We start from the raw sequence: 56,514 nt of genomic DNA, 5'->3' as shown, positions 1-56,514 counted from the left end.
CGCGAGCTCGACCGCCGGGACTCCGAACTTCGCAAGGCCCGCATGCAGATCGCGGCCTTCAGCGGCTCCGTGGGCTTCCGGGTTGCGAAGCTCGGATACGGGGTAGCCCGCAAGGCTCGCAATCGCCTTCGAAAAGGACTTTCATGACAACCCTCGGCATCATCCAGGCCCGGATGGGCTCCTCCCGGTTGCCCGGCAAGGTGCTGCGCAAGCTCGGCAGCCGCACCGTGCTGGAGCGGGTGGTCCTGGCCGCCCGGCAGAGCGGTGTGCTCGACGAGCTCGTCGTGGCCACCACCACCGAGCCGGACGACGACGCCGTGGCCGCGGAGTGCGCCGAGCTCGGCGTGCCCTGCTACCGCGGCTCCGTCGACGATGTCCTGGAGCGCTTCCTCGGCGTGCTCGACGAGCACGAGAGCGACGTCGTGCTGCGCTTCACCGCCGACTCGCCGCTGCTCGACCCCGAGCTGATCGCCCGCGCCTACCGGGTCTTCATGGCCGCCGAGGCCGACTACATGACCACGTCGATCGTCAAGACGCTGCCGCGCGGCCTCGACGTCGAGGTGGTCCGCACCCCGGTCCTGCGCGAGATCGACGCGCTCGCCACCGAGCACCACCGCACCCACGTGACGTCGTACATCTACACCCACTCCGAGCAGTACGACGTGATCGGGCTGACCATGCAGCCCGACCTGTCCCACCTGCGGCTCACCCTCGACACCGAGGACGACTGGAAGCTGATCGAGGCGATCGTCCAGCACTTCGGCGACGAGCCCATCTCGGTGCGCAAGCTCACCGACTGGCTCGCCGGCCGGCCGGACCTCACCGAGCTCAACGCGCACGTCCTCCAGAAGGCCCTGGTGCAGGCGTAGCGGTGACGATCGTCGGTATTCGCTGCGACGCCGGTGCCCGCACCGGCGTCGGGCATCTGGTTCGCTGTGTGGCGCTCGCCGAGGAGCTGGTGGCGCGCGGTGTGGGCGTCCGGTTCCTCAGCGACCTCGGCGGGGTGGAGTGGGCCGAGGCCCAGCTCACCCAGCGCGGGCTGCCCTGGCATCCGGCGCCGCTCGACCCGGTCGGCCTGGTGGCCGCGACCGAGCGGCTCCAGCTCGACGCGCTGGTCGTCGACTCCTACACGCTGCCGCCGCAGCACACGATCGAGGTGCGCAGGACCGGCCTGCCGGTGCTCGCCATCGTCGACGGCGACTTCCGCGGTCAGTCGGCGGACATCTACGTCGACCAGAACCTCGACGCGGTCATCGACGTCGAGGACGCGATCGGCCTGGCCGGCCTCGACTACGCGCTGTTGCGGGGGTCGGTGCGGCAGCTGCGGCCGCTCGCGCCGCCGGTGCACACCTCCGGCCGTACGCCCAAGGTCGTGGCCTTCTTCGGCGGCACCGACGCCTACCGGGCGGCGCCGGCGATCGCGGACCTGCTCGCCCGTACGGCGGTGCCGTTCGACGCCACGATCATCGGGGCGAACGAGGAGCTGCGGAGCGAACTGCACAAGATCGTTCCCGGTGAGGGGCAGCGCTTCGACATCATCGCGCCCACCGACGACCTGCCGAAGCTGCTCGCCGGCGCCGACCTGGCGGTGAGCGCCAGCGGCACGTCGACGTGGGAGCTGCTCTGCCTCGGCCTGCCGGCGGCGCTGGTCTGGGTCGTGGACAACCAGATCCTCGGCTACGACCGGACGCTCGCCCGCGGTTACGCGGCGGGCATCGGCCGGCTCGGGCACTTCGGCCCCGACGCGGTGGAGACCCTGCGGACGCTGCTCACCGACCCGGACCTGCGCACCTCGCTGGCGCGCAAGGCCTGGGCGGCGGTCGACGGCCAGGGCGTCGCCCGGGTGGCCGACGCCCTGCTGGAGGCGGCCGCGGTCAGGGCCGCGTCACCTCGATGACGACCTTGCCGACGGCGTGGCGCTCGACGGCCTCGTGCGCCGCGCCGGCCTGCTCGAACGGGTAGCGCAGGATCGGCAGGCCCGCCTCCTCGCCCACCTTGAAGGCGCCGGAGTTGACCGCCTCCGCGACCGCGGCGACGGCGTTGTCCTTCTCCTCGTCGGTGGTCGTGTAGGTGAGCACGAAGTCGAGGCTGACGTTCTTGAGCATCGCCTTGAAGCTCGGGATCGTGACCTTGCCGCCGACGTAGATGGCGATGTTGCCGCCGGGCGCCACCACGTCGAGGTCCTGCGCCAGGTTGTCGGTGTTGACCTCGACGATGATGTTGGCACCGTCCGCGGCGAGCTCACCGACCCGCGCGACCACGTCCTCCTCGCGGTAGTTGACGACCGCGTCGGCACCGGCCGCCGTGGCGAGGTCGGCCTTCTCCTTGGACGAGACGGTGGTGAGCACGGTGGCGCCGGCCCACTTGGCGAGCTGGATCGCCGCGTTGCCGACCGCGCCCGCCCCGCCGGAGACCAGCACCGTGCGGCCCGCGAGCGCCCCGGGCGCCAGCCGCTCGGGCCCGTCGCTGGCCAGTGTGAGGCAGCGGTGCGCGGTGAGCGCCGGAATGCCCAGCGCCGCGCCGGCCTCGAACGGGACGTCGTCGTTCATCCGCACGACCTGCCGCCGCGGCAACACCACAAACTCCTGCGCGGTGCCGTTCGCCCGCCCATAGCCGGCGTCCCACACCCAGACCCGGTCGCCCGGCTCCAGCCCGGTCACCCCGTCGCCGACGGCGTCGACCACGCCCGCCCCATCCTGGTTGGGCACCCGAGGCGGCGACACCCCGTCCGGCACCCCCTTGCCGGCCCGCGTCCCGGTGTCGGTCGGATTGACCGCCGACAACACCACCCGAACCCGCACCTCCCCGGGCCCGGCGGGCGGCAGCTCCCGCTCCACGATCTTCAGGACGGACGCGGGACCCGGTTCCTCGAACACAGCAGCACGCATATCACCCACCCTAGAACGCGGGCCGCCTCACCGCCCCGCTTGCTCGGCCGGCCGCGCCCGCATCCACGACAGTGCTCGCGAGCATCGTGCGCCGGCGACCGCCCTGGCACCGCCGTGGCGCGCGCACATCGCTTCACGTCACGGTGAGCGCGTGGCGTGCGGCCGTGACGTGGTCCTGGACCTGGGCCACGAGGCGACCGGGCAGGGCGGAGGCCAGGGCGGTGACGGCGTCCGCGCTGGCCGCTTCGCGCAGGGCCTCGGGGAGGCGTGTGGCCAGGTCGTCGATCCGGGACAGGAGGCGGTCGGCGTCGAGTTTGTTGCGGTCGGCGAAGGCGCGCCAGTGGCGGCCGGTGATGGCCTCGACGCGGTACTCGGAGCCGATCTTCATGGCGAGCCGCAGACGGGGGCGGTACATGTCGTCGTACGGCAGGCTGCTCGCCACGTCGTAGAGGGGCGCAAGCCGCACCTGGCCCGGCGCAAGAAGGATCGAGTAGTTCTTGGCGTGGGCGTCCGTGCCGCCGAGCAGCCAGGTGAGCGCGAGCCCGTCGGCGAACCGCGCGATCTCGGCCTCGGCCACCGTGGGTGGCTCGATCACCCGGCGCAGGAGGGCGATGATCTGCTCCGGGGCCGGGCCGCCCTCACTCTGGTACTTGACGGTGGGTGGCACGCCCAGCGCCTGGCACATGTCCTCTTGGTGCAGCCGCAACACCGTGCCGTCGCCGCGCGGGAAGCGGTCGAAGCGCTCGACGACGATGGCCCGCTCGCCGGCGAAGGACGCCACGCGGGAGCCCGCGACCCGCAACCCCAGAATGCCGGCGGCTCGCAGGCACAGGTGCTCGTTGAGATCGTGGTCGTCGAAGCCGGCGATGGCGGGCTTGAGGATGTGGGTGGTCGGCGCCGCACCCGAGGGGTCGCCCCATCCGCGCTCCCGGTCGAAGTGCAGCGCCGTCTTGGCCTGCGTCCCGGCCAAACTGAACTGCCCGGTCCCGGCGAGATGCCAGGCCGCCGGGTCGCGCCGCAGGACACGAAGCCGGTCCGCGATGACATCGTCGTCCAGGGGTGTGATCGAGCCCTTGGCCGCGAGCATCGCCTCGACGCGCTCGGCCGTGACGAACTGGGCCGCGCCCGCGCAGTCCTCGCCGACGTGGGTGAGGAGCGCGAACGGGTTGCCCGCGGACACCTGGAAGTCGCGTGCCCACCGCTCGAGGACCCGCTCGTTGTCCGGCAGCAGGCCCTGGCAATATGCCCGCACGGGTTTGTCCGCATGGACCACGCCCGTGAACGGCATCGACAACGACAGCGGCATCGCCGCGGGCGAGTCGGCATAGTCGGCGTCGTAGACCAGGGTGAGGGCGCCACCCGCACCCTGGGCGAGCCGAGCGGCGGGGTTGCCGCCGAGCAGCACCGTCAGCGCGCCGGTCACGACGAGGCGCCCAGGGTGCCCAGGTAGGCGTCCAGGTCGAGGACGGGCTCGGGCCTGGGCCGCGCGTCGAGGAAGAAGCCGAGGGCGGCGATCACACGGAGGACGAGGCCGATCTCGGCGGTCGGCTTGCCGGCCTCGAGGGCGCAGAGCCAGCGACGGCTGACCTCGGCCCGGGAAGCGAGGTCGGTCTGGCTCAATCCGGCCGCCTTGCGGCGGTAGCGGATGAAAGAGCCGAGATCACTCGGGCTGTCCACTCTCATGGCGCCTCCTCTGAGCGCGTACGTGCTCAACCTAGCACTGCGCACGTGCGTGCACATCGGCGAAATGTGCACGATCGTGCACAGCCTAAGCGATGGGAATCACCGTCCGAACAACTCAGCGTGGCTACCGTGCTGATTGCCGACGACGACGCTGATCATCTGGAGCTCATGAGCCTGGCGCTGGAGCGCATAGGCCACACCGTCGTGCGGGTCCTGGACGCCGAGTCGGCGCGGGCCGTGCTGAAGGATGGCGGGATCGACGCCGCCCTGCTGGATGTGCGGATGCCCGGGGAGAGCGGCATCGACCTGTGCCGGCGGCTGCGCGAGCAGCCGGCCACCGCGTTCCTGCCGATCATGGTGATCAGCGCGGACGTGAACGACCAGCGGATCAGGATGGCGATGACCGCGGGCGCCGACGACTATCTGGAGAAGCCCTTCCGCCGCGGGGAGCTGTGCGCGCGGCTCGACAGCCTGTTGCGGCGCCGGCCCGGGGTGAGCAGGCCGCCCGCCGCGGCGTTGCCTTCGGTGCGCAAGACCGCGGCGACGCAGCGCCTGACAGTCACTTGACTGATCCCGGAGTCATCCGCCCGGAGATAGTGTCGGGCGCATGGATGGCTCCCTGGTGCGTTACAGCACGTCAGCCGGTCGGTGGGTGCTGCTGGCGACAGTGCTCGGCTCCAGCCTGGCCTTCATCGACTCGACTGTGGTCAACATCGCGCTGCCGGAGATCGGGCGGGACCTCGGCGCGGACGCCGCCGGTCTGCAGTGGACGATCAACGGCTACGCGCTGAGCCTCGCCGCGCTGATCCTGCTCGGCGGGTCGCTCGGCGACCGGTTCGGGCGCAAGCGCATCTTCATGCTGGGTGTGGCCTGGTTCGCGGTGGCGTCGCTGCTCTGCGGCCTGTCGCCGAACGTGGGCTGGCTGATCGCCGCCCGGATCCTCCAGGGCATCGGCGGCGCCCTGCTCACCCCGGGCTCGCTGGCGATCCTCGAGGCGTCGTTCGACCGCGAGGACCGGTCCAAGGCGATCGGCGCCTGGTCGGGCCTGAGCGGGGTCGGCGGCGCGCTCGGCCCGTTCATCGGCGGCTGGCTGGTCGGCATCGGCGACTGGCGCTACATCTTCTTCATCAACGTGCCGGTGGCCGTGGTCGTGCTGCTGGTCGCCGCCCGGCACGTGCCGGAGTCGCGCAACCCGCAGGCCACCGGCCGCATCGACGTCACCGGGGTGCTGACGGGTGCGATCGGTCTGGCCGGCCTGACGTACGGCTTCACCGCCTGGCCCATGCGCGGCGCGGGCGATCCCGTGGTGCTCGGCACGCTCGCGCTGGGTGTCGCCGGCCTGCTCGCCTTCGTGCTGGCCGAGCGCCGCTCGCGGCAGCCGATGATGCCGCTGCCGATCTTCCGCAACAAGGCGTTCAGCGGGGCAAACCTGGTCACCTTCCTGGTGTACGGGGCGAACGGCGGCGTCTTCTTCCTCTTCGTCATCAACCTTCAGGTCGTCGCGGACTTCTCGCCGCTGCTCGCCGGCACGGCCCTGCTGCCCTCGACCGTGCTGATGCTGCTCTTCTCGGCGCGTTCCGGCGCCCTCGGCCAGCGGATCGGCCCGCGCATCCCGATGACCGTGGGCCCGCTGGTGTGCGCGGTGGCGCTCATGATGATGTCCCGGATCGGCGCGGGCGCCGACTACTGGACGGGCGTGCTGCCCTCGGTGATCGTCTTCGGGGTCGGGCTGACCCTGCTCGTGGCGCCGCTGACGTCCACGGCGCTGGGCGCGCTCGACGACGCGTACGCGGGTATCGCCTCGGGGGTGAACAACGCGGTGGCGCGGGCCGCCGGCCTGCTGGCGGTGGCGGTGCTGCCCCTCGCCGCGGGCCTGGGCGGCGGCAGCCTGACGGACGCGGCGCAGCTGTCCCCGGTCTACCGCAACACGATGATGATCTGCGCGGCCCTGATGGTGGCCGGTGGCGTGCTGGCCTGGTTCCTGATCCCGAACAGGCTGCCCGCGCACACCCCGGTGAAGTCGTTCTGCGACCCGGGCGCGCCGCCGGTGCACCCGAGCCGCACGGCGCCGCCGGTCAGAAGTGGGCGATGATCCGGCGCGCCGGGCCGTCGACCGTCATGCGGCCACCGAAGGGCACGATCCACTGTGGCCCGGTGTGGCCGAACTCGGGGCCGAAGACCGCCATCGCCGAGGGGTTGTAGGTCTCCAGGGCGCGCAGCACGGCCGCCCGCTGGTCGTCGCGGAACCTGTCCCGGTCGGCGCGATCGGGCCGGTTGTTGCGGAAGCTGGCCTTCGCCGCCCCCATCAGGATCACCGGGAACTGTTCGAGGAGGCCGCGCTCGCCGGCGTTGCGCAGCATCTCGAAGACCGCGTCGGCCCCGGGCATCTCCTCCGAGGTCTCCAGCAGCAGGATCATCCCGGCGTAGGACGCGGACGGGAGGATCCAGCGGTTGGCGGCGAGGTTCCAGTGCAGGATCTCCAGGTTGCCGCCCCAGGCCGGCGCGGTGACCACCCGGTCGGCGTTGTGCCACACCCAGCCGGGGTTGGGCTCGGCCGGCGCCGCGTCGGTCAGCGCCCGCGGGTCGCCCCAGTCGATCTCCTCGTCGCGGAAGCCGGGCACCGGGGTGATCGGCAGGTCGACGGTCTCGAAGAGCGCCGCCCGCAGCGAGGCGAGATGTTCCGCGTCGATCGCCGGCCCGCGGGACAGGTGCACCATGGTGGACCCGCCGTGATAGCCGGCGACGCCGTGCATCCACAGCCAGTTGAGCATGTTGGTGTTGTCGGAGTAGCCGAAGTACGGCTTCGGGTCGGCCCGGAACGGCGCCGGGTCGAGGTGCGGGAGCACCGTGATCTGGTCGCTGCCGCCGATGGTGGCGAAGACGGCCCGGATCGACGGGTCGGCGTAGGCGGCCATCAGGTCGGCGGCCCGCTCGGCCGGTGTGCCCTGCTTGCGGGTGAAGGGAAACTCCACGGGCTCCAGCCCGAGATCCTCGCGGATGCGGCGCATGGCCTGCTCGTGCACGGCCGGGTAGACCTCCGGCCCGGCCCACGACGGCGAGACGACGGCGACGCGATCGCCCGGCTGAAGCTTGGGAGGGTTGTCCATGTACGGAGGCTCGTCTAGATCATCCCGGCTCGCAAGGCATATGCCACAGCGTGCGAGCGGTTGCGAAGCTTGAGCCGGTGGGTGACGCCGTAGATGACGTTCTTGACGGTCCGCTCCGAGTAGCAGAGCTTGCCGGCGATCTCGTTGGTGTCGAAGCCGTCCGCCATCAGCCGCAGCACGTCGATCTCGCGGGGGCTCAGCCCCGACGCGTTCAGCCCGCTGGGCGCGAGCACGTCGCGCTGCATGCGCTCGACGTGCTTGAGCAGCTCGCCGATCAGGTTGGGCGGCATCACGCCGCCTCCGGAGGCCGCGGCGCGCACGCTGTGCGCCAGCCGGTCGGCGTTGACCGCGGTGCGCGGCAGGATCGCCACCACCCGGCACTCGACGGCGGTGAGCAGCTCGCTCTCGTCGATCTCCTGCACCACGAGCACGACCGGCGCGGTCGTCTCGCCGGTGGCCCGGCGCAGGCCGGCCACCACCTCGGTGCTGAGCCGCTCGGCGGCCACCACGAGCACGTCGGCGTCGGCACGCTGGGTGTTGCGCAGGACGGTCAGGTCGCCCCGGAACTGGAGCAACGCGGCCAGTCCGGCGTGGCTGAGCGGATCTGTCGCCTGCACGGCTACCCGGATCTGTTCCATGGCTGCTCCTCCCGACCGCGCCGCCGCCCCAGCAGCGTGCAGCCAGTGTCGGAGAAGTGCCTTCAGGGAACCTTCACGGATCCTTCATCGGGCCGGGAAGGCCGATGGAACAGTTCAGCAGAGGGTTGCCGGAGGTGGGAAGCGCTCACCCCGAGGAGTGCCCGTCCGTGCTGTTTGTGTTATCCATTGACACCCGGCCCGTCTCCCTCGATGTTGACAGTCACCGACCCGGGAGGACACGTGGCGAGAGTCTTGCGCGTCTGCGTGCTCGGGCCGGTGCGCGCCTGGGTCGATGACGCCGAGGTCGATCTCGGGCCGGCGCGCCAGCGGGCGGTCTTCGCGGTGCTCGCCGCGCACGCCGGACGCACGGTCGGCCGCGACGAGCTGATCACCGCCACCTGGGGCGACTCGCCGCCGGCCACGGCGGTCGGCAGCGTCTACACCTATGTGTCCGGGCTGCGCCGCGCGCTGGGGCCCGAGACGCTGGGCACCGGATCGGGCGGCTATCGGCTGCGCGTCGAGCCGGACGATCTCGACTCGGCGCGGTTCCAGCGGCTGCGCGCCGCGGCGAGCGAGGCGCTGGCGCGGGGGGACGCCGCCACGGCGGTGGCCCGGCTGGACGAGGCGCTGGCGCTGTGGCGCGGCGACGCGTACGCCACGCTGGCCGGCCCGTTCCTCGAGCTCGACCGGCAGCGGCTGGCGGAGCTGCGGCTCGCCGCGGCGGAGCAGCGGGCCCGGCTGCGGCTCGAGGCCGGCGGCGACGACGGCCTGATCGCCGAGCTGACCGCGCTCGTGCACGATCATCCGCTGCACGAGCCGCTGCACGAGTTGCTGATGCGCGCGCTGCACGTGGCCGGCCGGCACGGCGAGGCGCTGGAGGTGTTCCGCACGGCCCGGCGCGTGCTCGTCGCGGAGCTCGGCATCGAGCCGGGTCCGGGCCTGCGCGCGGTGCAGCGGCAGGTGCTGGCCAACTCGGCCGAGCAGGCGATCGCGTCGCCGCCCGAGGGGCCGCGCGCCGGGCGCAGCACGGTCGTGCCCACGCCGATCGCCAAGGCGCTGCGGGACGGGCTCGCCGGGCGCTCCTGGGTGGGCCGGGTGGCCGAAATCGATCACCTTCGAAGCCTGGTGCGGGCGCTCGCGGCCGGTGTCGGTAACGCGGTCTGGATCTCCGGCGAGCCGGGGATCGGCAAGACCGAGCTGCTCACCCACGCCTTCGCCGACGCGGCCCGCGCCGGCTGCCGGGTGGCCTGGGGCGCCGCCGACCAGCTGGGCTCGCGCGTGCCCCTCCAAGTGCTGTTCCGCGCGCTGGGGCAGCCGCGCGACGAGGACGGCCCGGAGCCGGCGGACGACCAGATCGTCGCGGCCGTGCGCTCCGCGTGCGGCACCGCCCCGCTGATCCTGGTCGTCGACGACATGCAGTGGGCGGACAGCGCCACGGTGCGCGTGTGGGAGCGGCTGCTCGCCCTGGTGCCCCGGATGCCGCTGCTGCTGGTCGCCGCCGCCCGGCCGGACGCGCACCAGGCCGCGCTGCGCAACCGGGTGCGCGCCCGGCAGCGGATGCCGCTCGATCTCGGCCCGCTCGCCCCGCCCGAGCTCGACCGCCTGATCGGCGCGCTGGTCGGCGCCCCGCCCGGGCCTCACCTGCGCGCCCTGGCCGCGCGGTCCGGCGGCAACCCGCTCTTCGCCCGCGAGCTGGTCGAGGCGCTGCGCCAGCGGGACGCGGTGGAGATCGCCGGTGGCCGCGCCGACATCGGCCCGGACGTGACCGTCGACCCGCCGCAGACCCTGCTCGACGCGGTGCACGCGGCCCTCGACGTGCTGTCCGGCGAGACCCGCGAGGTGCTGCGGCTGGCCGCGCTGCTCGGCTCGGAGTTCTCGGTCAGCGAGGTCGTGGCGGTCACCGGGCGCTCGGCCCTCGACCTGGTGGGCGCGCTGGAGGAGGCGCTCGCCGCGAGCGTGCTGGTGGACAGCGGCACCGATCTGGCGTTCCGCCACCCGTTCCTGCGCCAGGCGCTGGTCGCGAGCGTGCCGGCGGCGCTGCGCGCGGGCCTGCACCGGCACGCGGCCGAGGTGCTCGCGGCCTGCGGTGCCCCGCTGACCCGGGTGGCCGAGCAGCTCAACGCGAGCGCGCCGGCGGTCGACACGTGGGTGCTGTCGTGGCTGGTCGAGCACCACGCCGAGGTGGTGCGCCGGGCGCCACAGATCGCCGGCGACCTGATCCGGCGCACCCTCGCGACCGACCTGCCCTCGCCGGAGCAGCGCGGGGTGCTGCTGGTGGCGCTGGTCCGGCTGGAGTTCCGGCGCGAGCGCTTCCCGATGACCGAGGCCGAGGAGGCGATGAGCCTCGCGAGCGATCCGGGCGACCGGGCCGAGATGCGCCAGCTGCTGGCGACCATGCGGCACCGCCGGGGCGAGGAGGCCGAGGCGGTCGCGATGCTGCGCGACGCGCTCGACGACGCCCGGGTGCCCGAGATCTGGCGGTCGCGCCACCGGGTGCTGCTCGCCAACTTCCGCCGCGGCGAGCTGGACGACCTCGACCGCGCCGAGGAGCGGGCCCGGCAGGTGTACGACGAGGCGGTCGCGGCGGGACAGCCGTACGAGACCGCGTTCGCCCTGCAGACCATCTGGCTGACCAGCTCCATCCGGCGCGACCACGAGCGGGCCCTGGAGCACGCCGACCGCGCGCTGGCCGTGGTGCGCGGCGAGTCGTCGCTCGCCTACGACCTGCTCGACAACCGGCTCTTCTCGCTGCAGAACCTGGACCGCCTCGAGGAGGCGCAGGAGACGCTGCGCAAGGCGGAGCAGCCGCTCCCCGCCGGCCTGCGGGTCACGGCGGCGGTGCAGGACTACTGGCTGGGCCGCTGGGACGAGGCGCTCGCCGAGGTGGGCGAGGTGAGCGGCGACATCACCTTCCACGGCCAGCGCGAGCCGGGCGCGATCACCATGCTGCTGCACGGCGTGGCCGCGCTGATCGCCCTGCATCGCGACGCGCAGGACCTGGCCGCCGCGCATCTGGGCGCCGCCGACGCCGTGCCGGCGAGCGAGGCCGAGCGCGAGAACTGCGACTTCCTGCTGGTCGCGCGGGCGCTGGCCGCCGAGCAGCGCGGCCGCCCCGACGAGGCCCTGGAGTGGCTCCAGCCCCTGCTCCAGCCGGCGTACGCCCCGATCATGCTGCGCCACCAGTGGCTGCCGGGCGTGGTGCGGCTGGCCCGCGCCCAGGGCCGCGCCGACATCGCCGAGCGCGCGGCCGCGATCTGTGCCGCCGAGGCCGACCGCGAGGTGCTGCCGGCCCGGGCCTACGCGGCGAACCTGCGCTGCCGGGCCCTGCTGTCCGGCGATCCCGCCCCCGCCCTGGCCGCGGCCGAGCACTACCGCAAGGTGGGCCGGGTCTTCGAGCTGGCTCAGGCGCTCGAGGAGGGCCGGCGGCCCGGCGAGGCCCGGCGCCTCTACGCGGCGATGTCGGCGCGCTGGGACTTCGCGCGCACCGTCTCATTCTGATCGTCTCGTACGCTGCACGGGGTCACTTGAGCACGGCCTTGCCCAGCACGTGCCCGCTGTCGTCGGCGACCTCGATGGAGCGCACGTTGCGGAGCTGGAGGGAGCTGGCGCCGATCACCTTGGCGTTGCCGCTCGGCGTCGGCCCCCACACCATCGCCTGCTCGACCTGACCGGAAGCCCCGCGCACCTGGCAGTGGAACGGCCCGTTGCCGCGCAGCTTGGTCAGGTCGACGGCGACGGAGACGCCCCACGTCTTGGGCGTGAGCACCGCCTGCCCCGACAGGCCGCTGCCCGCGGTGGGCTCGAACTGGGCGGTGACCAGCTCGGGGCTCGGCAACGTGGTCGGCTGATCGCCCTGGCGGCTGCCGCGGATCACGCCGATGCCGACCGCGACGGCGATCAGCACCACGGCGGCCGCGGCCAGCCAGCGCACGCCGGCACGGCGCGCCTGCCGGAAACGCTCGGCCCGCATGCGGCGCAGCAGGCCGTCGATGCTCTCCTGGCTGGGGCGCGCCGACATGCTGATCGGGGGCCGGCCGTCGGCGGCGGCGGGCCGTCCCGCGTCCGGCAGGCGCTGGAGCAACTCGGGCACCGGGGCGAGCCGGTCGAGCTCGGCCCGGCACTCGTCGCAGTCGCGCAGGTGGGCGTCGAGCCGGTCGGTGTCGGCCTCGTCGAGGCCGCCGAGCAGATAGCCGCCGAGCAGCCGGCGCAGGTCGTCGTGGCGGGGCTCCTCGCTCATCGCAGGACCCCCATCTCCTCGAACGCCGTGCGCAACGCCCGCACCGCGTAGTAGGCCCGGGACTTCACCGTGCCCTCGGGCACCGACAGCTTCCGTGCCGCGTCGGCCACGCTCTGCCCCTCGTAGTACATGGCCCGGACCACGGCCTGGTGCTCGTCGGAGAGCCGCTCCAGCGCCTCGGCCACCAGCCAGCCCTCGACCATCTGGTCGACGTTGTCGGTGGCCGGCAGGGCGTTGACCGCCGCCTCGTCGGCGACCAGATGCGGGCGGCGCTGCTCGGCGCGCCACGCGTTGGTCACCACGTTGCGCGCGATGGTGAGCAGATAGGACCGGGTGCGCCCGGTGTCGGTGTCGAGGTGGTCGATGTGCTTCCACGCCCGCAGCAGCGTCTCCTGCACCAGGTCCTCGGCGCGGTGACGATCGTGCACGTAGCGCATGACGAAGCTGAGCAGGACCGCGTAGTGCTCGTTGTAGAGCGCGGTCATCAGCTCCTCGTCGGGGCTCACCCGTCGCCTCATCGCGCCCGTCCCCTCAACGCCTGTTCGCCACCAGTTTGTACACCGCGGCGGTGAACTCGGTTCGACGGCGCGACAATACGAACGATGCCCGGTCCCCCTCGCCGGGACCGGGCATCGCGTCTGGGTGGTGTCAGCCTTCGTCTTCCGGGTCTTCGCAGGGGCCCGGACCGCCGTACTGGAAGGTCCTGAGCGTCTGGTTGTACGGCGTGTAGGCCGGGGTGGAACTGCCGATCTTCAGCTCCACCGTCGGGCCGTTGAGGTACGTCACGCTGGCCAGCTTGGCCGCGGCGCCGTCCTTCTTGGGCGTCTTGCCGTTGCCCATCTGGGTCCAGCACGGGGTGGTGGTGGTCGAGGCGACCTCGCCGAAGACCTGGATCAGGCCGGAACGGTTGAACGAGATGCCCTTGTCGTTCCAGAGCGTCTCGGGGAAGTAGCCGACCCACTCCGTGTCGTACGCGATCCACCAGGCGTTCTTGAAGTACTGGATGCCGAACTTCTTGCTGACGTCCTGCGGCAGCGTGTCACCGGGCTTGATGTTCTTGCTGTACGGCACGAAGCCGCAGCCGTTGTAGCAGCTCGGCTGCTTGTCGACCCAGTGGTAGACGAACAGGTGCGGATCGTCGTCGCCGTTCACGAGGCGGTCGACGGTCCAGCCGACCTCGACGATCTGCCGGCCGTCGGCGGACTGGAGCGCCAGTTCGGCGAGGGAGTGGTAGTCGGTCTCCTCGAGCCGTGGCTTCGAGATGGTGACGTTGGCGTAGACGCCGTCGGTCTCGGCGTACTGCATGCCGGTGTTGTAGAGGTAGTTGACCGTCTGGTCCTGCGAGTCGGACGGCGGCTCGGGCGGCGCGACGTCGGTCTTCTCGGTGCGCAGCTGGTCGCCGGCGTTGCGGAAGCGGCCCTTGGGCCCCTCCTCGTCCTTGGGGATCACGGAGCCGCTGGTGTCGTTGGCCGCGGCGGCGAGCCCGGAGGCGCGCAGCGACTTGGAGCTGGCGCCCGCCTGCCCGCGCTTGAGCTTCTTGGGCCGCTCGCCCCACGGCAGGGTGGCCGGCGGCGTCGGCGGCGCCTCGACCGCGGCGGAAGCCTCGGCGGCCGTGGGCGGCGTGATCTGTTCCGCGTCGGCGCTCAGCGTCGAGGCGACACCGAAGGCGCCGGCCACGGCAACGGCTAGACCGGCGGCAAGAAGGCCGCGGCGAGACTTCAACACGTGTCCGTCCTCGTTCGTCGGGGGTCTTCGTCGGGGATCTGGTCGGGATCTTCGTCGCGCAGCGAGGTGATCCGAGGAGGCGCGGGCGAGGTGACCTCCGGACCTGAGTCACCATATAGCTTTCTCGATTGAGGAGAACCGGGTCAGAGTGATTTCCGCCTTAACGGCTGAGGCGGCGAACCGATCCGGTGATGGTTTCGCGCATTTCTTCCACGCAGAGTGTCGGGGCGACTGCGGAGGGCTGCGCTCGCCGCATTGTTCGGAAAGAGGCAAAGCGCTACGAGCTTCTTTCAGGTCTTGACTGTGGACGCGTGGGGTGTCCGAGGTGGAGGCGCGGATCGGGCATACTCCACAGTGCTCTCGCATTTCGCCGGCGCGGCTTGGCCCGGGTGGTGGTCACGCTGGGTTGTTAGCGTTGCTCAGCGCCCCACGCTTGTCCGGATATATCCGCATCGGTGACTCGCGATCATAAAGCATCGGGGCATGTCCACTATCTCAATAGTGGCCAGATAAGCAGCGACAAATACATCGCCCGTTGATCATTCCGCCGTCGCGTCACCCTCCGTCCGGCACCCGCGCCGCGCGGCCCGCTTTCGCCCCGCCTTCGTCGGACCGACCTTCTCACGCACCTCCACGGGCGCCCCTCCTTCGCTCCCCGCCCCCTTCCCTGGCCCTTCACCTGCCCCGCCCCTTCCCTAGCCCTTCACCCGTCCCACCCTTCACGCCCCACCCCCTTCCCTGACCCTTCACCCGTCCCACCCTTCACGCCACGCTCCCTTCCCTGGCCCTTCACCCGTCCCGCCCTCACCGGCCCTCGCCCTTCGCTCGCCGCCTTCACCAACCCCACCCTTCACTCGCTTCCAGGGGCGGGTGCGCCAGCGCCCGACATCCGCGCTGACCAGCGTTTTCCGCGTCCTCACGCCCCTGATCGGCTGACTTGCCGCCACCACCGCGCGATTACCGCTATCCTTTGACCCACTGTTCTGCTAAACCTATAGGACTGATAGGCAATGTATGTAAACGGAGGAGCTCCCGTGACCGTCGTCGACACCCGCCTCGACCATCTCGCCGTCGCGACCCGTTTCGCCGCCGCCCCCGAGCAGTGGAGCGTGGCCCCCCGCTTCAATCCCGTGGACCGCTGGTACCACCGCCTGCACGTCGCCGACGACCACGAGGTGTGGCTGCTCACCTGGCTCCCCGGCCAGGGCACCGACCTGCACGACCACGGCGGTTCCGCCGGCGCCTTCCACGTCTTCGGCGGCACCCTCACCGAGGAGACCGTCTCGGTGGCCGCCGGCCGCCCTCCGCGCGTCACCTCCCGCGAGCTGGGCGAGGGCGCCGGCCGCCGCTTCGGCAAGCACCACATCCACCGCATGACCAACCGTTCCAGCCGCCCCGCCGTCAGCGTCCACGTCTACGGCCCCGCCCTGACCACGATGACCCGCTACCGCATCGGCGCCGAGGCCCTCGAGGTCCTGACCGTGGAACGCGCCGGGGTGCAGTGGTGACCGCAACGCTGCAGACCCCACCACCCGGCTCGCTGGGCATCACCGAGATCCTCGCGAACGCCCGAGCCCGCCTGACCCGCGTCACGCCGCAAGAGGCCCAAGCCGCCCTGACCCGCGGCGCCGTCCTCGTGGACATCCGCCCCGCCGCCCAACGAGCCGAACACGGCGAGATCCCCGGCGCCGTCGTCATCGAACGCAACGTCCTCGAATGGCGCCTCGACCCCCGCAGCGACGCCCGCCTGCCGTTCGCGCGAAGCTACGACCTGGAGGTCATCGTGACCTGTCAGGAGGGCTACACGAGCAGCCTGGCCGCCGCCGCCCTGCAAGACCTGGGCCTGCACAGAGCCACCGACCTGGCCGGCGGCTACGCCGCCTGGCGGGCCGCCGGCCTCCCCACAACCAAAACCCCGGGTCGTCGGCTTGAGTGATCGTCAGTGGCTACCGCGGCCGTGTCCACAGGCCCGGCAGTTGTCCACAGGCATCGACACGATCTCGCGTTTTCCCGTCACAATGGGACGGGACGGGGGCCCCCAAGGGAGGGCGGGCTCTCTGTGGGTGGCCTCTATAGGTGGTGGTTCCTGCGGGCGGCGCGGCATCCACGAGCAAACCCCGCACCCGCCCGCCCGCAACATCACGGCACCAAGAACCGCCCGTCACATCAATGCGCAGCCCCCTCCCCCAGAGCCCGCCGCGGCAGCAAGAACGACAACCCCAAAGCCGCCAGCAACAACGCCACAGTCACCCCCACGGTCCGGATCGTCGCGTCCTCGAACCCCGCCCTGACCTGCTCCTGCCCGTACGCCTGCGCCCCTTGCGGCAGCTCCCCACCGCCTTCGCAGCTGGGCGGCACCCGGTCCGGGTCGTCTTCCGCCACGCGGTCCCGCAGGCAGTTGTGCAACCCGGCCGCCACCGCCGGCTGGGTGTCGGACGGCACTCCCGCCGCGGTCAGGACCGTGCGCAGCTCTGCCGCCGAGCTGTCCACGTGGGAGGCCACCTGGCCCGGCAGGATGGCGAAGAAGATCGTGCCGAGCACCGCGATGCCGAACGCGCCGCCCAGCTGCTGGACCGAGGTCAGGGCGCCCGACGCCGAGCCGGTCTCCTCGTCGTCGACGCCGGCCAGGACGATGTTGAAGAACGGGGCCATGGCCAGGCCCATGCCCGCGCCGACCAGGACGAGGGCGGGGATCAGGGGGTAGGGCGTGATGTCGGCGCCGGCGAGGCGGATGGTCAGGGCGAAGGCCGCCGTGCCGACGATCATGATGACGGTGCCGAGTTGGAGGAGGCGGCGGCCGTACCGTTCGGCGAGTCCGGCTCCCGCCGCCACGAAGCCGGCCACCGTGCCCAGGGCCTGCGGCAGCGTGGTCAGGCCGGCCTTGAGCGGCGAGTAGCCGAGGCCGATCTGGAAGTAGAACGTGAAGATCAGGCCGGTGCCGATGAGCGCGGCGAAGAAGACCAGGCCGACCGCGAGCCCGCCGGAGAAGGCGCGCTTGCGGAACAGGCTCGGGGTGACCAGCGGGTCCTGTCCTCGGCGTTCGCGGCGTGCCTCGTACAGGGAGAACAGCCCGAAGGTGACGACGCCCAGGGCGAGCAGCGCGAAGCACCAGACCGGCCAGTCCAGCTCGCGGCCCTGCACGAGCGGATAGAGCAGCAGGAACGCGCCGGCTGCGGCCAGCACGACGCCCAGCCAGTCGAGGCGGGGCGCCTGGGCGGAGCGGAACTCGGGCAGCCACCGGACGGCGCCGAGGATGGCGAAGAGGCCGAGCGGCAGGTTGATGAAGAAGATCATGCGCCAGCCGGCGCCGAAGTAGTCGGCGTCGACGAGCCAGCCGGCCAGAATGGGACCGCCGACCGAGGAGAGGCCCATGACCGGGCCGAACGCGCCGAATGCCTTGGCCTGTTCGGCGGGGGAGAACATCTGCTTGATCATGCCGAGGCCCTGGGGCAGCATGACCGCCCCGAACAGGCCCTGCACGGCCCGCGCGGTGATCAGCTGCGCGGGGCTCTGCGCGAGGCCGCAGGCGAGCGACGCGAGCGTGAAGCCGGTCGCGCCGATGAGGAACATGCGGCGGCGACCGAAGATGTCGCCCAGCCGGCCGCCGGTGAGCAGGCCGATCGCCATGGCGAGGGTGTAGGCGGCGCCCAGCCATTGGATGAGGCTGTACGTCCCGCCGACCTCGTCGCGGATGGCCGGGCCCGCGATGTTGGTGACGAGCGCGTCGAGGAGGTCCATCACCTCGACGGCGAGGATCACGAAGAGCGCGACCCAGCGATATCGGTACGCGGTATCAGGAACGGTGTTCGTCAGCACGAACACCGTTCTACTAGCGAACGCTGTTCGCCGCAAGGTAATTTAGGCGGCGATGAGCTGGCCCGTGGAACGCCCCGCAAGAAAACTGATCACCCGCGGCGAGATCGTGCGGATCGGCCTGCGCCTGGTGAGGGCGGAGGGCATCGACGCGCTCAGCATGCGGCGGATCGCCACCGAGCTGGACACCGGCCCGTCCAGCCTCTATGCCCACGTGGCGAACAAGGATGAGCTGCTCCGCCTCATGTTCGACGAGATGTGCGGCCTGATGACGATCCCCGAGCTCGATCCGCCGCGGTGGAAGGAGCAGATCAAGGAGCTGGCCCGCGCCGGCCACCAGCTCATGATCGACCACAACGACCTGGCCCGCGCCGCGCTCGCGACCGTCCCGGTCGGGCCCAACGCGCTGCGCATCTCGAACGCGATGTTCGGCATGCTGCTGGCCGGCGGCATCCCGCCGCGGGTCGGCGCCTGGGCGATGGACCGGATCTTCCTCTACATCACCGCCGACGCGTACGAATACTCGATCTGGCGCAAGCAGGTGCGCAACGCCGGCTCGGACAAGGACACGTTCATCACCGAGCTGGGCCGCGAGACGCTCGCCTATTTCGAGCAACTTCCCGAGGACATCTACCCCCATATCAAGACGTACGCCACCGCGCTGGTCGGCGGCAGCGTCGACGCGCGCTTCGAGTTGGGGCTCGAGTTGCTTGTGGACGGTCTGGACAAGTACGCAGTCGTTAGTTGATCTGAGCACTTTTGTTGATACTGGGACCATGCTCCCCGTGCCGGTCACCGCGTTCGGGCCGCTGCACCTCCTCGCGCTCCGGGTGCACCGGCTCGCGACGACCGGGCACGGCCACGAGGCGATCGAGGCCGCCGACGCCTATCTGGCCCTGGCCCGCGCCGCCGGCGACCAGCGCACCGTCCCCTTTCTCGTGCAGGGCAAGATGTACGCGTACCTGCACATGGGCCGGGTCACCGAGGCGGCCGAGCTCGGCGAGCGCCTGCTGCGCCTGCACCGCGACGCCGGCTCGGTGCTCGGCGAGGCCAAGGCACTGTGCGACCTGGCCCAGCTGGACGTGCTGCGCGGCCGCTACGTCGACGGCATGCGCAACCTCGCCCGCGCCGCCGTCCTGATCGACCGCCCCTATCGGGATCGCGACCGCTGGATCTCGGCGCTCTGCTCGTTCGCCGAGGCGGCGGCCGTCGCCGAGATGTACGAGACCGCCACCGACGCGTACGAGCGGCTCAGCGTCACCCATCCCGCGTTCGGCCTGGTCCACGCCGACACGCTGCTGCAATGGGGTCTGCGGTTGTGCCACGTCGGGCGGTGCGACGAGGGAGCCGCCCGGCTGCGCCGCAGCACCGCGATCACCCAGCAGCGCCCCGACGACATGGCGGCCGCCGCGATGCTGGCGCTGGCCCTCGCCAAGCTGGGCGACGTCGTGCCCGCCGAGAAGCTGGCCCGCGAGGCCGTGCTGTCGCTGCGCGCCGCCGAAAACTACCGGTACGCCCGGATGGCCCATCTCGCGCTCGGCATCAGCCTGCGCCAGCAGGGCGCGCTCACCGACGCCCGCGTCGAGTTCGTCGCCGCGCGCGAGCTGTGCGCGTTCGGGCCGCGGCCCGACGAGCAGACGATCATCCGGTTCGAGATGGCGCTGACCGCGCTGGCCGCCGGCGGCGGGCAGGCCACCCGCGACCTGTTCGAGGCGGTCGAGGGGCAGACCGGCGAGCTGTGGCGGCTGCGGCTCCAGCGGCTCGCCATGCTGCGCCAGGCCCGCCAGCGCGAGGAGTCCGAGGCGGCCCGGGCCCGCGCCGAGCGGGAGGTGCTGCGCGATCCGCTCACCGGGCTGGACAACCGGCGCCGCTTCGACCTGCTGCTCGAGCGCATCGACCGCGGCCGGCTCACCGCCCCGCTGGTGCTGCTGCTCGTCGACGTCGACCACTTCAAGGCGATCAACGACGCGTACTCGCACAGCACCGGCGACCGGGCGCTGCGCGAGGTGGCGCGGATCCTGCGGGCGCACTGCCGGGCCGAGGACGTGCCGGTGCGGTACGCGGGCGACGAGTTCACCGTCTTCCTCCGCGGTGACCTGACGGTCGGCCGCGAGGTGGGCGAGCGCATCCGCGCGGCGGTCGCGCGTTCCGACGTTCTCCCGGGGGTACGCCTGACGGTCAGTGTGGGACTGGCCGCCCTCGCCGAGGGGATGACCGGCGAGGAGCTGTTCCGGGCCGCGGACGAGCGGTTGTACGCGGCGAAATGGAGCGGCCGCAACACTATTGCGGCCTGACCACCCCCGACTTGCCGCTGTAGAGGTCACGCGAGCCGTCCGCCCGGCGCGGCGTGTCCGGGGCGTCGAGCCAGACGACGTACGGCTTGCCCGATTGCAGCCCGCTGATGGTGGCGCTTCCGGTGCACTCGGTGCCGGTGGTCACGGTCTGCCAGACCGGCTCGGGTTGCGCGCCCGAGACGAGCTCCTGCGGTACGGCGGTGACGCGGTAGGTGCGTCCGTACTGGTTGGGCCATTGGACCCGGAACGAGCCCGAGCCCGGCGTCACGATGATCGGGATGAGCACGGCGTCGCTCTGCGGCCACGGGACGGCGCACGCCGAGCTGGTCGGCAGGAACGAGACCGGCGGCAGCCCGGGGCGCGGGGAGCCGGTGTAGGTGACGACCGGGCTCGGCGTACGGCTGCCCTCCTCGACGCTCAGCCACGGCGCGGCGGGAGCGGAGGTCCCGGAGCTCTCCGGCGTGTCCGATTTGCCGCATGCCCCGACCAGGAGGAGGGGCACCAGCGCCAACGCAGCCCGCATACTCCTACGGTCGGCGCGAAAAAGGACAAACTTAGCCGAGCTGCCCGGTCGTGCCCCGGATGATCAGCCGCGGCGGGATCACGACCTCGCGGTGGGCGACCGTCGCGCCGTCGATGCGCTCGACCGCCCGGGCGACCGCCAGCGTGGTCATCGTCTCGATGTCCTGGGCGACGGTCGTCAGGTCGATGTGCGCCATGCTACTGAAGGTGCTGTCGTCGTAGCCGACCACGCTGACGTCGCCCGGCACGCTCAGATGCTCGCGGCGCAGCACGTCGAGCAGGCCCGCCGCGCTGAGATCGTTGAAGACGGTCACCGCCGTCGGCGGGTCGGCCAGCAGCTCGCGGGCCGCGCGAGCGCCGTCCTCCTCCCCCGGCCCACCACTGACCACCCGGATGCACGCCTCGAGGCCGTGCCGCCGCATCGCGTCGCGGTAGCCCTTCTGCCGGTCGGCCGAGCTCGGCTGGTGCCGCCCGCCGTCCACGTGGGCGATGCGGCTGTGCCCGAGCGCCACCAGGTGGTCGACGGCCAGGTGGAGCCCGCGCGCGTCGTCGGTGCGCACCACGTCGACCTGGCGCTGGCGCACCGAGCGCATCATCGCGACCACCGGCATCCGCCCGGCGAGCGTGGCCAGCTCGGCGGACGGGATCTGCGGCCCGAGCAGCACCAGCGCCGCGCAGCGGTCCTGGAGCAGCCCGGCGATGGCGGCCCGCTCGTCGCGGCGCGGCGTGATCGCGCTCAGCGCCAGCTCGTAGCCGACCCGTTCGGCCGCGTCGTAGAGCCCGGTGAGCAGGTCGTCGTGGAACGGATGCTGCACTCCGAAGACGACACCGAGCAGCCGGCTCTGCCCGCTGCGCAACAGCCGGGCACGGTTGTCGGGCTGGTAGTCGAGCCGGCGCGCGACCTCCAGGACCCGCTCGCGGGTCGCGGCGCTCGCGCCGGGCGCATCGCGCATCACGATCGACACCAGCGCCACCGAGACCCCGGCCTCGGCGGCGACGTCGGCCAGCGTGGGCCGGCGGTCCCCGACGGTCATGGCCGGAACTTTACCTGTGATGACTAGAACGTTCTAACACGCTGGCAACTAGAACGTTCTAGAGTCGATCACGTGGAACACCTGACCTCCCGCCGCCGCTGGGCGGCCCTGCTCGCCCTCGCCCTGGGCGGTTTCGGCCTTGGACTCACCGAGTTCGTCGCCATGGGCCTGCTGCCCGACCTCGCCCGCGATTTGCTGCCCGCCGAGTACGCGCAATCCTCGGCGGACGCGGTCGCCAAGGCCGGCTGGATGATCTCGATCTACGCGCTCGGCGTCGTCGTCGGCGCCCCCACGATCGCCGCGCTCACCGCCCGCTGGCCGCGCCGCCGCCTGGTGCTCACGCTGCTCGCGCTCTTCGTCGTGGGCACGGTCGCGTCCGCGCTCGCGCCGACGTTCGGCCTGGTGCTCGCCGGCCGCTTCGTGGCGGCGCTCGCCCACGGCGCCTACTTCGGCGCGGCTGGCCTGCTCGCCGCGGCCATGCTCGGCCCGGGCAGCGAGGGCAAGGGCTTCGCGCTGGTGCTCGGCGGCCTCACCGCCGCGAACGTCTTCGGCGTCCCGCTGATCACCGGCCTCGGCCAGGCGGCCGGCTGGCGCGTCGCCTACCTGGCGGTGGCCGGCGTCTTCGCCCTGACCCTGCTGGCGGTGCTGGCCACCGTGCCGGAGATCCCGGCGGCCCCGGGCGGTTCCCCCCGGGCCGAGCTGTCCGCGTTCCGCTCCCCGCAGGTCTGGCTGGCCGCCGCCGTCGCGGCGATCGGCTTCGGCGGCTTCTTCGCCGTGAACAGCTACATCGCCCCGGTCACCACGCACGTCACCGGCCTGTCCGAGTCGGCCGTGCCCTGGGTGCTGGCCGTCATGGGCCTCGGCATGACCATCGGCAACGCCCTCGGCGGCGTCGCGGCCGACAAGAACCTGCGGCGCAGCGTTCTCCTCGGCTTCGCCGCCATGATCGCGACCATCGCCCTCTTCGGCATCGTCTCCCGTCACCCGGCCGGCTTGTTCGCCGGCGCCTTCCTGGTCGGCGCGGCCGCCCTCTTCATCGGCCCCGCCCTCCAGGCGCGCCTGATCTCGGTAGCCCCGAGAGCCCAGCTGATGGGCGCCGCCGTCAACCAGTCCGCCTCGAACATCGCCAACAGCGCCGGCGCGGCCCTGGGCGGCGCCGTCATCGCGGCGGGCTGGGGCTACCTGTCCTCGGCCTGGCTGGGCGTGCTGCTCGCCCTGACCGGCCTCGCGCTCGCCGTCGTGAGCTTCCGCCTCGACCCGCCGCGGACCCCGGCCGAGGTCGTCGACGGGCACCAACCACTGCCGGTCCGCGGCGCCGCCGACGAGCAGGCACGGCGCGGCGACTTCGGCACAGGGCCCAAGGCCGTCCTGGCGCCACCTCGCGCACGGGCGTGCAGGACCGCGCCGGCCGGGTCATCGACCTCGGCGTGCACCACGGAGAGCCGCTGACAACGTTGTCGACAGAGCGTGACGCTCGGGCCGGCCGGCGACCGGCGATGCCGGGCCGGGCGCAGGCCGGCCACGAGGACCCGCGGCCGGGGCCCCTGTAGCAGCAGGGGCCCCGCGTCCTGATCAAGGTCGAACCCGTGGGACCGATGGCCAGGACTTCGCCGAGCAAGCACCACCTTGCTCGGTCGACCTCGTTCACACAACCCCTGACCTGGCCTTTTCCCCTCGCTTGTCGATCTTGATGATCGAGGCGGAACGCCGGGGGCGCAGGTCTGACGTTGTTCATCAAGATCGATCCGATGCTCGTGAACAACGAGTCGGCGATCGGACACCACGAATGGGGCACCGAACCACTAAGAACGTCTGTAGCGCTGGGACGGTGTCGTCGGGTAGCAGCTCACGGTCCGTGGTCACCCCTGTGCAGAACCCGGGCCCCGCCACCCTGTCCGTCGAAGGTGGTGGTGTCCCTTTCCCCCGCGAAAGGTTGAGACCGATGGCGAAAAAGATCTGCCTCCCCACGTCCGGATCGGCGCGGCCCAGCTCCGAGTGCGGACACGCGCGCCGGGGCGGGCGGCCGAGATCGCGCCACGTCCTGATCCTGGTGGTTCTTCTGGTGGCCGTGCTGGTGCCGATGGCGCTGATCGCCGCCGGGATGACGGCAGCGACCGCGGTCTCCACCTCGGGAGCGATCGCCGCGTTCGCGTTAGGGGCCGCCCATCAGGTCGCGCAGCTTCTCGGCGCCCCCGGGCGCCGGGCCGCGCCCCTGCCGGGGAACGCCTGACGGGCAACGCCGATGAAGCAGCCCCGTAAAGGCGCACGCACACGCCCGGCAGCCGGCGTCGTGCCCGACAAGATCGCCCCGAAGAGGTTCAAGCCCATCCCGGAGGATGCCCCCGCCCGCGAGCTGGGGGAATACCTGCGGGCGATGGTCCGCGAGTCCGGGGTCAGCCTCGACCGGATAGCGGCGGCCGGTGGCATGGCCAAGAACACGCTGACCACCACCATGAACGGCCAGTCGAAGGAGTGGCCGTCCGTTCTCAACTGGATCACCGCGTACAGCAAGGCCTTCCGCGGCCCGGAAGCCCGGCAGATGGCGGACATCCGCCGGCTCTACCAGCTCGGGCGCGACAGACATCTTGCCGCCCTCAGCCGTCCGCGGACCGCGCAGACCGCAGCACCGGCGGCCGCGCAGACGACCGAGTCCGCCGACCCGGGCGACATCCGGCAGCCCTCGCCGGAGTCCCTGCTGACCGAGGTCTACATCCCGCTGCCCCGGCGCACGCCGGGCGCCGGGATCGACGCCCATCTCAAGCGGTTCCTCACCAAAGACGAGATCGAGGCCCGCATCGCGACGATCAAACACCTGGAGCGACGGCAGCGCCTACGCGACGGCCCGGTCTCCCTCCACCAGGACGACCCCTGGTTCGCGCTGGCCGACTACCGTCCCAGGGGCACGGTGTACCGATCCGCCGTCGTGCATCAGCGCGATCCCGCACGCGGCGCCGCACCGCCGGTCGGGGCGGCCTGGCCCGCGTTCGAGCAAGGCGACTCCCCGGAGGATCCTTACGGACCGGTCAAGCCCACGACCGGCCCGCCGGCCGGGAGCTGGGGGCTGCCGCCCGGGCCCGAAGACGAGCTGGCCCGGCTCGTCTCGTAGGTGCCGCGGGAATCAGAGCAGGGCCAGCCGGTGCCCCGCCATCTCGAGCACGCCCTCGCGAACCGTCACCGGCGTGCGCAGGCCCGAGTCGTCTCGCAGGGTCATCGTCGCCCCGTCGAGCTGGTACGTGCCGCGTGCGGGCTTCCGGCGACCGGCGATCGAGCCCGCGTACGTGCCGTCGGTCCGGATGTCGAGACGCACCGTGCCGTCGGCGCTGCGCCACGAGCCCACCGGGGTGGTGACCTTGGCCGGCGCCACCCCGAGCGTGTCGTGACCCGCCTCCAGTCCTCGCATGGCGATCGCGAGGAGCGCGGCGGCGTCCAGGACTGTGGCGTCGACGTGCGGCATGACGGCTCCGGAAGGGGGTGGTGGGGGCGGGTCCCCTCCTTTCGGCGCCGGGCCGCCCGATCAGAGGGTTTCGGCGGTGGACTTCAGCGCGGCCGTGACGGCCGTGGTGAGCTTGTCGAGGTAGTCGTCGGGCATCGGGGTGCGCGAGACCGCCAGACGCCAGTACAACGGGCCGAGGATCATGTCGACCGCCACCTCGGGGTCGGTGCCGGCGGGCAGTTCGCCGCGGGCGATGGCCTGGCCGACGAGCTTCTCGCCGACGGCCTGCTGGTGGGTGCGCAGCGCGGTCTGGAGGGTTTCCGCGATCTGGGGATTGCGCGCCGCCTCGGCCATCAGGTCGGGAATGATCTGCGACGCGATACGGTGTTGGAGGGCGCGGTGGACAATCATCATGATCAGTTGAAGGTCGCCCGCGAAGCTCCCGGTGTCGGGCAGCGGCACGCTGCGGCCGGCGACATCGGAAACGATCTCGAGGACCATCTCGAGCTTGTTGCTCCAACGGCGGTAGATTGCCGTCTTGCCCACTCCGGCACGGCGCGCCACAGCCTCGATGGAGAGCCTGCCATAGCCGACTTCGGCGAGCTCGTTCATCACGGCGTTGCGGATCGCTACGGTGATGTCGCCTCGGAGCACCGCCGCTCCGGCGGGTGCGCGCTTTCCAGTTGCCACACGGTCACTATACGCCAGGACGTAACGGTTGCGTTCCGCCGTTTGGTCGGATAGCCTTCCGGCACGTCGATACGAAGGCGTTCCATCGACGGCGGCTTGACATGCTGCTTAAGTGTTCTCGCGGAAAGAACCAGGGCCCGCAACCCCCCACGGGCCGACGAGATCGGAGCTCCACCCCATGGCTCAGACGGCGGTCGCCGATTCCGAGACCGGGCAATCGCTCAAGGAGCTGGCCCGGCGGAACGGCCTGACGGCTGCCGGGCGACTCCCCGGCATAGCCGAGTACACCCGGCATCTCTGGTCCTATCGCCACTTCATCGCGGCGTTCGCCAACGCCAAGGTGAGCGCCTCGCTGGGCACCACCAAGCTCGGTGTGGTCTGGCAGGTGCTGACCCCGCTGATCAACGCGGGCGTCTACTACGTGATCTTCGGTCTCCTGCTCAACACCAAGCAGGACACCAACAACTTCATCGCGTACCTGTGCGCCGGCGTCTTCATCTTCGGGTTCACCCAGTCGGTGGTCCAGGCCGGCTCCATGGCGATCACCTCGAACATCAACCTGATCCGGGCGCTGCACTTCCCCCGGGCGAGCCTGCCGATCGCGATCGCGCTGGTCGAGGTTCGCAACATGATCGCCTCGATGGCCGTGCTCATCGCGATCATCCTGCTCACCGGTGAGCCGCTCACCGTCCAGTGGCTGCTGGCCCTCCCGGCCCTGGTGCTTCAGGCGATCTTCAACGCCGGACTCGCGCTCTTCGTGTCGCGGCTCTGCGCCAAGGTCACCGACATCCGCCAGCTGATCCCCTACATCATGCGGATCTGGATGTACGGCTCGGCGGTCCTCTACCCGGTCACGTTCTTCTCCGACCGGCTCCACGGCTGGCAGCTCGCGCTCGTCGAGGCCAACCCGATGCTCGTCTTCATCGAGCTGATCCGGCACGCCCTGATGGAGAACGTGACGCTGGCCGCCTCGCCGCTGCGCCTCTGGACGTACGCGGTGATCTGGACCGTCCTCGTGGGTGTCGGCGGATACGTGTACTTCTGGCGCGGAGAGAAGGGCTACGGCCGTGGCTGACGAGCGAGTTCCTACTGTCATCGCGGACAACGCGCACATCGTCTACCGCATCTACGGCTCGGTCGCGCCGGGTGCGAACACCCCGCTGGCGAGCTTCAAGCGCCTCGTCACGGGCAAGAAGAGCGCTGCCGTCCGCGAGGTGCACGCGGTCAAGGGCGTCAGCTTCGTCGCGTACCGCGGTGAGGCGATCGGCCTGATCGGCACGAACGGATCGGGCAAGTCGACGCTGCTGCGGGCGATCGCCGGGCTGCTGCCCGTCGAGCGGGGCGGCGCCATCTACGCGGCCGGCCAGCCGTCGCTGCTGGGCGTCAACGCGGTGCTGATGAACGACCTCTCCGGCATCCGGAACGTGGAGCTGGGCTGCCTCGCCATGGGCATGAGCCCGGCGCAGGTCAAGGAGCGCACCGAGGAGATCATCGAGTTCTCCGGCATCGACGAGCGGGGCGACTTCAGCTCGCTGCCGATGAAGACGTACTCGTCCGGCATGGCGGCCCGGCTGCGCTTCTCGATCGCCGCGGCGAAGAAGCACGACGTGCTGCTGATCGACGAGGCGCTCGCCACCGGTGACGCGAAGTTCCGCAAGCGCAGCGAGCAGCGGGTTCGCGACCTGCGGGCCGAGGCCGGCACGGTCTTCCTGGTGAGCCACAGCGAGCAGTCGATCCGCGACACCTGCGAACGCTGCATCTGGCTCGAGTCGGGCGTGATTCGCGCCGACGGCCCGACGGACGACGTGATGAAGGAGTACGAGACCTACGTCCGCAAGTAGGTCCCGCACTCCTTCCGGAGAACTCAGCGCATGAAGCTCAGCGCATGGAAAGGTGCACGTGGTTGGTGTGGTCGCTGGAAGGGTCGCCGTTACCGCGGGTGTACGCCTTCCAGCCACTGCTCGGCAGCCAGATGCGCTCGAACCAGATGACGTAGAGCACGCCCAGCCGGCTCGCGTTGGTGATGAAGTAGTTCGCGAGCCGGTCGCCGTAGTCGCGGCTCGCGCCCGTGGCGACGCCGCCGAAGCCGTTCTTGTCGGCGGCGAAGTCGCAGGCCTTGCCCTTGGGGTGCTCACCGCTGTTCTGCTCGCGGAAGCAGGCGACGTAGCGGGTGAAACCGTCCGCCTGGGCCTGCTTGAGCGCGTTGAGCGTGCGCGGGCTCAGGCAGCCGCTGGTGGTGGGGTCCGGCTCGGTGCAGCCCTCGGAGGGCAGTGAGCCGTCGGCGTTGCGCGGCGCCGCGCTCGCCTTCTGGCTCGTACCGGTGCTTTTGTCACTCGCGCGGGGGGCGTCCTCGCCGGTCTTGTCGTCGCCGCCCGTGTTGGCGGCCTTGAGGGCGGCCTCGGCCTGCGTCTTGCGCTTGGCCATGAGGGCGACCTGCTTCTGCTCGTTGCGCACCTCGGTGTCGATGGCGACCTTGGCGGCCTGCTGAGCGTCCCGGGTGGCCTTGAGCGACGCGACCGCCGCGTTCTCCTTGACCGCGACCGTCTCGAGCGTCTCGGCCCGGTCGAGGAAGCCGTCCGCCGAGCCGGCCGAGAGCAGGGCGCTCATCGGGCCGAGCCGCCCGGTGCGGTACGACTGCTGGATGATCTCGTCGAGCGCCGCCTGGCGCGGGGCGATCTGGGTGTCGAGCTCCTTCAGCTTCTTCGCGAGCTCGGTCTGGCGCTTGCGCGAGCGCTCCAGCGCCTCCTGGGCCTCGACGTAGCCCTTGGACGCCGCCTCGAGCTGCTGGATGAGGGTCTTGGACGCGCCCTCGCCGTCGTCACCCGTGTCGCCCGGCGCCGCCGAGGCGGGAGAGGCCAGCGCGAACGCGAGGCCGGGGATCGCGACGAGCAGCGCCAGGGTGGCTGCTAATCGTCGCCGGACAGTCTTGTGCCGCACACCTGTTCCTTCCGTCGGCCGCCGACCGAGTTAGCTGACGGGTTCGGGACGGAAGTGATCCCTACCGCTGGCGCGGATTCACCCCGGAAGATTGGTTCCCCGGCTCGTTCGAAAACGATTAGGCGGCGATCCCCTGGGGGTGGGGACCGGGACCGACCATACCGAAGACATCGAACGATCGACAGTTATCGCACGCGAAGCAATTGTGTGACAACGCACCGTAGCCGCCCTTACGGAATGTCATGAGACGCATACGCGAATGACGTTTCCCGAGGCCTGAAGCATCCGCGGTTCTCGGGTAAACTCGCGTCCGGTCCGCCCAACCAGGCACCGCCCCCGAGGTGCCGGCGGCCACCGCCCAATCGCCGCGAGGCGAGCCGGGGAACCAGGTAAGTGTGGGGTGAGTCCGCGCGAGCGGTAGGGATCGCTTCCGTCCCGAACCCGTCAGCTAACCCGGTCGGCGGTTTACTTCGGAAGGAACCTGCATGACCGTACGACCCCGCCGGTGGCTGATGCTTGCCCTGGCGCCGATCGTGGCCGTCACTTTCCTGGCCGCGGCACCCGTCTCACCCGCGAGCGCCGAGCCCGGAGACGGGACCTCCGCGACGCCGGACGAGTCGGCCGGGAAGCAGAACCAGACCCTCGACGAGTTGATCGAGTCCTCGAACCGCCGGTTCGTCCAGGCCAAGGGCGCCGTGGCGAAGTCGACCGCCGCGCAGAAGGCCCTCGCCGTCAAGATCAAGGCCGCCGAGGCCCGGCGCAACGAGCTGATCCCCGAGGTCAACGCGATCGCCGCCCAGCAGTACAGGTTCGGCCAGCTCAACGCCGCGAGCTTCCTGCTCGGCAGCCAGGGCTCCACCGACTTCTGGCACAAGGCGGTCTCGCTCGAAGAGATCAACTCGCAGCACGACCGCAAGCTCGCCGAGCTCAACCAGGCGATCGACGAGGTCACGCAGTCCAAGGCGGCGCTGGACGCCGAGGTCAAGAACCAGAAGAAGAACCTCGTCGTCATGCAGAAGCAGAAGGAAGCGGCCAACGAGGCTCTCGATCTCGTCGGCGGCAACAGCCTCACCCAGGGCAAGGTGCTCGCCAAATCGCCGATCGCCAAGGCGGCGCCGCGCAATTCGGAGGGTGGATTCTCGCCCGAGTCCTGCACCGTCTCCGACCCGACGACCAACGGCTGCATCACCGCCCGTACATTGAATATGTACAAAGAGGTGAAGAAGGCGGGCTTCGACAGATTCGTGGGATGTCACCGCGACGGCGGGCCGTTCGAGCATCCGAAGGGCCGCGCCTGTGACTGGTCGTTGCAGGACAAGGGCTTCGCGGTCGCGCACAACGCCGACATGAAGGAATACGGCAACAACCTCATGGCGTTCCTGGTGCGCAACGCGGACCGGCTCGGCATCTATTACGTGATCTGGTACAAGCAGATCTGGTTCCCCGCCCGGGGCTGGAGCACGTACCACGGCGTCAGTGACCACACCGACCACGTACACGTGTCGATGCTCTGACGAACCTGAGCAAGAAGCCCCCCGGCCGGATGCGGCCGGGGGGCTTTCTCGTGGGTGCGGACGTCAGCTGGTCGCGCGGCGCACCGGGGCGCGGCCGGAGGGCTGGGTCGGCGCGGGGCCGGTGTGCGGCGCCGGCGGGATCGGCACGGTCACCGGCTTGACCTGGGTGACCTCGACCTCCTTGCCGTGGTGCAGCAGCACCAGCCGGGCCGAGCCGCCGCCGTTGCGCAGCGAGTAGGTGACCTCGTCGGCCGTCACGTTGACCCGCAGCCGCAGGCCGCGCCAGAGCAGCGAGAAGTCCAGCGCGTTGATCCGGCTGGGCAGCCGGGGCGCGAAGGACAGCTGGCCGTTGAAGTCGCGCATGCCGCCGAGCCCGGCGACCAGCGAGATCCAGGTGCCGGCCAGGGACGCGATGTGCAGGCCGTCCCGCGAGTTCTGGTGCAGGTCGTGCAGGTCCATCAGGGCGGCCTCGCCCAGATAGTCGTGCGCGAGCTCGAGGTGGCCCGTCTCGGCCGCCATGACGGCCTGGATGCAGGCCGACAGCGACGAGTCGCGGACCGTGCGGGCGTCGTAGTAGGCGAAGTTGCGCGCCTTCTCCTGCGGGGTGAACGCGTCACCGCGGATGTACATCGCCATCACCAGGTCGGCCTGCTTGACCACCTGCTTGCGGTAGAGGTCGAAGTACGGGTAGTTGAGCAGCAGCGGGTACGCCTCGGGCGGCGTGTTCTCGAAGTCCCACTCCTGCAGCCGCGTGAAGCCCTCGGACTGCTGGTGGACCCCCAGTTCGCGGTCGTACGGGATGTGCACGGCCGCCGCCGCGTCCCGCCAGCTCGCCGTCTCCTCGTCGTCCACACCGAGCTTGCGGGCCAGGTCCGGGTGGCGCTTGGCCGCGTCGGCGGCGGTCACCAGGTTCTGCTGGGCCATGAGGTTGGTGTAGATGTTGTCGTTGACCACGGCCGTGTACTCGTCCGGGCCGGTCACGCCGTCGATGTGGAAGCGGCCGTGCCGGTCGTGGTGTCCCAGCGAGCGCCACAGCCGGGCGGTCTCGACCAGCAACTCCAGGCCGACCTCGCGCTCGAAGTCGTAGTCGCCGGTGGCCTGCACGTAGCGCCGCACGGCGTCGGCGATGTCGGCGCCGATGTGGAAGCCCGCCGTGCCCGCCGGCCAGTAGGCCGAGCACTCCTGGCCACGGATGGTCCGCCACGGGAAGGCGGCGCCCTGGAGGCCGAGCGTCTGGGCGCGCTCCCGGGCCAGGTCGAGCGTCGAGTGGCGCCAGCGCAGCACGTCGGCCGCGGCGTGCGGCTGGGTGTACGTCAGCGCGGGCAGCACGAAGGTCTCGGCGTCCCAGAACGTGTGGCCGTCGTATCCGGGACCGCTGAGGCCCTTGGACCCGATCGGGCGCTGCTCGGCCCGGGCGCCGGCCTGGAGCGTGTGGAACAGGCCGAACCGGACCGCCTGCTGCACCTCGGGGTCGCCCTCGACGCGCACGTCCGAGTGGTCCCAGAACGCGTCGAGGTATTCGCGCTGTGCCTCGACCAGGCCCTCCCAGCCGTCGAGCCGGGCGCTGGCGAGCGCGGCGCCGACCTGGTCGCGCACGGCGGGCAGCGAGCGGTGGCTCGACCAGCCGTACGCGGCGATCTTGACCACGCGCAGCTTCTGGCCCGGCTCGAGCTTGCAGGCGACCGTGGTGCGCAGCCAGTCGGGGTGGCCCTCGGTGGTGACCGCGTGCTTGCCGGGCGCCTCGACCAGGTGCTCCATCGCCGCGGCCATGCGCAGGTCGCTCGCCTTGGTGCGGTGCACCAGCAGGCCGCCGGTGCTCTGCTCGAGGACCTCCTCGGCCTGGAGTGGGTGGTCGAGCACGGCCGCGACGCGCGGGTCCTTGCTCATCGGCGGGAGCTGCTCGTTGGCGACGAGCTCGGACTGGAGGATGAGCCGGGCGTCGCCGTCGAGCGGCTCCACCTCGTACAGGATCGCGACGACGGACCGCTGGGTGAACGACACCAGGCGCACCGTGCGGACCCGGATGGCCTGGCCGGACGGGGAGACCCACTCGACGTTGCGCTCGAGGGTGCCGGCGCGCAGGTCGAGGACCCGCTCGTGCGAGCGCAGCTCGCCGTACCGGACGTCGAACGGCTCGTCGTCGACCAGCAGCCGCATGAGCTTGGCGTTGGTCACGTTGACCATCGTCTGGCCCGACTCGGGGAAGCCGTAGCCGGCCTCGGCGTAGGGCAGCGGGCGGAGCTCGTAGAACGAGTTGAGGTAGGTGCCCGGCAGGCCGTGCGGCTCGCCCTCGTCCAGATTTCCGCGGATCCCGATGTGTCCGTTGCTCAGCGCGAAGACCGACTCGGACTGGGCCAGCAGATCCAGGTCGAGGCGGGTCTCCCGGATGTGCCAGGGGTCGACGGGATATGCCCGTTCACGGATCACGGTGGTGCCTCTCGTACCTAATGAGAAGGAGGAAAGTCTTTATGGCGTACGCGCATCAGCGCGTCAGGAGTTCGGACAGATCGGTGACCACAACGTCGGCACCGTTGTCCAGAAGTGCCTGAGATTGACCCACGCGGTCGACACCGATCACGATTCCGAAGGCTCCCGCGCGACCGGCCGCCACACCGGCCAGGGCGTCCTCGTAGACGGCACAACTCTGCGGGTCGAGCCCGAGCAGCTTGGCAGCATAGAGGAACGTGTCGGGGGCGGGCTTGCCCGGCAGGCTCTGCTCGCGGGCGGTGACGCCGTCCACACGCACTTCGATGTAGTCGGCGATGCCCGCCGCCTCCAGAACGTCCTTGCAGTTGGCGCTCGCCGAGACCACGGCGCGGCGCAGGCCGGCCTCCTTGGCGGCCTTGAGGTACTCCACCGAGCCCTCGTAGACCTGGACGGCGCCTTCCTTGATCTTCTGGAGGACGAGGATGTTCTTGCGGTTGCCGAGTCCGTTCACGGTCAGCAGGTCGGGACCGTCGTCCGGGGTGCCCTCGGGCAGGGTGATGCCGCGGGACGCCAGGAACGTGCGCACGCCGTCGGCTCGTGGCCGGCCGTCGACGTAGAGGTGGTAGTCGGCACCGGAGTCGAACGGCACGAATTCCTGATCGTGCTGCGCCGACCACGCCTTCAGAAAGGTGTCGAACGTCTGTTTCCACGCAGCATTGTGCACAAGAGCGGTCTGCGTGAGCACGCCGTCAAGATCGAAAAGGCATGCGGTTACGTGAGGAGGTAGTCCGAGCACTGGCCCAATGTAGTCGCACCGCGCGGCCGATGAGCCCGGAAGGGCACCTTCACATTCCCCCGGCGGTTTACACGGTGTTCAAACTTGATTGCCGGTTGGTGTCCGGCGGCGCGCCGACCAGCATCCGCAACCCGATCGTGGTACCGATCGGGCCGGTGGCCACTGTCACCTCGTCGCAAAGTTGATAGGCGAGCCAGATGCCGCGCCCACCGACCTCATAGGTCTCGGGCACCTCGGGAGCGGACAGGTATCTCGCCGGGATCCCAGGCCCCGAATCGGTCACCGAGCAGCGGGCGGAGCCGTCGGCCGTCCACAGCAGCAGGCGGCCGTGACCGCCCGCGTGCAGCACCACATTGGTGACGATCTCGTTGATCGCGAGGACGAAGCCCTGGAGCCGGTCGCCGGTGAGGCCGGCGGCCCGCAGGTGGGCGCTCACCTCGTGGCGCACGAGGGCGATGTCGTCGCGCTCGAACGAGCGGTCGAGAAGATGAGGGGCGGCGCCCGGTGGAGGGACAGCGGTGCCCGGCGACTCCCTCCTCGGAGCCGAACGGACCCTCTGGCTCAATCTCTCCTCCACCGTGGTGCAGCCTACGCGTTGTGCCGTCATCGCGGCACAACGCGTCTGCGATCAGACTCGGAAGAGAAGCTTCAGAACAAGTCCGCGATCGTCCGGAAGATCTCGGCGTAGAAGTTGCCGTCGATGTCACGGTAAAGGCTGAACTTCATGCCGGGGCTGCCGAAGAACGGCCGCAGCGTCCACGCGAGCTGCGTGCCCACGAAGCCGAACAGGAAGATCCAGACGTAGAGCAGCGTCATGCTCGGCGGCCGCGGCGGCGCGACGGGCCGCTGCGGCGGACGCTGCGGCCACGCCGCGTTCGGCGCGGCGGGCGCCCCCGCCGAGCCGGACGACGCGGCCGGCGTGGCGCCGTTCCCGGCACCGACGGCAGCCGGCACCGGAACGGGTGCGGCCGCGGGCGCGGGCGCGGCGACAACCTCCGCCGGCGCCGGCGCGAGCAGCCCGTGATCGTTGAGCACCCGCATGCCGCCGGTCAGGAACCGCAGCCCCACCAGCGCCGAGAGCCCGAGGATCGCCACGTTGAGCAGCTTGAAGAAGCTGTAGTCCGGCGCCGTGATCAGAAAGAACAGGCTGATCGGCGCGAACGCCAGCGCCAGCATCGCGGTCACCGTGAGCGCGACCATCACCAGCGCGAGCGACTGCCGGATCGAGAGCCGGGCCCCGAAGACGAGGTTGAACAGATAGAGCGTCGGCAGACAGATCGCGAGGGTCACGAGGAACAGCAGCGGCAGCTTGACCGCCGAGGTCAGGGCCATCAGCACACTGTGGAAGGAGCCCAGCACCGCGCCGTAGACGGCGAGCGCGACGACGGAGCTCAGCAGCATCTGGCCGGTCAGCCGGTGGAGACCGCGGTCCTCGACCACCTGCTGCCAGATGCCCTGGCGATCTCGCAGGATCCGTTCGATGACCAGAAGCCCGGACGCGTTGCCCACGTACCCACCTCCAACGAAACGGTATCGTCGATACGGAGCCGCATCGACGTGTGGGCGGAACGATATGCCATGCCGTCAAGCGAGGAAAGGGCGCTCAGCGCCAGCCGACGTCGATCCGGCCGCCGCGCTCGTCGAAGAAGTGCAGGGCGTCCATCCGGATGGCGACCGAGAGCGGATGGCCCGGCGAGACGGCCGGATAGGGCGCGAGCCGCACCGCCAGCTCGGCGGGGCGCCGGTGGTGGCGCCCCGGGTCGAACAGGACGCTGTGCTGGTCGGCCTCGCGGGCCTCCACCGCCGTGGCGCCGTTCGAGCGCCCGTTCAACCGCCGCTGGATCTTCTCACTGAGCCGCCGGAACGGGCCGGGCTCCTGGTAGTCGTTCTGCATCGCGGTGCCCATCTCGTCGACCACGATCGCCGTCGCACCGATGTCGAGGTACGCCAGCGACTCGTGCCCGTGGTGCTCGAGATAGCGGATCCGGCCGCGCAGGATGTCGCCCGGCACGTCCGGGGCGACCGGGGTGAGCGCCTCGGCCCGCATGCCGACCACGATCCGCTCGCCGTGGTAGTGGGCGACCGCCCGCGACCGGATGTCGTGCCACGGCAGGTAGAGCGCCTGCTCGCCGAAGTTGAGCTCGATGTAGCGCTCGAGGTGGACGTAGACCGACGCCTCCAGCAGGTTCATGCGCGGCGAGCCGAGGAAGGCGGCCACGTAGAGGGTGGCCGGCCGCCCGTACACCTCGGTGGGTGTGCCCACGTCCTGGAGGACGCCCTTGCGCATGATCGCCACCCGGTCCGCCATGGTGAGCGCCTCGGCCTGGTCGTGCGTCACGTACATCGTGGTGACGCCCAGCTCGCGGGTGAGGCCGGTGATCTCGGCCCGCAGCTCGGCGCGGAGCCCGCTGTCGAGATTGGACAGCGGCTCGTCCATGAGGAACAGGCCGGGCCGGCGGACGATCGCGCGGCCCATCGCGACCCGCTGGCGCTGGCCGCCGGAGAGCTGGCTCGGCTTGCGCCGCAGCACGTCTCCTATGCCGAGCGCCGCCGCCACGTCGCCGACCCGCTCCCCGCGCGGCTGCGGCTCCACACCGGACAGCTTCAGCGGGAAGCCGATGTTGTCGCCGACCGTCATGTGCGGATAGAGCGCGAAGTCCTGGAACACCATGGCGATGCTGCGGTCGCGGGGCGCCAGTTCGAGGACCGGATCGCCGTTGAGCAGGATGTCCCCTTCGGACGGGTCCTCCAGTCCGGCGATCATCCGCAGGACGGTGGACTTGCCGCAGCCGGACGGGCCGAGCATGACGAGAAACTCCCCGTCGTTGACGTCGAGACTCAGGTTGTCGACGGCAACCGTGCCGTCGGGCCAGACCTTGGTGACGTCCTTGAGCGAGACGGTCGACACCGCCTACCTCCCCTGCCGGGCGCGCGAAATGTGATCCCGGTCCCACTACGGTCCGCGACCCGCCCTATTCGACGAGGAGTATCGATGTCACACCATCGGGTGAACGTGCCATTTGCGCAGGGTAACGGCGCGATTACCGCCCTTAGTCCAGAAATACCCGGCGAACCACGCGTTCCGCCGCGTTGCCGTCGTCCAAATAGCAAAAACGGGCACGGAAAGCCGCCCTCGCCGCCGCGGCCCGATCGTCCTGGTACGCCCCCGAGCGGAACAGGTCGACCAGGGCCCGGTAGTCCGTGGCCACCGCACCGGGCGGCTCGGCCATCAGATCGAAGTACGTTCCCCGCAGCTCGCGGTACACCGGCCAGTCCGGCGCGAAGACGACCACCGGCCGGTCCAGCACGGCGTAGTCGAACATCGCCGACGAGTAGTCGGTGAGCAGCACGTCCGCGGCGAGATAGAGATCCTCGACCACCGGGTGGCCCGAGACGTCCACGATGCGGCCGCCGCCGGACGGTGTCTGCCCGCTCGCCTCGGCCGGCACGTGGAAGTAGTGCTCCCGCACGAGCAGCACCGTGTCGGGGCCGAGCGCCCCGGCGAGCTGCTCCACCTCGAGCACCTGGCGCCCGCGCGGCAGCCACTCCCGATGGGTGGGCATGTAGAGCACCACACGCTTGCCCGGCGCGATCCCGAGCCGTTCGCGCACCGCCGCCGTCTCGGCCGGGGTCGCGCGCGCCAGCCGGTCGTTGCGCGGATAGCCGACCTCGAGCGTCTCGTAGTCGCACGGGTAGGCCGAGTCCCACGCGATCGTGGTGTGCGCGTTCGCCGTGATGCTGAAGTCCCAGCGGTCCGCGCGGCGCATCTGACCGGCGAAGTCGCGGTCGGTCACGCCGGCCGGGTGGTCGAGCTGGTCCATCCCCATCATCTTGAGCGGGGTGCCGTGGTGGGTCATCACGTGCGTGGTGCCGCGCCGCTTGACCGTCCGGCGCGGCCAGTTCACGTTGTTGACCAGGTAGCGCGCGCGGGCGAGGGCCTTGTAGTACCGCAGCGTGCCGGCGATCACGTAGTCGCTGCCGGGCGGCATCGCGGCGGCCCGGGCCGGGCTGACCACCCAGACGGTGCGCAGGTGCGGGGCGAGCTCGGCGGCCTTCGCGGCGATCGCGGCCGGGTTGCAACTGACCCCACGGAACCAGTAAGCCCCGAAAAGCGCGAGCGACTGATCCACCGGCATCCGCAACTGGGCGCGGTAGTAGAGGTGCCCGGCCGCCTGCTGCCCGCGCCGCCGGACGTAGCCGGCCGCGCGCCGGGCCGTCCGCAGGCCGCCGCGCGCCGTCTTCACCGCCGTCTCGAAGAGCACGAAGAGCGGGTACGACCCGCGCGCCACCAGCTTGTGGCGGGCGCCCTCGCCGCCGGCCGGCAGCGGATAGCCCGCGGGCGGCAGATATGTGCGGTACATCTCGTGCATCCGGCGGAAGAACCGGCTCCGCGACTCGCGCGGCACCCGGGCGTCGTGCCGCAGCACCCGCAGGAAATGCCAGATCATCCGGCGGAAGAGCAGGCCGCGGACCTCGTCGCCGGGCGACGCGTATTTGTTGCCGAGCGCGAGCGCGTGCTCCCAGTGGTCGAAGACCTCGAAGTGCCGGTCGCCCTTCGTCCGGGTGATCGCCCCGGTGCGCCGCTGCCGGTAGTGCACGCAGGTGCGCGGCAGGGTGCTGATCCGCGGGGCGGCGAGCAGCACCGGGAAGGTGAACGACACGTCCTCGTACCAGCCGGCCTCGAAGACGAAGCCGAGCCGCAGCAGGAACTCCCGGCGGACCACCTTGTTCCAGGCCACGTGCAGCACGTCGAGGACCGGCGGCCACTGTTCGACGGAGAAGACCTTGGGCGCGGCGCCGAGCGCCTTCTTGGCCGAGCCGGTCTGCACCCGGCCGTCCCAGTGCACCCTGTCCCAGCCGACAATCAGCACGTCGGCGGCGGTGGCGCGCAACCGGGCGGCCACGGCGGCCAGCGCGCCGGTGGAGAGCCAGTCGTCGGAGTCGACGAACCAGACGTACTCGCCGGTGGCGTGCTCGAGACCCAGGTTGCGGGCGCGGCCGAGGCCGAGGTTCTCGGGCGCGGTCACCACCCGCACCCGGGGGTCACGCTCCGCGTATTCCGCGAGGATGGCGCCGCTGTGGTCGGGCGAGCGGTCGTCGACCGCGACGATCTCGAAGTCGGTGAACGACTGGCTCAGCATGGAGTCGAGGCACTGCCGCAGGTATCCCTGCACCTTGTAGACCGGTACGACGATGCTCAGCAGTTTCACGGCCGGGTGCCACCTGTCCGCCAGTCGGCGATCGCGTTGACCAGGAAGGAGCCGCCGACCAGGGCGGCCAGCACCGCGACGCCGCCGGTGGCGACACCGGCCAGGGCGGCGGCGGTCAGCAGCACCACGCGCCCGTCCCAGCCGAGCCACGCGCCGGCGGCCTTGCCCGCGGGCGCGCCCTTCTCCATGCGGGCGACCAGGTCGTAGTGCCGCAGGGTGAGGGTGAAGATCAGCAGGTAGACCACGGCGGTGGGCACGTCGCCGGTCAGGCCGGCCGCGACGACCATCAGGTATTCGGCGGCGCGCAACGCCGCCGGGATCAGCCAGTCGAGCGGACCGCCGTGCCGTCGCCGCGCGGGAAGCCCGGCGCCGAGCACCAGCAGGGCCGCCACGGCCAGCAGCACCTTGGACGGGTCGCCCACCAGGAACACGATCACGACGGCCAGGGCGGCGATCGCCGCCAGCGCGGCGAAGGCGAGCGGCGCGGGCAGCCCGGCCCGGCTGATCACCGAGCGGACCAGCCGGCCGTCGTCGCGGAACCGCTCGGTGTCCACCTTGTCCAGCACGCCGACCCGCATCGACAACGCCCGCAACGACCGCAGGGCCAGGGTGTACGCCATCGCGAGCAGTCCCCAGACGAGCATGCCGGCGAGCGCGACCCGCCCGTTCGTGAAGATCGCCAGGACCGCGAGCAGCGCCCAGCGCTCGCCGATCGGGAAGACCACGATCCGCTTGAGCCAGTACGCGAGCGAGCCGGTGTCGCCCTGCACCTTGGTGGAGGCGGCGGTGAGGCGCGCGCCGACCCCGCCGGCCGCCTGGGGCTTCGGGTGAGCGGCGGCCTCGTCGTGCAGCGCGCCGTACCACGCGTCGGTCATGTGCCGCACGGTCTGGAGCACGATCGCGGTGATCGCGAGCGGCCAGGCGTACGGGAGCCCGGCGCGCTCCGCCCCGGCGGCGAGACCGGCGTACGCCGCGTACTCCTTGGCGCGGTCGGCCATGGTGTCGAGCCAGCCGCCGAAGGCGCCGAACTTGCGGGTGTAGCGGGCCAGCTGGCCGTCCACGCAGTCGAGCACGAAGCTCAGGTAGATCAGGATGCCGCCGGCGATCATCGCGGGCCGCGACGCCTGCCAGAACGCGAGCGCGGCGACCACGGCGAGCAGCACGGAGACGGCCGTGACGCCGCTCGGCGTGAGCCGCAGGCGCGCGGCGGCCTTGGTGACGATCGGCGACCAGGTGCTCACCGCGTATGTGGTGAAGAAGTCGTCCTTCTCCTTGACGGCGAGCCGCAGGCGGGCCTTGTCCTCGTCGACCGCGTCGACCGCCGCCCGCGCCGCGGCGAGCTCGGTGGAGTCGTGCACGAGCGAGGCCCGCAGCAGCCGCACCGGCGTCGCGACCGGCACCAGGCCGGCCTCGAGCAGCGCCGGCAGCAGGTCGCTCCGGTCGGCGACCTCGATCAGCAGCGGCAGGTCGGCCGGGGCGACACAGATCGCGCCGAGGTAGCGCACCGTGCCCGGCCGGTCGCCGGCGGGCAGCACCTTGCCCCGGTCCTCGCGCAGGTCACCGTCCGGGTCGGCGATCACCAGCGCGGTGGTCCGCTTGGCCGGCTCGGTGGCGAGCATCCAGAGCAGGCTCGGATGCGCGACCAGGTTGTCGTCGCAGATCAGCAGCGGCTCGTGCGCCGCCAGCGCCCGCCCCGCGATCTCCCGGAGCCGCGCGCCGGGGGCCGGCGGCGAACCGGCGGCCGGTGTCGCCAAGGGCGCGGCAACCCGCTCGACCTGGGTGGCGCCGGCCCTGCGCAGAGCCGCGGTCAGGTCCTCCGCGAGCCGGGCGGACTCCGCGGGGTCGAGGGCATTGCCGGCGCTGGCGTGCAGGACAGCCAGCGTCACCGGAGCATCACCGCTTGCCTCCTCGTCACGCCCCCGGCGGAGCGGGGGCGGGTCAGCCGCCGGCCCGTCGAGAGAAACGCCGGACGCATCGTCGAACCGGCGCACGGCAACGCGCCGAGGGCCGGAAATCGGCACCCAGGTTAACAGCGGAGGGCGCACGGGTACGGGTCACCCTTACGGGAGCCCGGCCGCCCATCTCCACCTGCGGACCGAGGGCGCGCGGTCGCGGCGCCCATACCGTCGAATCACGGCCGCGGCGCGGTGCCGCGGCCGTCACCCAAGGAGGAAGTCATCGTGGCTCGCCGCCTCGCCCGTCCCCGGAACGACCGCTGGATCGCCGGCGTCTGCTCCGGGCTGGCCCGCCGCTTCGGCCTGTCTTCCGGCACCGTCCGACTGATCTTCGTCATCTCCTGCCTGCTGCCCGGCCCGCAGTTCCTCGTCTACCTGATCCTGTGGATCATGATGCCGAACGAGTGACCACGCGCGACATAAGCGCGTAAATCGCCGCGCACGCAACGTCAGAGCCGCGCGCCGCGTCTCTGTTGGAAGGACCACCGGCTCACGGAGGCCCCGGGCACGCCGCCCGGGGCCCGCGAGTCGACGACCGCCGGACGCCGTCGGCCCCGCCCCCGGGCCGGCGGCGTCCGGTGCTTCAGGGCCGCCCTACGGGCTGTCGAAGGTCACCGTGACCGTCGTGTAGCCGAGCCGCGTGAACAGGCTCCGCAGCATCTGCTCGGTGTTTTGTTTGGCGCGGTCGCTCAGCCCGCTCGCCTGGGCGGCCTCGGTGATGCGCTGCTGGGCCAGCGCGTACACCTTTTGCTGCTTGCCGGGGTCGCTCTTGAAGGCGTCGCCGATGCGGTTGAGCAGGCCGCGCTCCTCGGCGACGACGTAGCTCTTCTGCATGTCGAGGGCGGCGCCGCCCTGCTGCGGCGGCGGCAGCGTGATCGTGACGGTCTTCTTCTCGTTGTCGACGACCAGGGCCTCGTCGGCGAGCTTGCTGAAGTCGACGTATTGCTCGACCGTGCCGGAGCCGACGAACAGCGTCCGCCGGTTGACCAGGAAGTCGGGGATGTTCTCCTTGTCCTCCTGGAGGTCGACGATGACCTGGAAGGTGCCGTCGGCCGCGACGTATCGGCTCAGGTCGCGCATCGACTGGAGCAGCACGGGCTGGCTGCGGTCGGTGGTGCGGTCGCTGAACGGGTTGTCGAAGCTGGGCAGCACGTTGATCGCGCGGAGCCCGAGGCAGGCCGCGACGATCAGCGCGAAGACGAACCCGACGAAGATGAGCAGGCGGGCGAACCCGCTCGGCCGAGAAGGCTGCTCCGGGGCGGCCGGAGCCTGCTCCTCGGGGACGGGGGGATACTCGCGCGTCGGCTCACCGACGGAGGGCGAGACGTCCGATGAGTTGGCCATACCCTCACGGTACGAGGGGGGTACGACACTCGCAGTCCACCGTCAGGCGAAAGCGTTCAATCCGGTCAATTTCTGGCCGATCACCAGCTGGTGGATCTCGGAAGTGCCCTCGTAGGTGAGGACGCTCTCCAGATTGTTCGCATGGCGCATCACCGGATATTCGCCGCTGATGCCGTTGCCGCCGAGGATCGTCCGGCAGGTGCGGGCGATCGCGATGGCCTCGCGCACGTTGTTGAGCTTGCCGACGCTGACCTGCTCGGGGCGCAGCGCGCCGGCGGAGTCGCGCAGCCGGCCCAGGTGCAGCGCGAGCAGGAAGCCCTTTTGCAGCTCGAGCGCCATGTCGGCCAGCTTGGCCTGGGTGAGCTGGAAACCGCCGATCGGCCGGCCGAACTGCTCGCGGGTGGTCGCGTAGTCGAGCGCCACCGACAGGCAGTCGCGGGCCGCGCCCATCGCGCCCCAGATGATGCCGAAACGGGCCTCGGTCAGGCACGAGAGCGGCGCCTTCAGCCCGCGTGCCTCGGGCAGGCGGGCGCTCTGAGGCAGGCGTACGCCGTCGAGGGTGATCTCGCCGGTGCTCGACGCGCGCAGCGACATCTTGTGCTTGATCTCGCGGGCGGCGAACCCCGGCGTGTCGGCCGGCACCGCGAAGCCGACCACGCCCTCCTCGGCACGCGCCCAGATCACCGCCACGTCCGCGACCGGCGCGTTGGTGATCCACATCTTGCCGCCGTCGAGGATCCAGTCGTCGCCGTCGCGGCGGGCCCGGGTGGCCATGTTGGCCGGGTCGGAGCCGTGGTCGGGCTCGGTCAGGCCGAAGCAGCCGATCAGCTCGCCGGCCGCCATGCCCGGCAGCCACCGCTGCTTCTGCTCCTCGGAGCCCCACTTCCAGATCGCGTACATCGCGAGCGATCCCTGCACGCTGACCAGCGAGCGCACGCCGGAGTCGGCCGCTTCGAGCTCCATGCAGGCGAGGCCGTAGGAGACCGCTGACGCACCGGCGCAGCCGTAGCCCGTCAGGTGCATGCCGAGCAGGCCGAGCTTGCCGAACTCGAGGGCCAGCTCGCGCACCGGCACGCTGCCGTCCTCGTACCAGCCGGCGACGTGCGGGCGCACCCGATCGTCGGCCACCCGGCGGCAGAGCGCGCGGATGTCGCGTTCCTCGTCGGAGAGCAGGGTGTCGACGTCCAGGAGATCCAGCGGAGCCACCATGACCGTCAACCTATCGGGTTACTCCACCACGAGCACGCGTGCGTGGATCTGGTTGCGCTGCTGGAGGGCGGCGCGCAGCGCGCGGTGCAGGCCGTCCTCCAGGTAGAGCGCGCCCTGGTATTCCACGACGTGCGGGAAGAGATCGCCGTAGAACGTCGAGTCCTCCGCGAGGAGCTTGTCGAGGGCGAGCTCGCGCTTCGTGGTGATCAGGTCGGCGAGCCGGACCTGCCTCGGCGGGATCTCGGCCCACGCCTTGAGCGTGGTGTGGTGATCGGGATAGGGGGCACCGTCCCGGACCGCCTTGAAGATCACCCCGGCTCCCCCTTTCGCTGCGACGAACTCAGCTTATCCCCGACCGCGTCAGGCCCATCGGCCATGATGCACCACATCGTCCACCGGACGGTGCCCGCGCTTCAGTGACGGAGACCTCTTGTCGGCTGCCCGATAGCCGACGGTCAGCGTACCGATCGGGGTGTACTCCGCGGGCACCCCGAAGGCGTCCTTGAAGTCCTGCACCTTGGGCACCGGCACGCCGAAGAAGCACGAGCCGAGATCCTCGTTGACCGCGCTGAGGTGCATGAGCAGGGCGGCGAAGCCGGTGTCGATGTCCCAGTAGGGCACCGGCCAGTGGTCCTCGCTGCGGTCGGTCCAGCCCTTGTCCGGCTGGGCGTAGCGCTCGAGGTAGGCCGACTTGTTCGACAGGCAGACGATGATCACCGGCGCGGTCCGCATGCGGGTGAGCCAGTCGCCCCGCCACGCCTCGTCGGCCGCCGCGTCGCCGAGATCGCCCTCGGTCGTCGACGACCAGTAGAGGTCGCGGTCCTTCTGCTCGGTGAGCACCAGGAAGCCCCAGCCCTGCGAGAAGCCGGCGCTCGGCGCCCGCAGGCCGTGCTTGACGATCTTGTCGACGATCTCGGGCGCGACCGGGCGGCCGGGGTCGTAGCTGCGCACCATCCGCCGCTTGCGGAGGACCTCTTCGAAGTCCATCAGGCCCGGATCCCCCACGAGGCGGTCCACCGCTCGCCGGGCGCCAGCACGATCAGGTCGCGGCCGGTGCGGAACGCGTCGGGCGGGCAGGTCATCGGCTCGATCGCCACGGAGCGACGGAAGCGCTCGCCGTGCAGCGTGTCGCCGGAGAAGACCTGCCAGTACTTGAACTTGCCGTCGGCCCAGACCACGACCTTGGCGTCCGACCCGGGGTCGGCGATGGTCACCTCGGTGATGCCCCGCGCGTCGTGCTCGATGTCGCCGAAGGTGGTGTCGAGGACCAGGGCGCCGATGCGGCGCGGCTCGTTGAAGTCGTACTCCGTGCCGGCGACCGGGTTGGCGCCGATCGGCAGCAGCCGGCCGTCGGCCACGATGCGGGTCTTGCCCGGCACGTGCAGCAGGATGTCGTCGACCGCGACGCCGGGCAGCTCCAGGTAGGGGTGCACCGAGTAGCCCCACGGCGCGCCGGAGTCGCTGTTGTTGACGACTTCCTGGTCACAGCGCAGCCCGTCGGCCGAGACGGTCCAGGTCGTGCGCAGCGTCAGCCACCACGGGTAGCCGATCTGGGCCGGCAGCTGGTACTCGAGCGTGACCGAGGCGTCCGTGCGGGCCACCTCGCTCCAGCGGGCCCAGTTGACCAGGCCGTGGATGGCGTTGTGCCGGGCCGGCTCGGTGAGCGGGAGCTGATAGGACTGCCCCTCGAAGGTGTACTTGCCGTCCCGGATGCGGTTGGGCCACGGCGCCAGGATCTGCCCGGCCGAGGCCGGCGAGAGCTCGTCCGCCTCGAAGCCGTCCAGCACCTTGACGCCGTTCACGGAGTAGCCGCGCAGCACGCCGCCGACCTCCACGACGACGGCGCTGTGCCCGTCGGCCTCGATGGACCACTGAGTGCCGGATTTCGCGGCTACGACGCTTGTCATGGCTTGGACATTATCTGCTCGCGCTCCGGCCGGTGCCGGCCGGCGGCTTGTAACGAATCAGAGCGGGGAAGACCAGGGCCAACACGACCGACAGGCCGGCCGCCACGAAGCCGCCCCCGGCCCACGACGCGGTGGTCGAGGTGAGGTCGGCGGTGGCGCCCGCCCGCAGGTCGCCGAGGCGCGGGCCGCCGGCCACCACGACCGTGAAGACGCCCTGGAGGCGGCCGCGCAGCCGGTCGGGCGCGTAGACCTGGAGGATCGACTGCCGGTAGACGGCGCTGACCAGGTCGGCCGCGCCGGCCACGGCGAGCAGCAGCAGGATCAGCCACAGGCTGTGCGCGAGGCCGGCGAAGCCGATCGCGATGCCCCAGCCGATCACGGCGATCACCAGGGCGACGCCCTGCCGCTTGATCCGGCCGATCCAGCCGGAGAAGAGGCCGGCCACCACCGAGCCGATGGCGATGGCGCTGAAGAGCCAGCCCACCGCCTGGTCGCCGCCGAACCGGTCGGCCGCCACCTCGGGGAACAGCGCCCGCGGCATGGCGAAGACCATCGCGATGATGTCCACCGCGAACGACAGCAGCAGCACCGGCTGGGTGACCAGGAACCGCAGGCCGACCAGGACCCCGCGAAGGCCGGCGCTGGGCCGCTCCTCGGCGAGATCGTGCTCGATCGGCGGGATCGCGGGCAGCCGCCAGGTGGCCCAGAACGACACGGTGAACAGCAGCGCGTCGACCAGGTAGGCCGCGATGATGCCGGTGTCGGTCGTGGTCGCCGTGAAGATCACGCCGGCCGCGAGCGGGCCGAGCACGCCACCCGCTGTGGTGGTCGTGTAGGCGAGCGTGTTCGCCGCCGGCACCAGGCCGCCGGGCACGATGCGCGGGATGATCGCCTGCCGGGCCGGCGAGCTGATCGCGAAGCCGGCCGACTGGAGCGCGACCAGCGCCAGCAGCACGTATCCGCTGTTGAGGTGCAGCAGCGCCTGCACCAGCAGGCCGACCGTGGACAGCCAGGCCAGCGTCGAGCTGGCGAGCAGCAGCTTGCGCCGGTCGACCACGTCGGCCGCGGCGCCGCCCCAGAGCCCGAAGATCAGCAGCGGGACCAGGCCCGCGACGCCGAGCAGGCCGACCCAGGCGGAGGAATGCGTGATCGCGTACATCTCGATCGGCACCGCGACCGAGGTGAACTGGAAACCGAAGAACGAGACCCCGTTTCCGATCCACATCCGCCGATACGCGACGACACGGAGGGGCCTGATGTCGATGAACCAGGACTTCCGCTCGCGCTCCTCGACGACCTCCGCGGCCGCCTCGACAGCGTCCTGGCTCAAGGTGCCAACCTTTCCAAAACCCACAGATCATCGCCGGTACGCCGATAGCGCAGCCGATCATGCAGCCGGTTGCTCCGGCCCTGCCAGAACTCGACGGTCTCCGGCAGCACCCGCAGACCGCCCCAGTGCGGCGGCGGTGGCACCGGGCCGTCGCCGAACCGCTCCCGCACCGCCTCGAGCCCCGCGTCGACCGCCTCGCGATCGGGCACGACCGTCGACTGCGGGCTCGCCCACGCGCCCAGCTGCGACCCGCGCGGCCGGGAGGCGAAGTACGCCTCCGTCTCGGCCCTGGTGACCCGCTCGACGGTGCCGAGGACGATCACCTGGCGCTGCATCGGGAACCAGGGGAAGACCAGGCTCGCGTGCGGGTTGGCGGCGAGCTCGGCGCCCTTGCGCGACTCGTAGTTGGTGAAGAAGACGAAACCGCGCGCGTCGTACTCCTTCAGCAGGACAGTACGCGCCGACGGGTGGCCGGACGGTGTGGCGGAGGCCACGATCATGGCGTTCGGCTCGGGCAGTCCGAAGCCGGACGCCTCGATGAACCAGGCGGCGAACTGTGTGGTCCAATCGGCGGCCATGGCGGGCTCGAGCAACGCCTCGCGCGCGGTGTAGTCACGGCGCATGCTCGCAGGCGAGGGAGGTTCGAGGGTCACGCAACGACCGTAAGACCCATCGGGCGCCACGTCAGGTCGGTGAGGATGGGTGTCGCACAGAGCACATCATGCGGTGTCGACCTGCCGTTACCCAGCGAGCAAGATGAAACACCTACAGCATTCGCCCCCAGGGAGAGTCGTGTCCGACTACAAGGCCGGCCTCGATGACGTGATCGCCTTCGAGACCGAGATCGCCGAGCCTGACAAGGCCGGTGGCGCGCTGCGATACCGCGGCGTCGACATCGAGGACCTGATCGGCCAGGTCTCCTTCGGCGACGTCTGGGGGCTGCTGGTCGACGGCAAGTTCGGGCCCGGACTGCCGCCCGCCGAGCCGTTCCCGGTGCCGGTGCACTCCGGCGACATCCGGGTCGACGTGCAGTCGGCGGTCGCGATGCTCGCGCCCTACTGGGGCCTCAGCCAGCTGCTCGACATCGACGACGACCAGGCGCGGCGCGACCTGGCCCGGGTCTCGGTCACCGCGCTGTCGTTCGTCGCCCAGGCGGCGCGCGGGCTGGGCCTGCCCGCCGTCCCGCAGAAGGACATCGACAAGGCCGAGACGATCGTCGAGCGCTTCATGCGGCGCTGGCGTGGCGAGCCCGACCCCAAGCACGTCAAGGCCGTCGACGCCTACTTCATCTCCGCGGCCGAGCACGGCCTGAGCTCCTCCACGTTCACCACCCGGGTGGTCGCCTCCACCGGCGCCGACGTGGCCGCGTGCATCTCGTCCGGCATCGGCGCCCTCTCCGGCCCGCTCGACGGCGGCGCGCCGGCCCGCGTGCTGCACATGCTCGAAGAGGTCGAGCGCACCGGCGACGCCGAGGCGTACGTCAAGGGCGTCCTCGACCGCGGCGAGCGCCTGATGGGCTTCGGCCACCGCGTCTACCGCGCCGAGGACCCGCGCGCCCGCGTGCTCAAGCGGGCCGCCCGCGAGCTGGGCGCCGCGCGCTACGAGGTGGCGATCGCGCTCGAACGGGCCGCCCTCGCCGAGCTCCAGGCCCGCAAGCCCGACCGGCCGCTGCCGACGAACGTCGAGTTCTGGTCGGCCGTGGTGCTCGACTTCGCCGAGGTGCCCGGACACATGTTCAGCTCGATGTTCACCTGCGCGCGGGTCGCCGGGTGGAGCGCGCACATCCTGGAGCAGAAGCGCCTCGGCCGGGTCGTGCACCCGTACGCCCGCTATGTGGGACCGGGCGTGCGCAAGCCGCAGCAGGTCGAGGGCTGGACCGAGCTGCGCGCATAATGTCTCTCCGTGAGTGACATCCGGATCCCAGACGAGATCAAGCCGGTCGACGGGCGCTTCGGCTCCGGTCCGAGCAAGGTGCGCCCCGAGGGCGTCGAGTCGCTGTCCGCGGTGTCCCGCACGTTCCTCGGCACGTCCCACCGGCAAAAGACGGTCAAGGACCAGGTCGCCCGGCTGCGGCGCGGCCTCGCCGACTTCTTCGCGCTCCCCGACGGCTACGAGGTGGTCATCGCCAACGGCGGCACCAGCGCGTTCTGGGAGGTCGCCACGTTCGGCCTGATCCGCGACCGCGCCCAGTTCGCCGAGTTCGGCGAGTTCGGGGCCAAGTTCGCCAAGGCGGTGAGCGACGCGCCGTTCCTCGGCGAGCCGACGGTGCACCGGGCGCCCGGCGGCCAGGCGGCCTACCTGACGGCCGAGGGCGGCGTCGACGCGTACGCCTCGGTGCAGAACGAGACGTCGACCGGCGTGGCCGTCCCGGTCCGCCGCGTCCCCGGCGCCGACCCCGGCGCGCTCCTGCTCACCGACGCCACCTCGGGCGGCGGCAGCCTCGACGTCGACCTGCGCGAGACCGACGTCTACTACCTCGCCCCGCAGAAGGCGCTCGGCTCCGACGGCGGCCTCTGGATGGCCCTGATGTCGCCGGCCGCCATCGAGCGCGCCTTCGAGATCAAGGCCACCGGCCGCTACATCCCGCAGTTCCTCGACCTGGTGACGGCGATCGAGCAGTCCCGCCTCGAGCAGACCTACAACACGCCGGCGCTGGCCACGGTCTTCCTCGCCGCCGAGCAGCTCGACTGGATGAACGCGCAGGGCGGCCTGCCCTGGGCGGTCAAGCGCAGCGCCGAGAGCGCCGCCACTCTCTACGGCTGGGCCGACCGGTCCGCCTTCGCCACCCCCTTCGTCACCGACCCGGCCCTGCGCTCCGCCGCCGTCGCCACGATCGACTTCGACGACCGGATCGACGCCGCCCAGCTCGCCAAGATCCTGCGGGCGAACGGCATCGTCGACACCGAGCCCTACCGCAAGCTGGGCCGCAACCAGCTGCGCATCGCTCTCTACCCGACGGTCGAGCCCTCCGACGTGGCCGCGCTGACCGCCGCGATCGACTACGTGGTCGAGCGGCTCTAGCCGGGCGGCTTCAGCCGAGCCGGGCGGCTTCAGCCGAGCCGGGCGCTCTGGCCGAGCCGGGCGGCTTTAGCCGAGCCGAGCGGCTTTAGCCGAGCCGAGCGACTTTAGCCGAGCCGAGCGGCTTTAGCCGAGCCGAGCCAGGGCCGCGCGGGCCAGGGGCACGTGGCGCACCGAGAAGTGCGGGTCGAGGCGCAGCGCCGTGCTCAGCTCGGCCCGGGCGGCGTCGCGTCTTCCCAGGTCGGCGAGGATCATCCCGCGGTGGTAGTGGCCGAGCGGGCTGCGCGTGCCCAGCCTCAGCGCCTCGTCGGCATGCCGCAGCGCCTCGCTCGGCCTGCCGGCGCCGCGTAGGGCCCAGGCCAGCGCGTCAGCGGCGGCGATGCCGGGCTGGCGGTCGTAGAGGCGGCGGGCCGCGTCCAGCGCGATCGGCTCCCGCTGGTCGACGGCGAAGAGCACCGGCTCCGGCTCCGGCGGGTGGCCGTTCGCCGCCTCGTCCGCCCAGGCCTGCCGGGCCCGGGCGTGCTCGCGCGCGCCCTCCGCCGGCCGGCCGGAGGCGATCAGCAGGTCGCCGAGCTCGGCCACGTACGCCGGCTCCAGCGTCGTCGTCAGGATCGCGCGGAAGTCGGCGATGGCGCCCGCCGTGTCACCGCGGGCGGCACGCACCCGCGCCAATCCCGCCCGCAGCGGCGGATGGCCGGGCAGCAGCCGCAGGCCCTCGGTGAAGTGCTCCGCCGCGGTGTCCAGGTCGCCGGTCCCGGCGGCGAGCTGCCCCAGATGCAACCGGGCGAACGCGCCGTCCGCCGCGTCGGGGGCGGCGTCGAGGGCGCGGCGCATCGCGTCGGTGGCGCGGCCGATGTCGCCGCGCAGCTCCCAGGCGTACGAGGCCCGCGCGTACGAGGCGGCGTCCGGGCACAGGTCCACCATCCGCTGCACCGTGGGGAACGCCTCGTCGTAGCGCCCCAGCTCGATCAGGGCGTCGACGACCACGCCGAGGGCGGCCGCCCGGTACGGATCCATCGCGAGCGCGGCCCGGCCGTGCCGCAGGGCGGCCGGGAAGTCGTGCAGCGCGGCGGCGAGCGCGCCCTGCCCGGTCAGCGCGAACGCGTTGTCGCGCGGCCGGATCGCCAGCGACCGGTCGAGCGCACGCCGGGCCCGCACGTAGTCGGCCGACTCCCCCGTGGTGCGGGCCCGCTGCACGTACGCCATGCCCAGCTCCGCCCACGTCTTCCAGTCGTCCGGCAGGCGCTCGAGCCGGCGTTCCGCGGCGGTGACCGGGTCGGTCGCCCGTGCCGCCGCACCGGAGCTCGCCGGCTCCCGGTCCCACGGTGCGAGCAGGGCGCCGGCCGCTATCACCAGCGCGAGCCCGAGCACCGAGACAGCGATGATCGTCGCCAAGCGGCGCATGTGTCCTCCTCGAGTCCGACCGATCTCATCGATGAGGGGATTCGTCGCCGGACGCGCTCCGGATGCCTCGATGTCACGTAGTCGACTGCACTCGTCCGCGCCGCGCCCCGATGCGAATCACCCCTGCCGGACCCCCGTGGCCCAGTCCGGGCCGCACCGGCACGTGAAGGGGGAAAACCACATGCTCCAACGTCCAAGTCGCAGACCGGTGCTGGGCGTCGCGGCGGCCCTCACCGCGGCGGCCTGCGTGGCGTCTCTGGCGCCGGCGATCTCGCAGGCGTCCAGCCACCGGGAGGCCCCGCTGGTCGCGGGTGAGCCTCAACTCGACAACACCGACGTGTACGCCTTCGTCAGCCCCGATTCGCCGAGCACCGTCACGATGATCGCGAACTGGGTGCCGTTCGAGGAGCCCAACGGCGGGCCCAACTTCTACCCGTTCGCCTCCGACGCGGCGTACGACATCAACATCGACAACGACGGCGACGCCCGCGCCGACCTGATCTACCGGTGGACCTTCAACGACAACTACCGCAGCAAGAACACGTTCCTCTACAACACCGGCGTGGTCACCTCGCTGGACGATCCCGATCTCAACTACCTCCAGACCTACAAGCTGGAGGCGATCACGGCGTCCGGCAGCACCGTGCTGGTGAACAACGGCAGGGTCGCCCCGTCCCGGGTCGGCCCGGCGTCGATGCCGAACTACCAGCAACTCGCCGACTCGGCGATCGTCGGCCTGCCGGGCGGCGGCCGCACCTTCGCCGGGCAGGCGGACGACCCGTTCTTCCTGGACCTGCGGATCTTCGACTCGTTCTACGGCGGGGACTTCTCCGAGGTCGGGCAGGACACCGTCCGCGGCTACAACACCAACACGCTCGCCATCCAGGTACCCAAGAGCGTGCTGGCCCTCAAGGGCGACGCCACCCGCAACCCCGTCGTCGGCGTCTGGTCCACCACGTCGCGGCAGCGCATCGAGGTCGTCGACACCCAGAACAACCGCAACCGGTACGGCGGCTGGCAGCAGGTGTCCCGGCTCGGCATGCCGCTGGTCAACGAGGTCGTCATCCCGGTCGGCCGCAAGGACGAGTTCAACGCGACGGCTCCGCAGAACGACGCGAAGTTCCTGCCGTTCGTGACCAACCCGGAGGTGCCCCGCCGGATCCAGGACATCTACAAGATCCCGGCGCCGGCCACGCCCCGCCAGGACCTCGTCGAGGTGTTCCTCACCGGCGTCTGCAAGGCCTGCGGGCCGGTCGCGGTGGATCTCAACTCGCAGCGGCTCAACAAGGACGTCGACCCGGCCAAGTTCGTGCCGAGCGAGCAGCTGCGGCTGAACATGTCGATCGCGCCGGCGGCGACACCGAACCGCCTCGGCGTGCTCGGCGGTGACAACGCCGGATTCCCGAACGGGCGCCGGCTCGCCGACGACGTCACCGACGTGACCCTGCGGGTGGCCGAGGGCGTGCTGCTGCCCAACCACCCCGCGGCGGTCGACGGGCTCGGCGACGCGGTGGACGCCAACGCGCTGCCGTTCCGTCAGCGCTTCCCCTACGTGGCGCTGCCGAACGTCGTCGCGGTGAACCAGAACTGACCTCGTAGCCGGATCTCTCGGGGCGCCGCGCTCGCGCGGCGCCCCGGAAAGGAGCATGTCGTGAAGCGTCCCCTGCTCGTGGCTGCCGCCGTGCTGGCCTCGGCCGTCCTGATCGGCGCCGCCGCCGTGATCGCGCGGCACGTCTGGCCGCCGGAGCGGCGGCTCGTCCTGCCCGCGGTGGAGCGGTTCGCGCCGGGCGCCTGCCGCGACGCCGCCGAGACGGTCCGCTCGCTGGCCCGGCTCACCCACGGCGACGACGTCACGGCGCTGACCCGGTCCGACCGAGCCGAGCTGCGCCGCGCGCAGGATCGGCTGGTCGCGCTGCGCACGGCCGCGTCCGCCGACGTACGCGAGCCGATGGAGGCCGTGATCGTCTCGGTCGGCTACCTGCGGCTGCGGCTCGACAGCAGGACCGCCGAGCCGCGCTACCTGACCGACGTCGAGACGGCCCGCGCGCGGCTGGAGCGAACGTGCGTCGGCAGTGGATGATCCGGGTACCGAGTTGCGGGTGACCATGCCGTGAGGCACGGTGGGACGTCAGTGCTTTTGGTCACTCGGCGCCGCGTACGGCATGGGGTTTTTCATGATCATCGCAGCTCAGCGAAGTTGCCCGGCGTGGCTTACCCCCATCGAGTGACCAAGGAGCGTACCGTGTTCCGAAACGCGCCCGGGTGGCTGAGTCTCGGGAGCACGGGCCAACGCGACGGGACGGAGGCAACGCATGCGGCCGGTACGCTTCGTCGCCCTCTCCGAGGACGGTCAGGCCATGGTGCTCGCCGACGAGGTCGGCCGGCTCCTGGCTCTCCCCATCGACGACCGGGTCCACGGGGCACTCACCCACGAGGGGCACGCCGCCCCCGCCGGCACGGCCGTGGCGGTGATGGCGCCTGAGGCGCAGCCGTCGCTGTCGCCGCGTGACATCCAGGCGCGCATCCGATCCGGCGAGTCCGCCGAGGACGTCGCCCGCATCGCCGGTGTGCCCGTCGACCGCGTCCTGCGCTACGCGGGCCCGGTGCTCCAGGAGCGCGCCATGCTGGCGCAGCACGCGCGGCGCACCAGGCTCAAGACGTCCGATTCCGGCGCTCCGCTCGCCGAGGTGGTCGACAGCCGCCTCGCCCAGCACGGCATCGACACCGAAAAGATCTCGTGGGACGCGTTCCGGCGCGAGGACGGCACGTGGCGCATCGTCGCCACCTGGCCGTCCGGCAAGGCGACCGCCCAGGCCATCTGGGACCTCGACAAGGGCCGCCAGGTCGTCTCGCCCCACGACGACATGGCCAACTACCTCTGCGCCGAGCGCCCCACCCAGATCCTGGGCCAGGAGCCCGCGCCCGAGCGCGCCTTCACCGAGCGGGGTGGCCACGGCCTGCCCGGCCCGGCCCGCTCCACCGAGCCGGCCCGCGGCGGCCACGGCCTGCCCGCCGCCGAGACACCCGCGCAGCGCCCGGCCCGCGACCCGATCCGCGCCGGCCGCGACGCCCTGCTCGCCTCGCTCGACCGCCCGCTCGGCCAGACGCCCGGCGGCCGCAGCCTCGACGCCGGCCCGGCCGAGCAGCGCCGCCCGGTCGCCGGCGGCGCCGCGGCCCTGCTCGGCGGCGGTTCCGGCTCGGCCTTCGACGAGGACAGCGACCTGCCCAAGGAGGTGCCGGCCGTGCCGTCGCTCGCCGTCCTGCGCCCCCGGCGCACGGTGGGCCAGGGCAGCGGCCAGCAAGCCTCCACCGAGGGCGACGAGGCCAAGCCCCGCAAGCGCCTCCCGAGCTGGGACGACGTCCTCTTCGGCGGCGGGCCCGCAGCCCGCGAGTCGTCCTGAACCGTCTCTTCGTCGCGGTCTTTCCCCCGCCCGGCGAGCTGTCCCATCTCCGGCGCTTCCTGCCGCCCGGCGAGCGGGTCACCCCGACCGCGAAGTGGCACATCACGCTGGCCTTCCTGGGCGACGTCCCGTCACCGGAGCCGGTCGCCGCCATCCTCGGCGCGGTCCCTTCCCCCGGCCCGTTCGCCCTGCGCCTGCAGGGCAGCGGCCGCTTCGGCGCCGCCACGTGGATCGGCGTCGACGGCGACCTGGACAAGCTCACAGCCCTGCACGCAGGGATTCGCTCGGCCCTGGCCGGCGGCGGTTACACGCTCGACGACCGCCCCTTCCACCCCCACCTGACCGTCTCGTACCACGCCGACAACGCCATCCGAAAGGCCGCGGCCAACTACGCGGGCGACCCGTGGCAGGTGACCGATTTCGCCCTGGTCCTGAGCCACAACAACCGCTACGAGCAGCTCCGGTCCTGGCCGCTGTAGGCACCAGCCGTGCGTGACGCCTCGCCGGGGTGGGCCTCCAGGCGGATGCCGTTGAGGAGCAGCCGCAGGCCGTACTCGAACTGCTCGGCCGACCCCACGACCGGCGTCTCGCCCTCCAGCGCCTCGTTGACCTGTCGCCACCGCTCGTCCGGCGCCCCCGCCTCCACAGCCATCCGCAGCCCGGCCGCCGAGTAGGCGACCAGCGCCTGCGACGCCTTCAGCACGTCGCCGGGCGCCAGACCTGCCTCCGCCAGAGCCCCCGTGATGACCGCGGCGAGCTTCTGCCCCGCCGACCCGAGCGGCGGCCGGGAGGCAATGTGCCCGGCGATGCCGGGATGCCGCAGGGCGGCCGCCCGCACGTCGGTGAGCACCGCCCGGACGCGCTCGTCCCACGGCTTCTCGCCCGCGGGCACCGCCACCTCTTGCACCGCGAGGTCGGCGACCGCGTCCAGCAGCGCCTGCCTGTTCGGAAAGTGCCGATAGATCGCCATCGGGTCACACCCCAGATCGGCCGCGATCCGGCGCATCGACATCGCACCCGGCCCTTCGCGATCCCCCAGCGCGAGGGTAGCCGCCGCGATCACCGCCGGAGTCAATGCCACGACCGCGAAGTCTACGCCGTAGACGCACTTTGCACATGACGCACAACCTATCTACACCGTAGACATCCCCGTCTACGGTGTAGACATGCGTCTCCTGACCCTGGGCCGCCTCGCCGCGGCCGTTCTGAGCGTCCTGACCTTCGTCTTCCTCTTCCTGCACGACTCCTGGCACGCGGACAACCTCTTCCTCGTGCCCGACCTCATCCTGATCGCCGCCCTGGCCGTCGCCGCCGCACTGCCCGCCCGGCACGCCGCCGCCGCGTTGCCGATCGCCTTCGCCTACACCACTGGTGTGCTCGCCACCTCGGTGGCTTCCTATGCCGTGCGCTCGGAGCTGGGCCTCCCCAGCCTCGCCGGCGCCCTCACCGCTCTGGGTTTCGCAGTCGCCCTGGCCCGCCCGAACGGCACCACCCCGACCCGCCGGGCAGGCGCCGCGCCGTCTCGATCGGAAGGGGCCGCCTCAACCCGCCCGGCGGGCACTGCGTCGCCCCAACCGCAAGGCACCGTCCCGACCCGCTGAAAAACGCCGCGCCGTCCCGGCCGGAAGACGCCGCCTCAACCCGCCCGGCAGGCACCACGCCGCCCCAACCGCAAGGCACCGTCCCGACCCGCCCGGCAGACACCGCGCCGTCCCGGCCCGGAAGACGCCGCCACACCCGCCCGGCAGACACCACGCCGCCCCAACCGCAAGGCACCGTCCCGACCCCGCCCGGCAGACACCGCGCCATCCCAACCGCAAGGCACCCGACCCGCTGAAAGACGCCGCGCCGACCAGGCCCCACCCCGACCCGCTGAGAAGACGCCGACCCGACCGAATAACGCCCCGCCCCGAAGACGCCGCGAAGCCCACCCGCTCGGCCGAGCCAAAGCCCGGCCCACAAGACATCCATAGCCGAGCCCCACCACCAAGCCCGCCC

54 protein-coding genes and 2 riboswitches (1 of these 56 only partly in view) are annotated in these 56,514 nt (G+C 71.6%); of the genes, 24 read left to right on the top strand and 30 right to left on the bottom strand.

Annotation, left to right across the window (positions count from 1 at the left end; translation table 11 throughout):
- The 3 genes in view from Ade02nite_RS43470 to Ade02nite_RS43460 are tightly spaced (at most 2 nt apart) and all read left to right on the top strand, a layout consistent with a single transcriptional unit that may run on beyond the window.
- Positions 1-147 carry the 3' end of a class I SAM-dependent methyltransferase gene (locus Ade02nite_RS43470; RefSeq protein WP_239169485.1) on the top strand. It extends 1,395 nt beyond the left edge of the window, so the window shows 147 of its 1,542 coding nt (coding positions 1,396-1,542); the start codon falls outside the window, past its left edge; the stop codon is at positions 145-147.
- Positions 144-869: a cytidylyltransferase domain-containing protein gene (locus tag Ade02nite_RS43465; RefSeq protein WP_203776958.1), complete on the top strand. Its 726-nt coding sequence runs from the start codon at positions 144-146 to the stop codon at positions 867-869. The genes Ade02nite_RS43470 and Ade02nite_RS43465 overlap by 4 nt, the downstream gene beginning before the upstream one ends.
- 2 nt (positions 870-871) lie before the next feature.
- On the top strand, positions 872-1,897 hold the full coding sequence (locus tag Ade02nite_RS43460) for a PseG/SpsG family protein (protein ID WP_203776956.1): 1,026 nt from the start codon (positions 872-874) through the stop codon (positions 1,895-1,897).
- Here the strand turns inward: Ade02nite_RS43460 and Ade02nite_RS43455 are convergent.
- The 3 genes from Ade02nite_RS43455 to Ade02nite_RS43445 all read right to left on the bottom strand — a co-directional run bounded on the left by Ade02nite_RS43455 (position 1,875) and on the right by Ade02nite_RS43445 (position 4,571).
- Positions 1,875-2,888 (bottom strand): NADPH:quinone reductase, encoded by a 1,014-nt coding sequence (locus Ade02nite_RS43455; RefSeq protein WP_203776953.1) that lies wholly within the window; start codon positions 2,886-2,888, stop codon positions 1,875-1,877. The genes Ade02nite_RS43460 and Ade02nite_RS43455 overlap by 23 nt on opposite strands.
- Positions 2,889-3,021: 133 nt before the next feature.
- Positions 3,022-4,311 carry a type II toxin-antitoxin system HipA family toxin gene (locus Ade02nite_RS43450; protein WP_203776951.1) on the bottom strand — a complete coding sequence of 430 codons (1,290 nt, stop codon included), beginning with the start codon at positions 4,309-4,311 and terminating at the stop codon, positions 3,022-3,024.
- Complete coding sequence (locus Ade02nite_RS43445; RefSeq protein ID WP_203776949.1) at positions 4,308-4,571, bottom strand: helix-turn-helix domain-containing protein; 264 nt, start codon at positions 4,569-4,571, stop codon at positions 4,308-4,310. Before Ade02nite_RS43445 ends, Ade02nite_RS43450 begins: the two co-directional genes overlap by 4 nt.
- Before the next feature lie 129 nt (positions 4,572-4,700).
- On the opposite strand from Ade02nite_RS43445, the gene Ade02nite_RS43440 reads away from it, so the two are divergent.
- Positions 4,701-5,138, top strand: a complete 438-nt coding sequence (locus tag Ade02nite_RS43440; protein ID WP_239169477.1) for a response regulator transcription factor — start codon at positions 4,701-4,703, stop codon at positions 5,136-5,138.
- A 40-nt stretch (positions 5,139-5,178) separates the two neighbouring features.
- Positions 5,179-6,663: an MFS transporter gene (locus Ade02nite_RS43435; RefSeq protein WP_203776945.1), complete on the top strand. Its 1,485-nt coding sequence runs from the start codon at positions 5,179-5,181 to the stop codon at positions 6,661-6,663.
- Here Ade02nite_RS43435 and Ade02nite_RS43430 read toward each other — a convergent pair.
- Together Ade02nite_RS43430 and Ade02nite_RS43425 are read right to left on the bottom strand one after the other, a co-directional pair.
- Positions 6,647-7,678: a S66 family peptidase gene (locus Ade02nite_RS43430; protein WP_203776943.1), complete on the bottom strand. Its 1,032-nt coding sequence runs from the start codon at positions 7,676-7,678 to the stop codon at positions 6,647-6,649. The two genes, Ade02nite_RS43435 and Ade02nite_RS43430, sit on opposite strands and share 17 nt — an antisense overlap.
- A 14-nt stretch (positions 7,679-7,692) precedes the next feature.
- Positions 7,693-8,316, bottom strand: coding sequence for a helix-turn-helix transcriptional regulator (locus tag Ade02nite_RS43425; RefSeq protein ID WP_203776941.1), 624 nt, complete (start codon positions 8,314-8,316; stop codon positions 7,693-7,695).
- Between the two features lie 240 nt (positions 8,317-8,556).
- Between Ade02nite_RS43425 and Ade02nite_RS43420 the strand changes: the two genes are divergently transcribed.
- Positions 8,557-11,814, top strand: a complete 3,258-nt coding sequence (locus Ade02nite_RS43420) for an ATP-binding protein (RefSeq protein ID WP_203776939.1) — start codon at positions 8,557-8,559, stop codon at positions 11,812-11,814.
- 22 nt (positions 11,815-11,836) lie between these two features.
- On the opposite strand, the gene Ade02nite_RS43415 is transcribed toward Ade02nite_RS43420, so the two are convergent.
- The 3 genes from Ade02nite_RS43415 to Ade02nite_RS43405 form a co-directional block, all read right to left on the bottom strand.
- Positions 11,837-12,553: an anti-sigma factor family protein gene (locus tag Ade02nite_RS43415; protein WP_203776937.1), complete on the bottom strand. Its 717-nt coding sequence runs from the start codon at positions 12,551-12,553 to the stop codon at positions 11,837-11,839.
- Entirely contained in the window at positions 12,550-13,071 is a 522-nt protein-coding gene (locus tag Ade02nite_RS43410; protein WP_203776935.1) for a sigma-70 family RNA polymerase sigma factor, read from the bottom strand. Before Ade02nite_RS43410 ends, Ade02nite_RS43415 begins: the two co-directional genes overlap by 4 nt.
- 130 nt (positions 13,072-13,201) lie before the next feature.
- Positions 13,202-14,278, bottom strand: a complete 1,077-nt coding sequence (locus tag Ade02nite_RS43405) for a neprosin family prolyl endopeptidase (protein WP_239169476.1) — start codon at positions 14,276-14,278, stop codon at positions 13,202-13,204.
- Between the two features lie 1,034 nt (positions 14,279-15,312).
- Between Ade02nite_RS43405 and Ade02nite_RS43400 the strand changes: the two genes are divergently transcribed.
- Positions 15,313-15,786 carry a cysteine dioxygenase gene (locus tag Ade02nite_RS43400; protein ID WP_239169475.1) on the top strand — a complete coding sequence of 158 codons (474 nt, stop codon included), beginning with the start codon at positions 15,313-15,315 and terminating at the stop codon, positions 15,784-15,786.
- Positions 15,780-16,214 carry a rhodanese-like domain-containing protein gene (locus Ade02nite_RS43395; RefSeq protein ID WP_203776931.1) on the top strand — a complete coding sequence of 145 codons (435 nt, stop codon included), beginning with the start codon at positions 15,780-15,782 and terminating at the stop codon, positions 16,212-16,214. Before Ade02nite_RS43400 ends, Ade02nite_RS43395 begins: the two co-directional genes overlap by 7 nt.
- A 230-nt stretch (positions 16,215-16,444) precedes the next feature.
- Here Ade02nite_RS43395 and Ade02nite_RS43390 read toward each other — a convergent pair whose 3' ends face one another.
- Positions 16,445-18,094, bottom strand: a complete 1,650-nt coding sequence (locus tag Ade02nite_RS43390) for an MFS transporter (protein WP_239169474.1) — start codon at positions 18,092-18,094, stop codon at positions 16,445-16,447.
- A 52-nt stretch (positions 18,095-18,146) separates the two neighbouring features.
- Here Ade02nite_RS43390 and Ade02nite_RS43385 point away from each other — a divergent pair, with 52 nt between their 5' ends.
- Together Ade02nite_RS43385 and Ade02nite_RS43380 are read left to right on the top strand one after the other, a co-directional pair.
- On the top strand, positions 18,147-18,839 hold the full coding sequence (locus Ade02nite_RS43385; protein ID WP_203776929.1) for a TetR/AcrR family transcriptional regulator: 693 nt from the start codon (positions 18,147-18,149) through the stop codon (positions 18,837-18,839).
- Positions 18,840-18,867: 28 nt separating this feature from the next.
- Positions 18,868-20,385: a GGDEF domain-containing protein gene (locus Ade02nite_RS43380; protein WP_203776927.1), complete on the top strand. Its 1,518-nt coding sequence runs from the start codon at positions 18,868-18,870 to the stop codon at positions 20,383-20,385.
- Here Ade02nite_RS43380 and Ade02nite_RS43375 read toward each other — a convergent pair.
- Positions 20,372-20,908 (bottom strand): hypothetical protein, encoded by a 537-nt coding sequence (locus tag Ade02nite_RS43375; protein WP_203776925.1) that lies wholly within the window; start codon positions 20,906-20,908, stop codon positions 20,372-20,374. The two genes, Ade02nite_RS43380 and Ade02nite_RS43375, sit on opposite strands and share 14 nt — an antisense overlap.
- Positions 20,909-20,939: 31 nt before the next feature.
- Positions 20,940-21,941: a LacI family DNA-binding transcriptional regulator gene (locus Ade02nite_RS43370; protein WP_203776923.1), complete on the bottom strand. Its 1,002-nt coding sequence runs from the start codon at positions 21,939-21,941 to the stop codon at positions 20,940-20,942.
- Positions 21,942-22,013: 72 nt separating this feature from the next.
- Between Ade02nite_RS43370 and Ade02nite_RS43365 the strand changes: the two genes are divergently transcribed.
- From Ade02nite_RS43365 to Ade02nite_RS43355, 3 genes are all read left to right on the top strand, one after another.
- Complete coding sequence (locus Ade02nite_RS43365; protein WP_203776921.1) at positions 22,014-23,390, top strand: MFS transporter; 1,377 nt, start codon at positions 22,014-22,016, stop codon at positions 23,388-23,390.
- Between the two features lie 493 nt (positions 23,391-23,883).
- Positions 23,884-24,171, top strand: a complete 288-nt coding sequence (locus tag Ade02nite_RS43360; protein ID WP_203776919.1) for a hypothetical protein — start codon at positions 23,884-23,886, stop codon at positions 24,169-24,171.
- Positions 24,172-24,231: 60 nt separating this feature from the next.
- Complete coding sequence (locus Ade02nite_RS43355; protein WP_203776917.1) at positions 24,232-25,047, top strand: hypothetical protein; 816 nt, start codon at positions 24,232-24,234, stop codon at positions 25,045-25,047.
- 12 nt (positions 25,048-25,059) lie between these two features.
- Here Ade02nite_RS43355 and Ade02nite_RS43350 read toward each other — a convergent pair whose 3' ends face one another.
- Positions 25,060-25,395, bottom strand: coding sequence for an Atu4866 domain-containing protein (locus Ade02nite_RS43350; protein ID WP_203776915.1), 336 nt, complete (start codon positions 25,393-25,395; stop codon positions 25,060-25,062).
- A gap of 60 nt (positions 25,396-25,455) precedes the next feature.
- On the bottom strand, positions 25,456-26,064 hold the full coding sequence (locus Ade02nite_RS43345; RefSeq protein ID WP_239169473.1) for a TetR/AcrR family transcriptional regulator: 609 nt from the start codon (positions 26,062-26,064) through the stop codon (positions 25,456-25,458).
- 178 nt (positions 26,065-26,242) lie between these two features.
- Here Ade02nite_RS43345 and Ade02nite_RS43340 point away from each other — a divergent pair, with 178 nt between their 5' ends.
- Together Ade02nite_RS43340 and Ade02nite_RS43335 are read left to right on the top strand one after the other, a co-directional pair.
- A complete protein-coding gene (locus tag Ade02nite_RS43340; RefSeq protein ID WP_203776913.1) occupies positions 26,243-27,139 on the top strand; it encodes an ABC transporter permease in 897 nt (298 codons plus the stop codon).
- Positions 27,132-27,905: an ABC transporter ATP-binding protein gene (locus Ade02nite_RS43335; protein WP_203776911.1), complete on the top strand. Its 774-nt coding sequence runs from the start codon at positions 27,132-27,134 to the stop codon at positions 27,903-27,905. Before Ade02nite_RS43340 ends, Ade02nite_RS43335 begins: the two co-directional genes overlap by 8 nt.
- 37 nt (positions 27,906-27,942) lie before the next feature.
- Here Ade02nite_RS43335 and Ade02nite_RS43330 read toward each other — a convergent pair whose 3' ends face one another.
- Positions 27,943-29,001, bottom strand: coding sequence for a coiled-coil domain-containing protein (locus Ade02nite_RS43330; RefSeq protein WP_203776909.1), 1,059 nt, complete (start codon positions 28,999-29,001; stop codon positions 27,943-27,945).
- A gap of 3 nt (positions 29,002-29,004) precedes the next feature.
- Positions 29,005-29,136, bottom strand: a riboswitch (cyclic di-AMP (ydaO/yuaA leader).
- A gap of 210 nt (positions 29,137-29,346) precedes the next feature.
- Positions 29,347-29,479: riboswitch (cyclic di-AMP (ydaO/yuaA leader) on the top strand.
- A 7-nt stretch (positions 29,480-29,486) separates the two neighbouring features.
- Between Ade02nite_RS43330 and Ade02nite_RS43325 the strand changes: the two genes are divergently transcribed.
- On the top strand, positions 29,487-30,515 hold the full coding sequence (locus tag Ade02nite_RS43325; protein WP_203776907.1) for a coiled-coil domain-containing protein: 1,029 nt from the start codon (positions 29,487-29,489) through the stop codon (positions 30,513-30,515).
- Positions 30,516-30,578: 63 nt separating this feature from the next.
- Here Ade02nite_RS43325 and Ade02nite_RS43320 read toward each other — a convergent pair whose 3' ends face one another.
- From Ade02nite_RS43320 to Ade02nite_RS43290, 7 genes are all read right to left on the bottom strand, one after another.
- Complete coding sequence (locus Ade02nite_RS43320) at positions 30,579-32,942, bottom strand: glycoside hydrolase family 65 protein (protein ID WP_203776905.1); 2,364 nt, start codon at positions 32,940-32,942, stop codon at positions 30,579-30,581.
- A gap of 55 nt (positions 32,943-32,997) precedes the next feature.
- Positions 32,998-33,738, bottom strand: coding sequence for a beta-phosphoglucomutase family hydrolase (locus tag Ade02nite_RS43315; RefSeq protein WP_203776903.1), 741 nt, complete (start codon positions 33,736-33,738; stop codon positions 32,998-33,000).
- Between the two features lie 67 nt (positions 33,739-33,805).
- A complete protein-coding gene (locus tag Ade02nite_RS43310; protein WP_239169472.1) occupies positions 33,806-34,303 on the bottom strand; it encodes an ATP-binding protein in 498 nt (165 codons plus the stop codon).
- Positions 34,304-34,386: 83 nt separating this feature from the next.
- Positions 34,387-35,247 carry a hypothetical protein gene (locus Ade02nite_RS43305; RefSeq protein ID WP_203776899.1) on the bottom strand — a complete coding sequence of 287 codons (861 nt, stop codon included), beginning with the start codon at positions 35,245-35,247 and terminating at the stop codon, positions 34,387-34,389.
- Positions 35,248-35,341: 94 nt separating this feature from the next.
- Positions 35,342-36,646, bottom strand: a complete 1,305-nt coding sequence (locus Ade02nite_RS43300; protein WP_203776897.1) for an ABC transporter ATP-binding protein — start codon at positions 36,644-36,646, stop codon at positions 35,342-35,344.
- Between the two features lie 142 nt (positions 36,647-36,788).
- Positions 36,789-38,948 (bottom strand): bifunctional glycosyltransferase/CDP-glycerol:glycerophosphate glycerophosphotransferase, encoded by a 2,160-nt coding sequence (locus tag Ade02nite_RS43295; RefSeq protein ID WP_203776895.1) that lies wholly within the window; start codon positions 38,946-38,948, stop codon positions 36,789-36,791.
- Positions 38,945-40,834, bottom strand: coding sequence for a DUF5941 domain-containing protein (locus Ade02nite_RS43290; RefSeq protein WP_203776893.1), 1,890 nt, complete (start codon positions 40,832-40,834; stop codon positions 38,945-38,947). Before Ade02nite_RS43290 ends, Ade02nite_RS43295 begins: the two co-directional genes overlap by 4 nt.
- 294 nt (positions 40,835-41,128) lie before the next feature.
- Here Ade02nite_RS43290 and Ade02nite_RS43285 point away from each other — a divergent pair, with 294 nt between their 5' ends.
- Positions 41,129-41,311 (top strand): PspC domain-containing protein, encoded by a 183-nt coding sequence (locus Ade02nite_RS43285; RefSeq protein ID WP_203776891.1) that lies wholly within the window; start codon positions 41,129-41,131, stop codon positions 41,309-41,311.
- Positions 41,312-41,497: 186 nt separating this feature from the next.
- On the opposite strand, the gene Ade02nite_RS43280 is transcribed toward Ade02nite_RS43285, so the two are convergent.
- From Ade02nite_RS43280 to pdxH, 7 genes are read right to left on the bottom strand one after another with little or no spacing between them, the layout of a single operon-like run.
- Complete coding sequence (locus Ade02nite_RS43280) at positions 41,498-42,247, bottom strand: DUF4230 domain-containing protein (RefSeq protein ID WP_203776889.1); 750 nt, start codon at positions 42,245-42,247, stop codon at positions 41,498-41,500.
- A 42-nt stretch (positions 42,248-42,289) separates the two neighbouring features.
- Positions 42,290-43,453 carry an acyl-CoA dehydrogenase family protein gene (locus tag Ade02nite_RS43275; RefSeq protein WP_203777050.1) on the bottom strand — a complete coding sequence of 388 codons (1,164 nt, stop codon included), beginning with the start codon at positions 43,451-43,453 and terminating at the stop codon, positions 42,290-42,292.
- 21 nt (positions 43,454-43,474) lie between these two features.
- On the bottom strand, positions 43,475-43,768 hold the full coding sequence (locus tag Ade02nite_RS43270) for a type II toxin-antitoxin system VapB family antitoxin (protein WP_203776887.1): 294 nt from the start codon (positions 43,766-43,768) through the stop codon (positions 43,475-43,477).
- Between the two features lie 48 nt (positions 43,769-43,816).
- Positions 43,817-44,443: a nitroreductase family protein gene (locus Ade02nite_RS43265; protein WP_203776885.1), complete on the bottom strand. Its 627-nt coding sequence runs from the start codon at positions 44,441-44,443 to the stop codon at positions 43,817-43,819.
- Positions 44,443-45,363, bottom strand: a complete 921-nt coding sequence (locus Ade02nite_RS43260) for an aldose 1-epimerase family protein (protein WP_203776883.1) — start codon at positions 45,361-45,363, stop codon at positions 44,443-44,445. The genes Ade02nite_RS43265 and Ade02nite_RS43260 overlap by 1 nt, the downstream gene beginning before the upstream one ends.
- Positions 45,364-45,373: 10 nt before the next feature.
- A complete protein-coding gene (locus Ade02nite_RS43255) occupies positions 45,374-46,693 on the bottom strand; it encodes an MFS transporter (protein ID WP_203776881.1) in 1,320 nt (439 codons plus the stop codon).
- Positions 46,690-47,346, bottom strand: coding sequence for a pyridoxamine 5'-phosphate oxidase (pdxH, locus tag Ade02nite_RS43250; RefSeq protein WP_239169471.1), 657 nt, complete (start codon positions 47,344-47,346; stop codon positions 46,690-46,692). Before pdxH ends, Ade02nite_RS43255 begins: the two co-directional genes overlap by 4 nt.
- 139 nt (positions 47,347-47,485) lie before the next feature.
- Here pdxH and Ade02nite_RS43245 point away from each other — a divergent pair, with 139 nt between their 5' ends.
- Both Ade02nite_RS43245 and serC read left to right on the top strand, forming a co-directional pair.
- Entirely contained in the window at positions 47,486-48,586 is a 1,101-nt protein-coding gene (locus Ade02nite_RS43245) for a citrate synthase 2 (protein WP_203776879.1), read from the top strand.
- Between the two features lie 9 nt (positions 48,587-48,595).
- On the top strand, positions 48,596-49,714 hold the full coding sequence (gene serC, locus Ade02nite_RS43240; RefSeq protein ID WP_203776877.1) for a phosphoserine transaminase: 1,119 nt from the start codon (positions 48,596-48,598) through the stop codon (positions 49,712-49,714).
- Between the two features lie 123 nt (positions 49,715-49,837).
- Here the strand turns inward: serC and Ade02nite_RS43235 are convergent, their stop codons facing one another.
- A complete protein-coding gene (locus tag Ade02nite_RS43235; RefSeq protein WP_203776875.1) occupies positions 49,838-51,115 on the bottom strand; it encodes a tetratricopeptide repeat protein in 1,278 nt (425 codons plus the stop codon).
- Between the two features lie 181 nt (positions 51,116-51,296).
- Here Ade02nite_RS43235 and Ade02nite_RS43230 point away from each other — a divergent pair, with 181 nt between their 5' ends.
- The 4 genes from Ade02nite_RS43230 (at position 51,297) to thpR (ending at position 54,995) form a co-directional block, all read left to right on the top strand.
- Positions 51,297-52,706 carry a DUF4331 domain-containing protein gene (locus Ade02nite_RS43230; RefSeq protein WP_203776873.1) on the top strand — a complete coding sequence of 470 codons (1,410 nt, stop codon included), beginning with the start codon at positions 51,297-51,299 and terminating at the stop codon, positions 52,704-52,706.
- 60 nt (positions 52,707-52,766) lie between these two features.
- Positions 52,767-53,195: a hypothetical protein gene (locus tag Ade02nite_RS43225; protein WP_203776871.1), complete on the top strand. Its 429-nt coding sequence runs from the start codon at positions 52,767-52,769 to the stop codon at positions 53,193-53,195.
- A 232-nt stretch (positions 53,196-53,427) separates the two neighbouring features.
- Positions 53,428-54,516 (top strand): septation protein SepH, encoded by a 1,089-nt coding sequence (gene sepH / locus Ade02nite_RS43220; protein ID WP_203776869.1) that lies wholly within the window; start codon positions 53,428-53,430, stop codon positions 54,514-54,516.
- The gene (gene thpR, locus Ade02nite_RS50865) at positions 54,465-54,995 is read left to right on the top strand and encodes an RNA 2',3'-cyclic phosphodiesterase (RefSeq protein ID WP_203777046.1); all 531 of its coding nucleotides are present in this window, start codon (positions 54,465-54,467) and stop codon (positions 54,993-54,995) included. The genes sepH and thpR overlap by 52 nt, the downstream gene beginning before the upstream one ends.
- Here the strand turns inward: thpR and Ade02nite_RS43210 are convergent.
- Positions 54,965-55,597 carry a TetR/AcrR family transcriptional regulator gene (locus Ade02nite_RS43210; RefSeq protein WP_203776867.1) on the bottom strand — a complete coding sequence of 211 codons (633 nt, stop codon included), beginning with the start codon at positions 55,595-55,597 and terminating at the stop codon, positions 54,965-54,967. The two genes, thpR and Ade02nite_RS43210, sit on opposite strands and share 31 nt — an antisense overlap.
- Positions 55,598-55,682: 85 nt before the next feature.
- On the opposite strand from Ade02nite_RS43210, the gene Ade02nite_RS43205 reads away from it, so the two are divergent.
- Positions 55,683-56,117 carry a hypothetical protein gene (locus Ade02nite_RS43205; protein ID WP_203776865.1) on the top strand — a complete coding sequence of 145 codons (435 nt, stop codon included), beginning with the start codon at positions 55,683-55,685 and terminating at the stop codon, positions 56,115-56,117.
- Positions 56,118-56,514: the final 397 nt, after the last annotated feature.

This window comes from Paractinoplanes deccanensis, assembly GCF_016862115.1.
In the GTDB taxonomy this organism is placed as follows: Bacteria; Actinomycetota; Actinomycetes; order Mycobacteriales; family Micromonosporaceae; genus Actinoplanes; species Actinoplanes deccanensis.
The sequence above is the reverse complement of the archived record's forward strand: the minus strand, read 5'-3'. Positions and strand labels throughout refer to the sequence as shown.

Coding starts and splice junctions, on each gene's coding strand:
- Ade02nite_RS43465 (WP_203776958.1), top strand. CDS start 144: ATGACAACCCTCGGCATCATCCAGGCCCGGATGGGCTCCTCCCGGTTG.
- Ade02nite_RS43455 (WP_203776953.1), bottom strand. CDS start 2,888: ATGCGTGCTGCTGTGTTCGAGGAACCGGGTCCCGCGTCCGTCCTGAAG.
- Ade02nite_RS43445 (WP_203776949.1), bottom strand. CDS start 4,571: ATGAGAGTGGACAGCCCGAGTGATCTCGGCTCTTTCATCCGCTACCGC.
- Ade02nite_RS43435 (WP_203776945.1), top strand. CDS start 5,179: ATGGATGGCTCCCTGGTGCGTTACAGCACGTCAGCCGGTCGGTGGGTG.
- Ade02nite_RS43430 (WP_203776943.1), bottom strand. CDS start 7,678: ATGGACAACCCTCCCAAGCTTCAGCCGGGCGATCGCGTCGCCGTCGTC.
- Ade02nite_RS43425 (WP_203776941.1), bottom strand. CDS start 8,316: ATGGAACAGATCCGGGTAGCCGTGCAGGCGACAGATCCGCTCAGCCAC.
- Ade02nite_RS43415 (WP_203776937.1), bottom strand. CDS start 12,553: ATGAGCGAGGAGCCCCGCCACGACGACCTGCGCCGGCTGCTCGGCGGC.
- Ade02nite_RS43410 (WP_203776935.1), bottom strand. CDS start 13,071: ATGAGGCGACGGGTGAGCCCCGACGAGGAGCTGATGACCGCGCTCTAC.
- Ade02nite_RS43385 (WP_203776929.1), top strand. CDS start 18,147: ATGAGCTGGCCCGTGGAACGCCCCGCAAGAAAACTGATCACCCGCGGC.
- Ade02nite_RS43380 (WP_203776927.1), top strand. CDS start 18,868: ATGCTCCCCGTGCCGGTCACCGCGTTCGGGCCGCTGCACCTCCTCGCG.
- Ade02nite_RS43375 (WP_203776925.1), bottom strand. CDS start 20,908: ATGCGGGCTGCGTTGGCGCTGGTGCCCCTCCTCCTGGTCGGGGCATGC.
- Ade02nite_RS43370 (WP_203776923.1), bottom strand. CDS start 21,941: ATGACCGTCGGGGACCGCCGGCCCACGCTGGCCGACGTCGCCGCCGAG.
- Ade02nite_RS43360 (WP_203776919.1), top strand. CDS start 23,884: ATGGCGAAAAAGATCTGCCTCCCCACGTCCGGATCGGCGCGGCCCAGC.
- Ade02nite_RS43350 (WP_203776915.1), bottom strand. CDS start 25,395: ATGCCGCACGTCGACGCCACAGTCCTGGACGCCGCCGCGCTCCTCGCG.
- Ade02nite_RS43340 (WP_203776913.1), top strand. CDS start 26,243: ATGGCTCAGACGGCGGTCGCCGATTCCGAGACCGGGCAATCGCTCAAG.
- Ade02nite_RS43325 (WP_203776907.1), top strand. CDS start 29,487: ATGACCGTACGACCCCGCCGGTGGCTGATGCTTGCCCTGGCGCCGATC.
- Ade02nite_RS43280 (WP_203776889.1), bottom strand. CDS start 42,247: ATGGCCAACTCATCGGACGTCTCGCCCTCCGTCGGTGAGCCGACGCGC.
- Ade02nite_RS43265 (WP_203776885.1), bottom strand. CDS start 44,443: ATGGACTTCGAAGAGGTCCTCCGCAAGCGGCGGATGGTGCGCAGCTAC.
- Ade02nite_RS43260 (WP_203776883.1), bottom strand. CDS start 45,363: ATGACAAGCGTCGTAGCCGCGAAATCCGGCACTCAGTGGTCCATCGAG.
- Ade02nite_RS43235 (WP_203776875.1), bottom strand. CDS start 51,115: ATGCGCCGCTTGGCGACGATCATCGCTGTCTCGGTGCTCGGGCTCGCG.
- Ade02nite_RS43230 (WP_203776873.1), top strand. CDS start 51,297: ATGCTCCAACGTCCAAGTCGCAGACCGGTGCTGGGCGTCGCGGCGGCC.
- sepH (WP_203776869.1), top strand. CDS start 53,428: ATGCGGCCGGTACGCTTCGTCGCCCTCTCCGAGGACGGTCAGGCCATG.
- Ade02nite_RS43205 (WP_203776865.1), top strand. CDS start 55,683: ATGCGTCTCCTGACCCTGGGCCGCCTCGCCGCGGCCGTTCTGAGCGTC.